This is a genomic window from Flavobacterium sp. 9 (genome assembly GCF_002754195.1).
In the GTDB taxonomy this organism is placed as follows: Bacteria; Bacteroidota; Bacteroidia; order Flavobacteriales; family Flavobacteriaceae; genus Flavobacterium.
In genome coordinates, this window is the sequence record NZ_PEEU01000001.1 from 5,016,101 (window position 1) to 5,073,771 (window position 57,671).

Sequence of the window (57,671 nt, forward strand, 5' to 3'; positions counted from 1 at the left end):
AACAAATAAAAAATATGAGAAGATTATATATACTGCTTTTTGCGGTTTTTGCTTTCGTAAACTTACAAGCTCAGAACAAATTCAATTTATTGATAGGAACTTATACTAATACTTGCCAAAGTAACGGGATTTACGTTTATGAATTTGATGCGTCAACAGGAGATTTTAAATTAAAGAATTCATCTGAAAATGTCATAAGTCCAAGTTATTTATCAGTTTCTGCAGATAATAAATTTATATATGCGGTAAATGAAAACGGAAAGGAAAGTGCTGTAAGTGCTTTTAAATATGATTCAAAATCAGGAAAAGTTAGTTTTTTAAATAAAAATGATGCTTTAGGCGCAGATCCTTGTCATATAATTAATGACGATAAAAATGTAATTGTTTCTAATTATTCTGGTGGAAGCCTTGTTGTTTTTAAGAAAAAAGCAGACGGTAGTATTACCGAAGTACAACAATTAATTCAGCATGAAGGAAAAGGACCAAATGCTGCGCGTCAGGAAAAAGCACACGTGCATATGGCAGTTTTCTCACCGGATAAAAAGTTTGTTTTGTCTAATGATTTAGGTTTGGATAAAGTATTTGTTTATAAGTACAATCCAAATTCAGCAAATGAAATGTTGACTTTAAAAGAAAGTGTTGACGTAAAACCGGGAAGTGGTCCAAGACACTTAACTTTTAGTAAAGACGGTAAATTTGTTTATTTGATTCAGGAATTAGACGCTACTTTGACGACTTTCAGTTACGATAAATCAGGAAGTTTAAAAAAGATTGCTGAAACAAGTATTTTACCAAAAGGATTTACTGGCGGAACTGGCGCTGCGGCAATTAAAATTTCGCCTGACGGAAACTTTTTATACGTTTCAGATCGTGTAGATGCAAATTCAATTGCGGTTTATAAAATCCGTAAAAACGGTGGTATTGACTTGGTTGAACAAGTTAGCACTTTAGGAAAAGGACCAAGAGATTTTGCTATTGATCCAACAGGAAATTATCTTTTAGTTGGACATCAATACACAAACGATATTATAATATTCAAAAGAGACAAAGCAACAGGAAAAATAACCGATACCGGTAAAAAAATAGAATTGTGTTCTCCGGTTGGGTTGGTTTTTACGAAAATATAGCTTGGAAAAGGTTCTGAGGTACTAAGTTGCTAAGGTTCTAAGTTTAAAATAAAAAAGGCTAAAAAAAAAGCGGAATTAAGTTATTTCTTAATTCCGCCTTTTTTTTAGCCTTAGAATCTCAGTACCTTAGTACCTCAGAACCTAAAAAAAACTATTTATCCTTATCTTTTCTTTTCTTATCTCTCGTTTTCAACATGTTTCGATTGACAGATCCGTGGGTTTTCTTTTTTGTTTTTGAAGGTCCGCCTAAGTTGACTTTCTTATTCTTTTTATCTTTTTCATGAAAAGCACCTTCACCTTTTAGGGTTTGTTTTTTCATTAAAAACTTAATCGGTTGTTTGTCTTTTTCAGGTTCAATTAATTTAGCTGAAATTTCTACTTCTTCCGGAAATTCTGCTATTTCAAGTTCCTGATTCATTAGGACTTCTACTTCTACTTTAAACTCTTCTTCACGAGGCGTGATAAAGCTAATTGCAGTTCCTGTAGCATCTGCACGACCTGTACGACCAATTCTGTGCATGTATAACTCAGGAAATTCAGGAAGTTCGAAGTTAATAACATGAGAGATATTCGAAATATCCAAACCTCTCGCCATAATATCAGTAGTAATCAATCCACGAAGATTTCCTTCCTGGAATTCCGCCATTGTACTTAAACGATAATTCTGAGATTTATTCGAGTGAATTACTCCAAACTGACCTTCGAAATCTTCTTCGATTCTGGTATGAAGCATATCTGAGATCTTTTTATTATTCACAAAAACCAAAACACGTTCCATGCTTTCGTTTGTTTCTAATAAATGTTTTAGCAGATTTACTTTTGTATTAAAGTTTGGAACATTATAAGTAATTTGAGTAATGTTTTCTAACGGAGTTCCTGATGCAGCAAGTGTTACTTCCTCAGGAAAATCAAAAAAGTCATTCAAAACAGCATCAACTTCATCAGTCATTGTTGCAGAGAATAAAATGTTCTGACGTTTGGTTTTCATCATCGCCAAAAGCGCCGTTAATTGTGTACGGAAACCAAGATTCAGCATTTCGTCAAACTCATCGATAACTAATTTTTGAGTTTCATCAAAACGAATTACAGCATCAAGAGCTAAATCCATTGTACGACCTGGCGTTCCAACTAAAATGTCAACACCTTCGTAAACAGCTTTTTTTTGTGTATTAATATTTACTCCACCAAAAATACCAAGCGTTTTAACAGACATGTATTTGGTAAGTTTTTCAACTTCTTCAACAACTTGAACAACTAATTCACGAGTTGGAACCAGAATTACAATTTTAGGCGTATTGGTTGGGGTAAATTTGTATAATTTTAAAAGTGGCAGTAAGTAGGCAAATGTTTTTCCGGTACCGGTTTGTGCAATTCCCATCATATCTCGACCAGACATAATAACTGAAAAAGATTTTTCCTGAATAGGAGTAGGCGTAACAAATCCTAATTCGTCGATTGCTTTTTGTACTGATTTTGGAAGATTGAATTTCTCGAAAGTGCTCATTTGCATTAAATTTTGTGCAAAGATAGCTATAAATAGCTGAAAAATCGATGTTTCTTTGAAATTACGAAGGTTTAGGGTATTCGTATTTCTCAAAAAAGGGCTTTCAAATGCTATAAAAAACGTTTTATTCGCAATAAAAGTTCGTTTGGATTAAACGGTTTTGCAATAAAATCGTCAACACCCAATTCAAAAGCTTCTTCTACAGTATTTTCTTCTTCGCCAAGTGACGAAAGTGCTACAACACGAATGTCTTTGAAATTCTTTTTGATATGACTTATGATTTCCAATCCGGATTTTAACGGAATTGTGATCGTTGTTATTACAAGGTCAGGCATAATTGTCGCCATACGTTCTATGGCGTTAATACCATCTTTTGCAATACTTATTTTGTAGCCTTCTTTTTTAAGAATGAATTTTAGAATTTCAATCGTCATCTCGTCATTCTCAATAATCATGATTTTTTTCTCACTGGTGTTCATTTCTGGCGTTTATTTTTTATACAATTCGACTTCGTCAAGCATAACCATTGGCTTTTTGTTTTTACGTTTTCTCCAAGCAGGTATTTCCGTTTGGTTTTCTATGATCACTTTTATTTTGGCAAAACTACTAAAGTCTTGATTTTTAGTTTCCCATGATTTTGTTGTAATTTCATTGTTTTCTGTTAAAATTTCACCATTCAATTCTTGTAAGAAATTCCATTTTTGATCTTTAAAACCATAGATTTTTATTTTTTTTGGTGTAAAAATCCAATGTCTCTGATCATTCAGAAAATTTAATTTTAAAGTATTAAAGTTTAATTTATTTGTTTCAATTTCAAATTCCGGATTGTTTTCATACCAGCCAATCCAGTTGATATTGAAATCTTTAAAACCTCGATTTCCATCCACTAAACTGTAACTTCCTTTTCCTTTAAACTCATTTGAAGGTTGTGTAATAAAATTTACTTTTAAATCTTCACCTAAGTGAGTTGTGGTGTTTTTACAGATTTCCAGCCATTCTTTGTAATAATTATCAGGAGAAAGTCCTCCTTCGCTCAACTCATAAATTCCCAAAGTATTACATGTTTTGGAGAATTTAAAAACTCTTTCGGTTAGTCCTTCGCGAACTATTTTTTCTCCTTTATTATTTACGATAAACATTCCGTGTTGGTTTTTTCCGTAAAACTTAGATTGCTCAAAAAAGGCAAATTCAAGTGCTAATCTTAACTTTTGAATTCGAAGATTTAGAACCGAATCTGTTTCAACAGCATTTGCAGCTTGTTCTAATAATTTATCGTACTGATCCATTGCTTCAGGCGTTAGAAACGTATTTCGGGCTTGAACCGGACCAGAATAAATATCTAGATTAGTATTACTTTTACTTTGATATTCTGCCAAAAGATTTAGATACTTATTGACAAATGGCGCTGCTTTTCCGTAGAAACCTCTCAAAAAGTCAGCAGTTGTAGCTTCAATATTAATATCAGTATTCCACATTAATTTGGCCAAAAGATATTGTCTTAATTCTGAGAAATCTCCTGGAACATCTGCATAACCCTGAGCAAATATTCCTTTAACTTTATTTTTTTTGAAGAGTTTGTAATTGCTCTGAAAAGGCTCAATATTTGGAAATGGTGACATATAATTTGAAAATTGCACCGTATAATCCCAAAGAAATAAATGCGGAGAAGTTGCGCTCCAGTTTTCAAGTGTTTTTACAAATGTTGGCGAATTTTGAACTGTAATTGCTTTTCCTCTGTTTAGCTCAATCGGACAGAAAATAGTATAAATATTAGATTCTATTTTTAGATTTACAGGCGGTTTAAGCGTGTGAAGATAAGCAAGCGTTGTAATTTTTGTATTAGGAAAATGAGTCGCAATTTTATTCAAAAAATAATATAACGAACCTTGTGGTCCGCCATATTTCTGGTTTATTTTTCGACATTCTGTACATTCACAATAGACAACATCATCGTTTTGACTTACAGAATAGAATTGCGCATTTGGGGTTTCGGCAATAATTTTAGCCATTTTTTTCTCAACCAGGTCTACAACAGTATCATTGGTCATACATAACGATTCTGTATTTCGTTCGCCTTCGTATAAAGCAAAAAGTTTCGGATTATTTTTGAAATATTCTTTTGCCGGAACAAGCATATTAAAAGAATGTCCCCAAATACCAAAATCCTCAACTTGCCAATCGAGTTTATGCCAATCTCTAAAATCTTCATCATAACAATCCGGATAAAAAAGCGCTCTGTAATCAAATGAAGGTTTCTCTATTTTTTTTGTGTTTTTTGCAAAAGTGACTTCTGATAGATTCGGAATATAAGTTTCTGTGGAAGTAAACTTTCTAAACTCCCAAATTTCGAGTAAACTATAAACGGCATAACGTAAGTATTTTTGATTTGGAGCAATTAGATAAATTGATTTCGAGTCACTTTTTAGGATAAATTCATTTGGACTTAGTTTTTCTGTATCCGAAATCTCTAAAATTATTTCAGACGAAGTATTGTCTTTTTTACTTTCAGATGAAATTTCAAAAGATTTTTTAAAGGCTTTATCAAGATATGTTTTCAAAATTTTTGATGCTTGCTGAGTATTTTCAGAAGTAGTAATAATTTTATTTTTTTCGGTAATAATGATTTCAGATTGTGCCATCATATTGAAGGTGAACATGAAAAAAAAGAGAAACTGTAGATATACGTGATGCTTTTTCTTCATGATATTTAAAATTTATATTGTAATAAAACCGCAAAATCAAGTTCGGTTTGGTATTTGTTTTTGGTGTATTCCTGTTCATTATCAGTGATTAGAAAACCAAAAACATAATGAGTCTGTATTAATTTATAAAATCCCACACTTAGTCTATAAGAACTTAATGACGTTCTCATGTCGTATTCTGCGGCTCTTGTTCTATCGTCAGGCGAAGTTCCGTAGCCGGCAATTACAGTCACATAATCAAACTTTGTTTTATAATAATAACGGGATGTCAAAGTAAATGATGGATTATCTTTTTGAATAAATGACCTTAAATTTAGCCAATAAGAGCCAAGATATTTTCCTATTCCCAGATTTAATGTTGTTAAGTCGCTATTATCCTGCATTTTAATATACCGAACTCCTAAATCAGCTTCCCAACCTTTCTTGAAATTCTGAAAATAGGAATAACCCAATCTCCATTCCGGAAAAGCGCTGTCTTTGCTGTAAGCGACATCAATATAATGATAATGACTTTTTTTGGCAAAGAGATAAGATTCTGCCTCAAATTGTAGTCCGCTCGCCATAACCAAATTTGACGAAAGTCTTTTTGCATAGCTAACTCTGCCAATTAAACTTCCCCAAGTGCGTTGATGCATGTAATCTGCGCTTGCTAAATGCCACGGACCAACCCCGTCGCGATCAATTGTGGTCAGATTATAATAGGCGCCTACACGATCAATATTGGTTTTAGAATATAAATCAAAAAGTTGCTGCTCTATATCCGGATCATTAGGGAATTTTGCCCGAATAGATTTTAGATATTTTGCTTCGTTTTTGGTATCATCCTGCAGCGAATAAATCGCAATTCTTTTAAGCCTGAAATCTTTGTTGTCAGGATATAAATCAATCGCTTTATAAGTCGTGGTTAAAGCTTCATCATAATTTTCGTCTTCTAAATCCATGTTTATGAGATATAGAAAAGCATCTGCATATCTCGGATTTTTATCAATTACATATTTGTAGTAGTATCTGGCGCTGTCTTTTTGCTTTGCTAAATCATAATTTCGGCCTAAAGCCAAAGAAAAATCAACATAATCCGGGGCAAGTTTTTTTCCTAATAAAGCTCTTTTTATATTCAGTTTATAATCAGGGTGTGCGCTTTTCATGTCTTTCATTACGACAGTTAAAAGACTGTCTGTGTCAATTTTTTGTGCTTTAATAGTTTGATTCGAAAGTAAAAACAAACAAAAAAGCAGTCTGGTTATATTTAAGAGTTTACTATTTTTCATAATCAAATTATTTTTTAGCGGGTGATTCAAAACCTTTACGAACCATGACGCCCCATTTTTGTTCTTTTTTTCTAAAAAAATGCCAATATCCTGTTAGCGATGCATAAATCGTAATAGGATGATAAACAAAAGGCTCAATAATCGCCATTCCAATAAGCGTAATGAGTTCTTTATAACTGGCATAACTCTTATAAAGTACTTCGTCAATTAAGATCGATATTATGGTTATTGACAGATAAAAAAGATAGACTAAGAAACTGATAAGAAACAGAAATTGGAAGTTTATTATACCAAAAACAAAACTTGCAATTAAGGTGATTATACCAGTAAATTCGATAATTGGCACCAGAAATTCAAAGCTAAAAAAGAACGGTAAAATCAAGAATCCTGTTCGTCCATATTTTGGGTTTAAAAACATTTTTCGATGTAAATACAATGTTTGTACCAATCCTCTTGCCCAACGAATGCGTTGCCTTAAAAATATTTCTCTCGTGCTTGGAACTTCTGTCCAGCAAAGCGATTCCGGAATGTATTTTATTAAAAAATCTTCTTTTGCATCATGCATGTATTTTCGCATTCGCGTTATGAGTTCCATGTCTTCGCCTAAAGACTGATGCCAATATCCACCGGCTTTTATAACAATATCTTTGTCAAACATTCCCAATCCGCCTGAGACTAATAATAATCCGTTTATCTGGCTCCACGCCATTCGTCCAAACAAAAAAGATCGTACATATTCAAGCTCCTGAAAACGCGGATACCATTCTTTTGGATAATGTACTTTATACAGAAAACCTTCTTTTATATCGCAAGAATTTGAAATTCTAATTCCTGCTCCGGTTGCAATAACGCGAGTTTCATTTTCCATGAACGGTTTTGCAAGCTTTAAAATTGTATTGCTTTTTAAGATACAATCAACATCGGTGCATAAAAACAAAGGATATTGCGAAGAATTTATTCCAGCATTTGAAGCGTCGGCTTTACTTTTTCCGTTTATTTTATCTACAATTAGCAATCTTGAATAAACTGGATTTGTCGATTTATAATGTCCGCGAACAGGTTGCGTTACGATTTTTTCCTGATAATAAAAATCAATTTTAACAAGATCAAATTCGGTTATTAATTTTTCGAGTGTATTATCAGAACTTCCGTCATTTACGATAATGATTTCAAATTTGGGATACGTCAGCGAGAGAAGCGATTTTACATTATATACGATGTTTACGCCTTCATTAAACGCCGGAGCCACAATAGAGACGCCTAAAATATGATTGGATCTAATTAGGACTTCTTCTTCGAGATATTTTTGATATTTTAAATGTTTTATAATCGCCCAATACGATAAAATGGAAAGAAATATATAAAACGAAATATAACCAATGGAAAAACAGGCTACAAAAATATCATAAACACGAATAAGATAATATAGAAAATCATGTGTCATAGCTGTAATTTTCTAGTGTGATTAATCATTTTTTGAGTGTCTGGATCGTGCGCGCCTAAAGCATCAAGAGTTATTGAATCGAGTTTGTTTAAGCAAAACACCATTTTTAATTTGATATCTTTTATCTCTTGTTTTTCGATTTCATTTTTGAGAAATGTGATCGTTTTTTCGGAACCAACTACAGCAAGAGCGTCTAATATTTCTATTTGAATTTCGATAGATTCAGTTGGGAAAACTTTAATCAGTTCATCTTCGGCTTCTTCCAGAAATAAATCTTGAATTGCCGTAATAACATCGATTTTTAGTGCTTTATCTTCATGATGAAGCAACTTTATTATTTGAGCAGATTTATTGGTATAATTATAGAAAACCATTGTCATAATCGCCAGTTTTAGAATCGTTGGATTTTCAGATTCTATCCAAAGATCTATTTGTGGCGGAATTGGTATTTTTTCTGAATGTAAAACATCCATAACTTTTATTGTAGTAATGATCGATACCTTAACGGGAATGTTGTTAATTGCCTGCCAATCACCTTTTGATAAAGCCAGATAAGCAATATTGGCATTGGACCGAATAATTTTATTGGGATGGTATAAATACTTTTTAATGAGCGAAATTCCAGGTTTGTATTCTAAAGATTGAAAATGATAAATTCCTTCGCATTTTTTATACTTTCTAAAATCCCGAATTAAACTTGCAGAGTAATGGTTTAAATTGAGTTGTTTATAGATAATCAGAATGTTTTTGGCTGTTTTCCCTTTCAGATTGCTTTTCATTCTAATCATATCGTCAATGAGCATTTCTTTGCACCAGGTACGATGTATTGGAATTTCAGATTTGAATTTGGCGATTTTGTATTTTAAAATATTTTTATCCGGTTTTGATAAGGTGATTTCTGTTAGAAATTTTTCGGATTTACGAATAATCAGGTGTTGGGAAGGCAAATTGTATTGATAATAGACTCTATTCAATATTAGAATAATGGCTAAAGATAAGGTTACAATTAAGAAGGACGGAATGATATAATATTTTAAATCGAAAATAAAATGTTCCATACAAAAGGCTTTTATATGGTAATATTACGAAAAAAAAAGGAGAAAAGCTAATGAAATCTACTGGTTTTGAGGCTAAAATCCTTCAAAAACACCTAATCCAAAAAGTGCAAAATCATATTTAACAGGATCTTGTGCGTCCATCTCTCTCAATTTTAAATCTAATTCGGCTAAAGCTTTTCCGTCGTTTTGCTTTCGCGAAAGCAAACCTAATTTTCTGGCAACATTTCCGGAATGCACATCTAACGGACAAGATAATGCGGAAGGAGAAATGGTTTTCCAAATTCCTAAATCGACTCCTTTTGCGTCTTGACGAACCATCCATCGCAAATACATATTGATTCTTTTTGCTGCCGAATTGTTTAAAGGATCTGAAATATGTTTTTGAGTTCGTGGTAAATGATCGATTTCAAAAAAGATCTTTTTGAATTCGCTTATACTTTTTTGCAAACTGTCAGTTTCCTGATTTTTGGCAAAAACAGCTTCCAAACCATTATGTTTTTTGTAAATGTGTTGTAAACCTTTTATAAAACCTCCAAAATCTTTTCCATTAAAAGTACGATGAACAAAACTTTCCAGTCTTTCTAAATCTTCATCAGTATGTGACATAACAAAATCGTAAGGTGTATTACCCATTAATTCCATCATTTGGTGGGAATTTTTGATAATCATTTTACGATTTCCCCATGCGATTGTAGCACTCAGGAAACCGGCGATTTCGATGTCTTCTTTTTGAGAAAATAAATGCGGAATTTGTACAGGATCGCTTTCAATGAAATCCTGATTGTTATATTGAATGACTTTTTCGTCGAGAAATTCTTTAAGTTCTTTTTTGGTCATAATTGAAATGAAAGTTCTTGAAATACATAAATCCTTAGCCCTGATAAAAGGGAAAATCCTTTTTTATTGTTTTTTCTACAATAAAAAAGATTGGAATGATAGCAGGAAATAGCTCCTAATTACTAATTAAACCATCAACCATTACCAATTTTCTATCGGCCATATTTGCAAGTTCTTCGTTGTGAGTTACGATAACAAAAGTTTGTCCAAATTCGTCACGAAGCTGAAAGAATAACTGATGTAAATTTTCGGCAGAATGTGTGTCGAGATTCCCGGAAGGTTCATCGGCAAAAATAACGTCCGGCTTATTAATTAAAGCTCTCGCAACGGCAACACGCTGTTGTTCTCCGCCGGAAAGTTCGTTTGGTTTATGATCAATTCGATGTGATAATCCTAAAAAGGTCAATAGTTTTTTGGCTTCAGCTTCGGTTTCTGAAGGTTTTTTTCCTGCAATATAAGCGGGAATACAAACATTTTCTAAAGCTGTAAACTCAGGTAAAAGTTGGTGAAACTGAAAAATGAAACCTAGATTTAAATTTCGGAATTTTGATAATGCTTTATCATTAAAACCCAGAACATTTTGACCGTTTATAGTCAAAGAACTCTCTGTGTCAGCTTTCGAAGGTTTGTCAAGTGTACCTAAAATATGCAATAAAGTCGTTTTTCCGGCACCAGAAGCGCCAACGATAGAAACAATTTCTCCTTTTTTAATATGCAAATCAACTCCTTTAAGAACTTCGAGTTGGTCGTAGAATTTATGTATATTTTTTGCGTGTATCATTTTGAAACTGTTTCTACAAAGAAACAAAGATTCTCCCGATATAAAAATGTGTTGTAACAGAAATTTAAGAAGAGATTGATATAAATGATTATTAGGTTTTTTATTTTACATTTATAATAAACTATATAAAGAATGAAATTAAAATTTGGAATTCTGGGATTAGCAATAGTTGTACTTGCAATTTTTGTCAATGCAAAACTATATACTCAAGATCAATTTGTGGTCTATAAAGTCGATCTTAAAAAACAAGATTTGAAATTGTTTTGGAAAAATGAAGCTGGACAAAATTTTGGAAGTATTCTAAATTTGAAAAATTGGACAGAAAAGAATAATTTATCATTAAGTTTTGCGATGAATGGCGGAATGTATAAAAAAGATAATTCGCCGCAAGGTCTTTATATTGAAAAGGGGAAAGTTTTATCTCCATTAGACACCACTAAAGCCGAAGGAAATTTCTATTTAAAACCTAACGGAGTATTTTATTTAACAACCGGAAAAACGGCTGAAATTTCTACAACTGAAAAATTTAAAAATAACGAAAAAATAGAATATGCAACGCAATCCGGACCAATGTTGGTGATTGATGGCGAGATTCATCCTGATTTTAAGAAAGGGTCAGCTAATTTAAATATTAGAAATGGAGTAGGTATTTTGCCAGATGGGAAAGTAGTATTTGTGCTTTCTAAAAAAGAGATTAATTTCTACGATTTTGCCAATTATTTTAAAAGTTTAGGATGTAAAAATGCGTTGTATCTCGATGGATTTGTATCAAGAGCTTATGTTCCGTCAGAAAATTGGATTCAGACTGATGGAAATTTTGGCGTATTATTTGCAGTAAGTGAGAAAAAGAAAAAGTAAAATAATTAAAGTTAATGTGTTAATCATGTTGGAATTAAACAAGAAAACATTTTTAGAAATAAATTACTTTAATTAATTCTTTTTAAATTCGAATAATATCTAAATACAAGAATATGCAAGATTTGGGAGTAACAAGTGAAGAGAGAACCAGAAAACTAATTCTAGGTTTACTTTTGGATGGAATAGGAATGTTAACTTATTCTGTTTTGGGATTTGCAGAATTTGGAGATATAATTTGGGCTCCAATTGCGGCTTTTATTATGACCAGAATGTATAAAGGTCGAGTAGGGAAAGTGGCAGGTATTTTGACTTTTGTTGAGGAGATATTGCCTTTTACAGATATAATTCCGTCGTTTACACTAACGTGGATTTATACGTATTACTTTCAAAAATCAGACAGAGATATTTAGTTTTTGAAAAGAAATCCGAGTCCCATATTTTTAAGCATTTTCTTTTCGAAATTCCAAAAGAAACGGAATTGCCCAAAAATAGCTCCTATTACCACCAATAAAACCTGATAAATAGGGAAAATAATCAATAAACGGATTAAAGTAAACCAACCGCCAAAGTCTTCTTTGGTAATACCAAGCCATACACAAAAAGGTTTAGACAAATACGCAGATGCCGATCCAGTAATGGCAAAAACGATAAGAATGATAATGGCTTGTAGATTTGAGGTGATTCCCCAACGTTTCTTTAATCTATTCATGCTTTATTTATAACAATTACAAATATAGCAAGATTATCGCATTGGAACGTAACCCGAGAGCTTTTGTTTGTATGTATTTTGAAAATAAATCATATAATTATAAATCAAGTAATTTACTTCATATCCGTAATGAATATCAGGTCGATAATCGATCTGCATTTCATACAAATTTGGGTTATATCTTTGGGGTTGTGAAGCTCTGATATTCCACTCTGTTACGTACAAACGATTTTTGAGTTCGAGGTAAGATAACGAATAATAGTTTCTTGGGAGTGCTGATGAAGTCAACCAGGTACTAAAACCATTGTCGATTATAATAACTTCGTATTCAAGAGAATCATTGGCAATTCGCACAGTATCATTTACAGCAACTTTTGGCGTAGGTACAGGATTTGTTGCGCTAATATTTTTTGATGCAGTAGAACAAGCAATTATCGTAAACAGAAGAACTAATATGGAAAGGCATTTTTTCATGACTTTTATTTTCAATACTTTAAAATTACAACTAAATTTCAAAAGAAGCTGTTAAGATTCTTATAATGTAGTTTTCTGAACTTTAATATTCAATAATAAAAAAGCCATTTGCATAAGCAAACAGCCTTTAATATTTTTATAGTATTCTAAAAGCTCAGTCCCGAAGCTTCGGGATAGCAACTCAGAATCTTAGAATCTTTATTTATTTACTTCCAAACAATTTTCCAATAAATCCGGCTATTCCGCCTTTTGTTTTTGTTACTACAAGAACATCGGCTACGTCTACTTTTCCGTCAGCATTTTGATCTAATCCAAATTGCATTCCGTATTTATTTATCGTATCCATAATTCCTGAAGCTTGTCCGCCGTTTCCGGAAATAGCGCCAATAATATCCGAGATATTGAAACTACTGTCGTTAGGATCTTTGGCTTTGTTTACTAATGAACCTAAAATCTGCGGAATCATGCTTGCTGCAACACCAGAAGAAGCTTCGCTGCTTAATCCAAATTTCTCTCCAAGATTTCCTGTCACTTGTTGTGTTATTTGCTGCACAACCGGATTAGAACTGTCTATCGACGATGTTCCGCTAAATAAACTTGCAAGTTGTTCGCCACCACCTTCTGAAGCAATCTTTTGCAATCCTGCAAAAATTGAAGAACTAGTTTCACTTATTACAGCTTCATTGTGCTCATTTGGGATAGCAGAATTGTTTACTACGGCATCACCTCCGTATTGTTGTACTAATTGCGTTAATTGTTCAAACATGATTTTAAGAATTTAAATTAGACGTCAAATTTACTAAAAAAAGAAAGGTATTTACTACAAAATAATAATAAATACCTCTAAAGTTAATCTATTTTTTAATTACTCGGTTCGACAAATTCGAGAAATTATACAAAACCTTATTTATATGACCTTAAATTAAAGTCAATGTTAAGATTTAGTATTTTGGCACCTTTACTTTGCACCAGGTAGTAATATCTTCAGGATTAAATCCGGGACAATTATTAATGTTCTTTTTAGGAAAAAATAAAACATCATTCTCAAATGTACTTAGGTTGAAATAATAGTTGCTGTAATCTTCTCCATATCTCCAAACATCGCTTGAGCCTTCATTACCAATGGTTTCACTAAAAGTAAAAATAGAAGATTGCTTAGGAATAAAATATTCTTTTTCGATAATAAGCGAAAAAATATTGCCAAAGACAGAGGTACAGCATAAAGCAATTGCAATTGTGAATAGAATCAGGCGAATGATCCACTTGCTTTTAATACTTTTTTTGTTTGTATTCATATTATACTTTAAATGCTTGCGAAAGTATAAAAAAAGAAAGGGATTTACTACAGGTACGCAGTAAATCCCTTTAATCAAATTTAATCTATTGTTTTTTAGCTCAACAAAGTAATAATTTGTGAAGCTAATTCTGTTCCAATTCTGTCTTGTGCTTCTCCAGTTGCAGCTCCAATGTGTGGAGTCAATGAAATTTTAGTATGCATTAAGATCGCCATTTCAGGTTTTGGTTCGCTTTCGAAAACATCTAAACCAGCAAAAGCAACTTTTCCTGAGTCTAAAGCTTTTACTAAAGCAACTTCGTCAATAACACCACCACGAGCACAGTTTACGATTCCAACACCATCTTTCATGATCGCCAATTCTTTTTCTCCAATGATGTAACCATCCTGAGCCGGAACGTGCAATGTAATGAAATCAGCTTCTTTAAATAAAGATTCTAATGATTGAGAAACGATTGTAGTTGTGATAGATTGTCCGTCAAAAAACTCAACTTTTACATCTACTTGCGGAATAAAACTATCAGCAGCGATAACTTTCATTCCTAAACCAAGAGCCATTTTTGCAGTAGCTTGTCCAATACGACCAATACCAACAATACCTAAAGTTTTACCTCTTAATTCAGTTCCATTTGCGTAAGCTTTTTTCAAACCATCAAAGTTTGAATCCCCTTCAAGAGGCATATTTCTGTTAGAATCATGCAAGAAACGAACACCAGAAAACAAGTGACCAAAAACCAATTCAGCAACAGATTCTGATGATGAAGCCGGTGTATTAATTACGTGAATTCCTTTGCTTTTTGCGTACTCAACATCGATATTATCCATACCAACACCACCACGGCCAATAATTTTAAGCCCTGGGCAAGCATCGATAATATCTTTACGTACTTTAGTTGCAGAACGCACTAAAACTACGTCAACATTATTTTCATTCACAAAATTAGCTACTTGTTCCTGAGCTACTTTTGTAGTTATAACTTCAAATCCACCTTTTTCTAAAGCTAGAATTCCACTTTTAGAAATTCCATCATTTGCTAATACTTTCATTTTTGTGATATTTTGTTTATTTGGTTAATCGTTTAATTGATTAAACCAACTATTATTTTTTCTTTTGTTTTGGAGCTAATCCCGCTATTCGTTACAATCTTTTATTTTTTTAAAGAAAAAAAATAAAAGGATTTCCACTTCTATCGGGGCTAGGACTTTAGGATTCAATTCAAGTTTTCGATTAAACAGTTAAACAAATTAACGATTAACCGAAAAAAACTAAACTTTAGTTTCCAAAGCTTTCATTACATCAACCAATACCTGAACACTTTCGATAGGCATAGCGTTGTAAATAGAAGCTCTGTAACCACCAACAGAACGGTGTCCAGGCAATCCTGAAATTCCTGCTTCTTTCCATAAAGCATCAAACGTAGCTGTGTGATCAGCGTTGTTTAATAAGAAAGTAACATTCATTTTAGAACGATCTTCAACCGCTGCAGCACCTTTGAATAATGGGTTTCTGTCGATTTCAGCATAAAGCAAATCAGCTTTTGCGTCGTTTAATTTCTCCACAGCAGCAACTCCGCCTTTAGCTTTGATCCATTGTAAAGTCAATAACGAAACATAAACTGCAAAAACAGGAGGAGTATTGTACATACTTTCTGCTTTAATATGTTTAGCGTAATCTAACATACTTGGAATAGTTCTTCCTGATTTCTCTAGGATTTCTTCTTTAACAACTACCAAAGTAGTTCCTGCAGGACCCATATTTTTTTGAGCTCCGGCGTAGATTAAGTCAAATTTAGAGAAATCTAAATTGCGTGAAAAAATATCAGAACTCATATCGCAAACAACAGGAATATTTGTTGCTGGAAAATCTTTCATTTGAGTTCCAAAAATAGTATTGTTACTAGTGCAGTGAAAATAATCAGCATCACTAGGAATTGTATAACCTTTTGGAATATGGTTGTAATTTTCTTCTTTTGAAGAAGCTACAACAACAGTTTCTCCAAAGTTTTTTGCTTCTTTTATAGCAGCAGTTGCCCAGGTTCCGGAATCTAAATAAGCAGCTTTTCCGCCTTCTTTCAATAAATTATAAGGAGCCATTAAGAATGCTGTACTTGCACCACCTTGTAAAAATAAGGCTTGATATCCTTTTCCTTCAAGGCCTAATAATTCTAAAGCAAGGGATCGAGCTTCGTCCATAACTGCAACGAAATCTTTGCTTCGGTGCGAAATTTCCAGAATAGAAAGTCCTGAATCATTAAAATCTAAAATTGCTTTTGATGCTTTCTCAAAAACTTCTTGAGGTAAGATACTTGGTCCTGCGCTGTAGTTGTGTTTTTTCATGGTTGTTGTTAATAGTCGAAAATTTTAAAGACGCAAATTTCGGCAATAGGAGCTGAAAAAGCGATAAATTATTCGAAATAATTGAACATTTTTTTACTTTGTTGTTAACAAAAACGTTATAGTATCTACGTTATCTGCATAATCCCACAAATGAGGATTTTGGGTTTGCCCAAATGAGGTGCTATTTTTGACTAAATCATTGCTCACGATGCACTGAATTTGTTCAGCATCAGCCTCAAGACGAGTTTGTAAATCTTCGATATTTTCGTAGAATTCATAAAAAACACTCGAAATAGGCGAGGCATAGCTCGAATCTTCTTTAATGGTCAGAAAACCATTGTCTAGTAATTTGAAATTACTCATTAAGAATACAGCTTTATTATAATCATAATTATTAGCGTATTTTTCATAATGAATAACGTCCTGATATTTGAAAATTGCTTCAAAAAAAGCATCAAATGAATAACCTTTTGGAACAAAAAGTTTGGAGACATTACGACATCCTAAACCAAAATATCTAAAAATATCTTCGCCTAAATTTTCTAAATCTTCTTTAGTTTCTTTTCCGTTTAAAACGGCAGCCGAATTTCTGTTTTTTCGAATAATTGAAGGTTTATCTTTAAAGTAATATTCAAAATAACGGGCTGTATTATTGCTTCCAGTGGCAATTACGGTATTGAAATTTTCCAGTTTGCCTTCCTCGAAAGTGATTTTATCCTTTAAGCTTTCATCAACGGCAATTAAATACTTGGCTAAAAACGGTAATAAATGCTGATCGTTTGAAGATGTTTTTATTAAAGCTTTATTTCCTGTAATCAAAACCGATAAGAAATCGTGAAATCCTACTAACGGAATATTGCCGGCCAATATCAAAGCGACTGTTTTTTCTTTTTTGTCTTCCTGAGAAAATTCAGTTGCATATTTTGAAAGCCATTTGTCAATGTTTTCTTCTGTTAAAGCGTCTGCCCATGATTTTATGGCAAAATACACTTGTTCAGGTGTATACCAACCATTATGAGATTGTGATAAATGTATCAGCTTTTCGAAATCATCAAAAAATAAATCGTTATGTAAAACATCCGATTTTTTAATTGTATCCTTTTCAGAGAATTGTTTTAAGAATTTCCCTAATTCAACAAAAACACTTTTTTTTGTTTCTAATGTCATAATGTTTGTTTATGAAGAGTTTTGATTGTAATTTTGCACAAAAATAAGCTATATTAAGTTATAAGACAAAGCAGAATAAAATCTTCGTATTATTATTTCTCAACTTGTAACTTTTAACTCGTAACCAAGAACAAAATGGCAATAATTATAACTGACGAATGCATAAACTGTGGGGCTTGTGAACCGGAATGCCCAAATACAGCAATTTATGAAGGAGCTGACGATTGGAGATATAAAGACGGAACAAGACTTTCTGGAAAAATAATTTTACCTGACGGAACTGAGGTTGATGCTGAAGATGCTCAAACACCAATTTCTGACGAAGTATATTATATCGTTCCGGGAAAATGTACAGAATGTAAAGGTTTTCATGATGAACCTCAATGTGCAGCTGTATGTCCTGTAGATTGTTGTGTGCCAGATGATAATCACGTAGAAGATGAAGAAACCTTGTTGAATAGACAAGCGTTTTTGCACGGCGAATAATTTTATTTACCTCAAATAGATTTGAAAAAATCCTGAGTTTTGACACTCAGGATTTTTTTTGTCGCTTTTTTAATATAATTTTTTTGTATAATACTGGTATTTAATGTTTTATTTTAGTTAATTTGATGATAATTTTCTAATGCTTCATTGTTTTTGGTCGGGAAATTTAATAATAGCTTATGAAAAAACTAATACTTTTATTTGTTTTATGTTTTAATGTCAGCGTATTTGCTCAGAAAATTGAGTATTCAATTGTTGTAAAAGATATTGAAACACAATTGCCAATTGAAAATGCTGCCGTGCTTATTATGAAAACGAAACAAACGTTAATAAGTAATCATGACGGTAAAGTAACTTTTATGCTAACCGGAGCTTCGAATATTCAGGTTTCCGAAACAAATTACGAAAAAGTAACACTTCGTTGGGGAGCTTTAAAACCAGATATGTTTGTCGTTTATCTTAAAAGTAACAACAATAAACTGGATGAAATTGTGGTTTCAAAAGAAAAACCATTTAAAACACTTAGTAAAATTGTTTCAAATTCAAGGCAAAAATTAGCAGATTCATACCGACTTAAAGTTTATGTAAGAGAGTTTTTTATGCTTGACAATAAATATTCTTATTATAATGATGGTTTGGTTAATTTTCAATTTGTTGCCCGCCAAAAAAAGGTTAATACAACTTTGTTAGTAGAACAAAATAGATCTTACGGTTTATTGGAAACAGATGTAAGTGCTGATTTAAAAGGGTATAATTTGAATAATATAATGGAGAATTATTCTAATTTCAAGTACTTCGATCCTTTGCTGGACCCAAAAACAAAGAAAGAATATGATTTTATAACAAAAGGGCATCCCAAAAACAAAAATTATTATGTCATGACGGCTACACCTTTGAATAAATCAAAAAAAGCTATTGACAGTTTTGAAATTACTTACGATCCCGAGAAAAAATTAATTATTGAATTTACAATTTCTATTGCTCCCGGAAATATTCCTGAGACGGAAGAAAAAGCAAGTATTGGTTCTAAACATATTACGAGATCTTTTGTAAAAGTTAATTACAGAACAGATGGTTTAGATTATTATGTGCTGAGTTCTAATGAAGAAATAGCGTATGATTTGATATTAAAAGATAAAGTCAAAAATATTCAGGTTAGGAATAATTTTGTAACCACAAACTTCAATAGAAACAATTTTACTTATAGCGAAAGTGATGTTTTTAAAGAGAAATCACTATTTAATAAAAAGAATAAAATCTTAACCAATTACTGGGATATTTCAGGATTTGTTGCTACTGATGAAGAAAAAGCAATTTTAAGTTCGCTTGAATTTAAGATGTAATTTGTTCAATTGTGAATTGTTAGTTGTAAATTGTGAAATGCGAAATTTGAAACGTTTTTATATAAAAAATCCTGAGTTTTTAGCTCAGGATTTTTTTTGTCAGGCAGAGCGAAGTCGAAACCTTGCTCGAAATAATATGTTTAATTAGAAATTAAATCCAAGTCTTGCATAGTAGTATGCTCCGCTGAAACCCATTTGTACAGCATCCCAATATCCACCAGCTTCCGTATTTCCTTGTTCATCTTGTTTAGTAGGATAAACGTTGAATAAGTTGTTGCTTCCAATACTTACTTTTAGGCTTTTGCTTAATTTATAACCTAAAGTTATATCAGTTACCAATCTTGGATTGTAAACATCGTCTTCGTCATTATAATCAACCAAAACTACTTTGCTAAAACGTGTAAAAGCTAAACCGGCATCAAATTTATGTAGAGAATAATTTAAGTTCAAACCAAATTTACTGTCCGGAGCTGAAGCTAATAAAAACGCTTTTTCACGTTTTCCAAAGAAAGTGTCAGCATCCAGAGAACCATTTTTTACATTATCAATTTTCATATCGTTAATGTTTCCAACTAAAGTTGCTCCAAATTGTCCAAAATCAAATGATTTTTTCCAAGAGAAAACTAAGTCTAAACCATGTGTGCTTGTATCTACACCATTAGCAAAAAACTGAGCTTCAGAAACTCCTAAATTTAAAGCACTTGCATCAAAATATCCGGTAAGAACGATACGATCTTTTACCTTAATATAATAGCCATCAACAGTTGCTGTGAAATCTCCAAAAGTTGCAGTGAAACCCAAAGAAGCATTTACCGCTTTCTCTTCGTTTAACTTTTGAATTCCGAAAGCTCTCGTAACCGGACTATCGTTTGGAGCCAAAAGTACTTCGGTTGCTCCGCTGGCATTGAAGTTTGTAAAACGTAAATTATAATAAACCTGCGCTAATGATGGCGCACGAAAACCTGTACTGATAGAACCTCTTGCATTGATATGGTCTGTAATTTTTAGTCTTGACGCTAATTTTCCGTTTATAGTACTTCCAAAATCGCTATAATTTTCAAAACGAACAGCTCCGCTTACCATTAAAGCTTCAGTTAAATCTAACTCAGCATCAGTATATAAAGAGAAGTTGGTACGGCTTTCGTTTACTTCATTTGCTGGGCTATATCCAGGGAAACCCTGAGAACTTCCTGGTCTTGGAATTGTTGGAGAAGATGTTGGATCTGTAGGATCATAATCAGGATTCGGGATTGTTGGCGGACTTTGAGTCGTTGGATCCGTAATTGGTTTTCCGTTAGTATCATAAGTAGTATATGAACCTTCTTCACCAGCAAAAATTTCGAATTTCTCCACTCTGAATTCTGTTCCAAAAGCGATATTGAAACCTTTTAAAACGTCAGGATAGTTTTTAGAAATATCAAAATTAGTTGTGTTTTGAAGCAAACTATGTCCGCCGGCATCAAATTCGTGAGGAGATTTGTCTAAAAGAGAAGCATTTATTGTTCCTTTTATATCATAATGAAATTTATTTTTCCCGAAAGTATTACTTAAATCCATTTTCCATCCGCCAGAAGTTTCTGTTCTAATTCCTGCAGCGATAGAATTGTCATTAATTTTTGAAGTAATTCTTGGAGTATATCCGCCAGGATAAACAGATTCTACAACTCTTTCACCATCATTTCTGGTAAAAGCATATGCATCAGTATTTCTAACGCCACTTCCTCCAAAAGCATAAAGTTCTGTTTTTTCGCCAATCGGAACGGCAAGATTTCCAAAGAAATTCAATCCATTTATTTGTGCATCACCAAAACCTTTTCTGAAATCGTAGGCAGGTCTTAATGTTTTTTCCTTATTGATAAATTCCCCAGTAAAATTAGCGTAACCGCCTTTTGTTCCAAGTGCAACTCCATAATTGGCAGCCACTTTTACAGATTGTCCATCAAGAGATTTGTCTTTTCCGTAAGAGTTTCCATTTCCTTTTGTATCTAATCTATAGCCTTTAGTATTTGGAGTTCCCGGTAAAAAATCTCCTTTTGCATCTGTGTTAAAAGCTCCATAAGTAACAGATCCTGTTAATTCGTTAACATTATCTGCAGTTACAATATTAATAACACCTGCGATAGCATCAGAGCCGTATTGTGCAGCTGCTCCATCTCTTAGAATTTCAATTCTTTTGATAGAAGCAACCGGAATAGCATTCAAATCAGTTCCAGTATTTCCACGTCCGCGAGTACCAAATAAGTTGATAAGAGACGATTGATGTCTTCTTTTTCCGTTAATTAAAACCAAAGTCTGGTCAGGTCCCATTCCTCTTAAAGAAGCAGGATCAACGTGGTCAGCACCATCAGATCCGGACTGTTTGTTGGCATTGAACGATGGAGCAACATATTGCAGTAACTGATTGATTTCTATTTTTCCGCTTTGTGTCGTTACATCTTTTACATTAATTACATCAATAGGAACTGCTGAATTTACAACTGTCCTTTTGGTATTTCTCGATCCAACGACAACTACGTCACTTAAAATTTGACCGCCGTTTTGATCTAATACAATGCTAACATCGCCACTTGTAGCTTGTTTTTCAACAGTAGTGTAACCAATATAACTAAAAATTAAAGTAGCGCCATCTTTAACTTTTATTCTGTAACTACCTTCAAAATCAGTCGATACGCCGTTTGTAGTTCCTTTTTCAAGAATGTTAACGCCGGGTAAAGGCGCGCCTGCTTTGTCTTTTACAACTCCCGAAATTTCTTTTTGTGCAAAAAGAAACGCTGTGTTTAGTAGAAATAATAATAATGCAATCTTTCTCATGGTTGTGTGAGTTTGGTTTATTTTTTTGTTTTGATCGTTGTTAAATGTAGTATTTTTTAACAAAATATTAGCAAAAAGTTTAATTATTTTATTAGTCGTGCTTTAAAATATATTAATCGTCATTTTTACTTCACTTACGAGCTATTAAATCTTATATTTGCAAAATTTTAAAGCCAAAAAATATCATTTCGGCAGAAACAAAAAATTAAAACATAAATTATAGATCATTAAAGTAAGCACCTATATATTAAGGTAGAAGCATTACTGATAAGACCTGAGAAACTCAGGATCAAATAAAAAATAAATAGAAACAACAGATGAAAGCAGGAATTGTAGGATTACCAAATGTTGGAAAATCAACATTATTTAATTGTTTATCTAATGCAAAAGCGCAAAGTGCGAACTTTCCGTTTTGTACAATCGAACCTAATATTGGTGTTGTAAACGTTCCGGATCCAAGAATCAACAAATTAGAAGAATTGGTAAAACCAGAGCGCGTACAAATGGCAACAGTTGATATTGTTGATATCGCAGGTTTGGTAAAAGGTGCAAGTAAAGGTGAAGGTCTTGGAAACCAATTTTTAGGAAACATTAGAGAGTGTAATGCTATTATTCACGTTTTACGTTGTTTTGATAACGATAATATCGTTCACGTTGACGGAAATGTAAATCCAATTCGTGATAAAGAAACTATCGATATCGAGTTACAGTTGAAGGATTTAGAAACTGTTGAAAAACGTTTAGAGAAAGTAAATCGTGCTGCTAAAACAGGAAATAAAGAAGCGCAAACTGAAAAAGCACTTTTAGACAGAATCAGAGAAGCATTATTACAAGCTAAATCTGCTCGTACAATTACTCCTCAAGGTAATGACGAAGAAGTTTTAATGGAATCTTTTCAATTAATTACTGCAAAACCAGTATTATACGTTTGTAATGTTGATGAAAATTCAGCAGTAAACGGAAACAAATATGTAGATCAGGTTCGTGAATTAGTAAAAGACGAAGATGCTGAAGTTATTATCCTTTCAGTAGGAGCAGAAGCTGATATTACAGAATTAGAGAGCTACGAAGAGCGTCAGGTTTTCCTTGAAGATATGGGATTAACAGAGCCGGGAGCATCAGTTTTAATTCGTGCAGCTTACAAATTATTAAAACAACAAACTTACTTTACCGCTGGTGTAAAAGAAGTTCGTGCCTGGACAATCAACATTGGAGCAACTGCACCGCAAGCAGCAGGAGTTATCCATACTGATTTTGAAAAAGGATTCATTCGTGCTGAGGTAATTTCATACGAAGATTACGTTCAATACGGTTCAGAAGCAAAAGCAAAAGAAGCTGGAAAATTCAAAGTTGAAGGAAAAGAATACGTAGTGAAAGATGGTGATGTAATGCATTTCCGTTTTAACGTTTAAATTCTAGAAAATAGATTAAAGAATAAAGAGAATAGACTAAAACTGCTGGAGAGATTCAGCAGTTTTTTTATGTTTAAAAGGTACGTATGTCAGGCTGAGCGAAGTCGAAGCCCTATAAAGATTGGTTTTGCATTTTGTAGAGTTTCTTGCGTGTCCTTCGACTTCGCTCAGGATGACACAAAAAAGAAAATAAGCATCCACACAAAAAATAAATAATAAAAAAGATCCGTTTAAATCCGCGCTTTCGCGTTAGCGAATCCGTATAATCCGCGTACCATATTTTTTTTGGCTCAAAAATTGGTTACAACAAAAAAGACCATTTTATTCACCTAAAACCAACAAACCAAAATGCTAAAAAAAACTTTCAAATTTCTAGGCTGGACAATCCTCGGAATCATTACTTTTCTTGTTCTTTATGTAATCTCAGTTTATCTGATTTCTAAAATTACCGTTAATTCTGATATTGCAAAAGTTGACGAAAAAGACGCAATTCCTATTTACATACTTTCCAATGGAGTTCATACCGATATTGTAGTTCCAATTACGACTGAAATTAAAGATTGGCGAAATGAAATCCAATTCAGTCAAACACAATCAAAAGATAGTTTAATGCAATTTGTAGCTTTTGGCTGGGGCGATAAAGGATTTTATTTGCATACGCCAGAATGGTCAGATTTGAAAGCAAGTACAGCTTTAAAAGCTATTTTCGGAGTTAGTTCATCGGCAATGCATACTACGTTTTTTAAACAATTAAAAGAAGGCGAAAATTGTAAACGTATCCTGATTTCAAAAGACAACTATCAAAAGTTAGTCTCCTATATTTCAGAAAGTTTCAATAATCCCACAAATCCGGAATGGATTCAAGGTTACAGCTACGGAAAGAAAGATGCTTTTTATGAAGCCAAAGGAAGTTACAGTTTGTTTTATACTTGTAATACTTGGGCAAATTGCGCACTAAAAGCTGCTAACCAAAAAGCAAGTTTATGGACGATTTATGATAAAGGGATTTTTTGTCATTATCAATAAAAGTAGCCATGAAAAAGATAATTTTAATTCTGGTTTTGCTTGTTGTTTTAACTTCATGTAAAAGAGTTGATGCAGCAGCAACAGAAGCATGTGACGGTTGTTTAGCTTTCTATTTTGAAAACCCACAACCAGATAATGATTCAGAACTAAATGGATTTCCTTCTAAATTTAAGGGATTGTATAAAAATAGCGATTCAAGTTTTATAAGAATTGAAGAAGACAGAATTTTAAAAGAGTATTTTTTTAAATTTAAAGTTCACAGACAAAAAATGGACTCTTTAAAGTCTGAATATGATCTTGTTGATGGAAAATTAATCACTAAAGACACAAAAGATAAATTTGATATAAAAATAGTAGGTGATTCTATAGAATTGTCTAAAAAAAGGATCGATACTATTTTTAGGTTTTCACTTAATCAAAAAGCGAAACGTGTTGAAGGTCAATTGGTATTAAGTAGAAGAGATTCTATATTTTGGACTATTCAAACCATAGCATTAGAAAAAAATATTCTGAAAATTAAAGATATTTATTTACAAGAAGATTTAAAGAAATTAGATTCGGTTACCCAAATTAAAGGTAAAATGTTAGATTCAACTTCATGTTTAATAAAACCAACGCGACGTGAGTTTAAAAATATCCTAAAAATTAAACATTTAGGCACCCAACAACAATTTGATAAGGTTTTAAAGTAATGCGATTTTAAAAGATAACATGGTTAAAATGTAATATTTACTAAAAAATCGACAAGTAGAGATTCTTGATTATTCCTTAAATTTGAGAGAATCTCAAAAATCTAAACTTGTGGAAAAGCAAAATATTTTATCAAAAAGCTGGTATTTACTAAAAACGACTTTTTTAGAATTCAATGATGACAACGCGATTAAACTAAGTGCGGCATTATCTTATTATACCATATTTGCATTGCCGCCATTATTGATTATTATAATCACGATTTGCGGTTTCTTTTTTGGCGAAGAAGCAGTAACAGGAGAACTTTATGGACAAATAAACCGTTTGGTTGGTAATGATGCAGCAATCCAGATTCAGGATGCAATCAAAAATGTGCAATTGTCTGATAGTAATGTTTTTGTAACAGTTTTTGGAGTTATTATGTTGTTAATTGGTGCTTCGGGAGTTTTTGCCGAGATTCAGAGTTCTATTAATTTTATTTGGGGATTACGAGCAAAACCAAATAAAGGACTGAAAAAGTTCATTCAAAACCGAATCATGTCTTTTTCGATGATCGTTTCTGTTGGTTTTTTAATGTTAGTCAGTTTAATGTTAAACGCAACTTTAGACATCTTAAATTCAAGACTGAAAATATATTTGGCAGACAGTACCGTGTATTTATTTTATGTTATAAATTTAGTGATAGTTTTAGGAAGTATCACATTGCTTTTTGCGATTATATTCCGAACTTTACCAGACGGAATCATAAAATGGAAAGATGCTTTTATTGGCGCTGGATGCACAGCGGTTCTTTTTATGATTGGTAAATTTGCAATTGGATTTTATTTAGGAAATTCAACTATTGCAAGTGTTTATGGTGCGGCAGGATCGGTGATTATTATCTTGGTTTGGGTATATTATTCGGCAATCATTTTGTATTTTGGTGCAGAATTTACCAAAGTTTACGCCAAATCATTCGGAGGGCAAATTGCTCCAAATGAATATTCTGTTGAAATAAAAAAGGAGATTTTCGAAATCCCAAAGTAATAATGTTGTAGGTTTGAAATCTGCAGAAAAATGCAATCAATACAAAATAAAATAAATATGAAAATTGTAGCCTTTGGAGGAAGTAATAGTCAGCATTCTATCAACAAACATTTTGCGACTTATGCAGCAAGCTTATTTGAAAATGCAGAAGTCGAAGTTTTGGATTTGAATGATTTTGCAATGCCATTATTTAGTGTTGATTTAGAAAAAGAAATCGGTCAGCATGAACTTGCAAAAGCTTTTCTGAAAAAAATAGAAAGTGCTGATGTTTTAGTTGTTTCCTTAGCAGAAAATAACGGAAATTATTCTGCGGCTTTCAAAAATTTGTTTGATTGGAGTTCCAGAATAACGAAAGAGGTTTTTCAGCAAAAGCCTACTTTATTATTAGCAACTTCTCCGGGACCTAGAGGAGGAGCTTCGGTTTTAGAAATCGCCAATAATGCTTTGCCAAGATATGGCGCACAAATCAAAGCTACTTATTCATTACCAACTTTCAATGCTAATTTTAATCTCGAGGAAAATAAAATCTCAAATACAGAGTTAGATAAAGAATTAAAAGACATTATTAAGTCTAGTTTTTAATCTATGATCCTAAAAAAGATTGCCTTCATATTCCTTTTTCTGAATTTTATTTTTCCGCATTTGTCGTATTCTCAAAAATACGATGCGATTGATAATATTATACTGAAATATCCCAAACATTTTAGTTCTACAGAAAGTCTTGCCGAAAGAATTCAAAAAGATTTTACAACAGAACATGATAAAGCAAGAGCGATTTACAGCTGGATTGCTTTGAATATAAAATACGACTACAAAGCTTATTTAAATCCGCCGAAATCAATACGATTTAGCTACAGAAATGAAGCCGAAAAACAGAGACAAATAGAAGCATTAAAAGATAAAACCTGGCAAAAAGCATTTGATTCTCAAAAAGCGGTTTGCGAAGGTTTTACGCTTTTATATCAGCGTTTAGCAACTTTAGTTGGTTTGAAAGCTGAGGTTATTCGTGGCGATTCAAAAAGATTATTAAGTGATATTGGCCGCGAAAATTTACAGTCAAATCACGCCTGGAATATGGTTCAGATTGATAGAAAATGGATTTTGGTCGATGCAACCTGGGGACAAGGATATTATGACAGTAACAAAAAAGCAATGGTGAATTATTTTAATTCTGTTTATTTTGATACTGATCCCAAGTACTTTTTTGCAAAACATTTTCCTGATTCCGGAGTTTATCTGAATGAAAAATTAAACAAAGACGATTTCTTAAATGGACCTCTTATTTTTGATGCAACAATCGAAGGGAATTATGAAATTTTATCGCCTGATTCCGGAATAATAGAAGCAAATGATGGAGATAAAATTACTTTCAGGATTAAAAATATTTCAAAAGCAGATACACTTTTTTATGTAAAAAAAGGAAAAGCTACTAAAATCGAAAATCCAAGAGAAGTAAAAGGATCACTAGAATTTCAGGTTACTTATGATAAAAGAATGGGTTCTTATATTACTTTCTTTCTATATCAAAATAGTATCGCTTCTTTCAAAATAGTTTCGAAATAACTAAAAATAAATTTACTAAATTTTAACCTACCTAAACCTAATTCCTTGTTATGGCAATAAGAAAAATCGCCTTTGTATTTCTTTTTTTGAATATTGTTTTTTTAAATTCGTCTTATTCGCAAAAATATAGTGCCATAGATAGTATTGTTTTAAAGTATCCAAGTTTTGGCAGTACAGAAAAATTAGCAGAAAGAATTCAAAAAGACTTCACATCAGAACATGATAAAGCAAGAGCAATTTATAGTTGGATTGCATTGAATTTGGATTATGACTTAAAAACTTATTTAAATCCGCCAGAACCAAAAACTTATAATTCTAAGAATGAGGCAGATAATGCTAAACAAATTCAATTAGCGCGTACAAGTACAACTCAGAAAACATTTAGATCTAAAAAAGGAGTAAGCGAAGGTTTTTCTTTATTGTACCAGCATCTGGCGATATTATCGGGATTAAAATGTCAGTCCGTAACTGGAGATTCTAAAAGATTATTGAATGATATTGGAAGAAAAAGATTAGGATCAAATCATGCTTGGAATATGGTTCAAATCGACGGAAAATGGATCTTAATTGATGCTACATGGGGAAATGGATATTTTGATGAAAAACGTCAAGTTGTTGTAAAGAAATTTACACCCACTTATTTTGATATGGCTCCCGATTATTTCTACATGACACATTTTCCGGAGTCGTCAATGTATGCAAGTAACACCGGAAATAAAGAAGCATTTTTAAACGGACCACTTATTTATGATGAATATGTAGATAATTCCTGCGAAATTTCAGCTCCATTTTCAGGAATTGTTCATGCAAATGATGGTGATAAAATAACCTTTCAAATTAAAAATATTTCAAAAATTGAGAATCTTTATTATTTGAATAAGAAAGATGAACATGTCAACATTGAAAATGCAAAAGAAAAAGACGGAGCATTAGAATTTCAGGTTACTTATAATAGAAAATATGGCCGATTTATAACTTTTTTTCTCTCTAATCGAGCTCTTGCAGCTTTCAAAATCGTTCCGAAACAAATCTAACCATAGTGTTTGTCTAAAGGATTTTCTTCTTTTATCGAATTGGCGTATCTTAGCGATTACGGTTTTTGATAATTAACATAGTTCAGATTATGGAAACAACTTTCCTGAAATCAATTTTAGATAATGATTTCTATAAATTTACGATGCAGCATACTGTAATAAAACTTTTCCCAAAGGCAAGAGTTCGTTATGGTTTTATAAATAGGGGAAAACATGTTTTTCCGCCAGGATTTGCAGATTTACTTCGAAAAGCAGTTGATGCAATGGCAGATTTGCGATTGACAAAAGAAGAAAAACTATATTTATCTCATCATTGTCCTTATTTAGATCCAACGTATTTCGACTTTTTGCACGGATATATTTATGATCCGTCAGAAGTTCAAATCAGTCAGGAAGGATCAGAAATAAAAGTTACTGTCGAAGGATATTGGTATCGCACGATTTTATGGGAAGTACCTTTGATGGCTTTGATTTCGGAGCTTTTTTATAAATCAAATCATTTAATTCGCTTAAACGACGAAGCCGTAAAAGAGCTTACCAAAAACAAAATTGATAATTATAACAAGCTTGGAGTTTCGATTTTAGAATTTGGGACACGACGCCGTCATTCTTATGATGTGCATGTTTTGATAAATGATACACTTCGAACATTTGGTTCAGAAAGTTTTATAGGAACCAGCAATGTACATTTTGCAATGGTTAATAATATCAGACCTTTAGGAACTCATGCGCATGAATGGTTTATGTTTCATGCGGCACAATATGGGTTTAAAATGGCTAATTTTATGAGTCTCGAGCACTGGACACAGGTTTATGGCGGAGATTTAGGAATTGCTTTGACTGATACTTATACTACTGAAATTTTCTTTAGCCAATTTGACAAAAAATATTCTAAACTTTTTGATGGAGTTCGTCATGATAGCGGAGATCCAATTGAGTTTGCACAAAAAGTAATTTCGCATTATACTAAAATGGGAATTGATCCGAAATCAAAAGTGATTGTTTTCTCGGATTCTTTAAATTATGATAAAGTAAAAAGTATAACAGATTTTTGCAAAGACAAAATCAAAATGTCGTTTGGTATAGGAACCAATTTTACCAATGATGTAGGTTTGCCGTCGATGAATATGGTTATAAAACTAACCGAAGTTAAACTTGAAAACAGACATTGGGAAGGAGTTGTAAAACTTTCTGACGAGAAGAATAAAAACACGGGAACGCCCGAAATGATTGAATTGGCTAAAGAAGTACTGGGAATCAAATAGTATTATTTTGTTTCAAAGTTGATTTTTTATATTTTTAACGGTCGTATTATTTTAAAATCAATTTAAATAGAATTCAAAGCTGTTATAATTCGTAACAAAAAAGAAATACGCTTTCATTTTTTGACTATAAATGGTACATTAGCCAAAAATCCAATTTACTTTATGCTAGAGCAAAATCAATATACCGAAGATAATATTCGATCACTCGATTGGAAAGAACATATCCGTATGCGTCCCGGGATGTATATCGGAAAATTGGGAGATGGATCTTCGCCGGATGATGGTATTTATATTCTGTTAAAAGAGGTTTTAGACAACTGTATCGATGAGTTCGTAATGGGCTCTGGAAAAACTATTGAAGTGACTATCAAGGATAAAACTGTTTCTGTTCGTGATTACGGACGTGGAATTCCGTTAGGAAAAGTAGTCGATGTTGTTTCGAAAATGAATACGGGAGGAAAGTACGATTCTAAAGCTTTCCAGAAATCAGTAGGTTTAAATGGTGTCGGAACAAAAGCGGTAAATGCACTTTCGAATTATTTTAGAGTAGAATCTGTTCGTGATGATAAACAAAAAGGAGCAGAGTTTTCGGCAGGAAATTTAGTTTTAGAAGAAGATATAATCGACACTACGAAGCGAAAAGGAACAAAAGTTACTTTTACGCCGGATGAATCGATCTTCAAAAATTACAAATTCCGTATGGAATATGTAATTAAAATGGTTAAAAACTATTGTTACTTAAACAATGGTTTGACGATTATTTTTAATGGCGAAAAATATATTTCGGAAAATGGTCTTCGTGATTTATTAGAAGAAACCATAAATGCAGAAGATCTTGAATATCCAATTATTCACTTAAAAGATTACGATATTGAGATCGCTTTAACGCACAGTAAAACGCAATATAGCGAAGAATATCACTCTTTTGTCAACGGTCAGAATACAACACAAGGAGGAACGCACTTAGCGGCTTACAGAGAAGCAATTGTAAAAACCATTCGTGAGTTTTACAACAAAAATTTTGAAGCTTCTGACGTTCGTAAATCGATCGTAAGTGCGATTAGTATCAAAGTGATGGAACCGGTTTTTGAGTCTCAGACCAAAACCAAATTAGGTTCTACAGATATGGGTTCTGATGATGGAACGCCGCCAGTTTCTGTACGTACATTTGTAAACGATTTTGTAAAGAATAAATTAGATAATTATTTACATAAAAATCCTCCAACGGCCGAAGCTTTATTGCGTAAAATTCTACAAGCTGAACGTGAGCGTAAAGAATTATCAGGAATTAGAAAATTAGCGACAGATCGTGCTAAGAAAGCCAATCTTCATAATAAAAAATTAAGAGATTGTCGTGCGCATCTTCCAGATACAAAGAATCCTAGAAACTTAGAAAGTACCCTTTTTATTACCGAGGGAGATTCGGCTTCCGGATCAATTACAAAGTCGCGTGATGTGAATACTCAAGCAGTTTTCAGTTTACGTGGTAAACCTCTGAATTCCTATGGAATGACAAAGAAAATTGTGTATGAAAACGAAGAATTCAATTTATTGCAAGCGGCTTTAGATATCGAAGACGGATTGGAAAAATTACGTTATAATAATATCGTAATCGCAACCGATGCCGATGTCGATGGTATGCATATTCGTTTGTTATTGATTACGTTTTTCCTTCAGTTTTTCCCTGAGTTAATCAAAGAAGGACATTTATATATCTTGCAAACACCGCTTTTCAGGGTTCGAAATAAAAAAGAAACCATCTATTGTTATTCAGATGAAGAAAGAAAAGATGCGATCGAGAAACTAAAACCAAAACCGGAAATCACCCGATTTAAAGGTTTGGGAGAGATTTCGCCAGATGAGTTCAAAAACTTTATTGGAGAAACGATTCGACTTGACCCAATTATGATGGATAAAAACACTTCGATTGAGCAATTATTGTCTTTCTATATGGGGAAAAATACTCCGGACAGACAAGAATTTATTATCAAGAATTTGAAGGTTGAATTGGATGCAGTTGAGGAGGAAGTTTAAAAGATAATAAAAGAATTATAGAAGAATTTTTTAGTATTTATACTGAACAAAATATATGAAAGACGAAGAAGACGATAACATAATTCCAAACGACGACGAGAATAATTCAGAAGAAAGCCAGCTTGATGAAAATCAAGAAGGGAATGATGATGAAATTATCGATGTAGATGCTAAACACTTTGAGGGGCAGCATTTTTATGAAAATACCGAAGAAGAAGGAGAAGACGTTATTACGAAAGTAACGGGCATGTACAAAGACTGGTTCTTGGATTATGCTTCATACGTAATTCTGGAACGTGCAGTTCCGGCGATCGAAGATGGTTTTAAACCAGTTCAGCGTCGTATTATGCACTCTTTGAAAGAGTTGGATGATGGTCGTTATAATAAAGTTGCCAATGTTGTAGGACACACGATGCAGTATCACCCACACGGAGATGCGAGTATTGGTGATGCTATGGTACAAATTGGTCAAAAAGATTTATTGATTGATTGCCAGGGAAACTGGGGAAATATATTAACAGGCGATGGAGCTGCGGCTTCTCGTTATATTGAGGCACGTTTATCTAAATTTGCTTTGGAGGTTTTATATTCTCCAAAAATTACCGATTGGGGAGTTTCTTACGATGGTCGTCGTGCAGAACCAAACAATCTTCCGGTAAAGTTTCCGTTGCTTTTGGCACAAGGAGCAGAGGGAATCGCAGTTGGTCTTTCGACTAAAGTTCTGCCTCATAACTTCAATGAGTTGATTGATGCTTCGATCAAGATTCTAAAAGGAAAAGCCTTTACATTATATCCTGATTTCATGACACAAGGTATTGCCGATGTGTCTAATTATAATGACGGACTTCGTGGCGGACGTGTTCGTGTACGTGCTAAAATTGCGCAATTAGACAAGAATACCTTGGTAATTACTCAAATTCCGTTTTCGACGAATACAACGACTTTGATTGATAGTATTTTGAAAGCCAATGATAAAGGTAAAATCAAAATCAAGAAAATCGAAGACAATACAGCGGCTGATGTTGAAATTTTAATTCACCTTTTCCCGGGTGTCTCTCCAGACAAAACTATCGATGCTTTGTTTGCATTTACAGCTTGCGAAACTTCTGTAGCGCCTTTAGGTTGTGTGATCGAAGATAATAAACCGTTGTTTATTGGAGTTTCTGAAATGTTGAAAATTTCGACACACAGAACCGTTGATTTGCTTCGTCAGGAATTAGAAATTCAATTAGAAGAATTAAAAAATAAATGGCATTTCTCTACTTTAGAGAAGATCTTCATTCGTGAAGAAATGTACATTGATTTCAAATTATATTCAGATAGAGAAGCTCTTTATAAATATTTATATGACCGTTTTGAGCCGTTCAAAAAATCATTCGTCAGAGAAATTACTGATGAAGATTTACAGCGATTGACTCAAATTCCAATGATTCGTATTACGCGTTTTGACTCTGATAAAGCCGATGATTTTATCGCTAAGTTAGAAGACGAAATGAAAGAAGTTGAGTATAATTTGGAGAATCTTACTGATTTTGCGATTGCGTACTTTACAAGATTAAAAGAGAAATACGGAAAAGGTCGTGAACGTCAGACAGAACTTCGTGTTTTTGACAACGTTGAGGCTACAAAAGTAGTTTTGCGTAATACAAAATTATACGTAAACCGTGACGAAGGTTTCGTAGGAACGAGTTTAAAGAAAGACGAATACGTAGGTGATTGTTCTGATATCGACGATGTTATTGTGTTTTTACGAGACGGAACATTAATGATAACAAAAGTTGATGCCAAAACTTTTATCGGAAAGGATATTATACATGTTGCTGTTTTTGATAAGAGCGATAAACGTACGATTTATAACATGATGTACCGTGATGGTAAATCTGGTCCTTCTTATATCAAACGTTTCAATGTTTCCGGGGTTACCAGAGATAAAGCTTACGATTTGACTAACGGAACAAATGGTTCGCAAGTTGTTTATTTTTCTCATAATCCAAATGGAGAAGCTGAGGTTGTAACAATCTTATTGCGTCAGGTAGGAACGATCAAGAAACTGAAATTCGATATTGATTTTGCTAAATTGGCGATCAAAGGACGTGCATCAAAAGGAAATTTGGTAACGAAATATCCAATCAAAAAAATCGAGTTAAAAGAAAAAGGAATTTCGACTTTACTTCCAAGAAAAGTTTGGTTTGATGATACCGTTAAGCGTTTAAATGTTGATGCAAGAGGAGAATTATTAGGTGAATTTAAGCCAAGTGATAAAATCTTAGTCATTAGCCAGACAGGTAAATTAAAAGTCATTATTCCGGAATTGTCGACTCATTTTGAGGAAGATATGATTGTCTTGGAAAAATGGAAACCTAAAAAGCCAATTTCTGCGATTTATTACGATGGAGAAAAAGAACGTTATTTCCTTAAACGTTTCCTTGTAGAAAATGAAGGAAAAGAGGAAAGTTTTATTACAGATCATCCAAATTCGCAGTTAGAAATTGTCTCAACAGATTATCGTCCGTTGGCGCAATTGGTTTTTGCAAAAGTAAAAGGAGTTCAAAAAGAAGACTTACATATTGATGTTGAAGATTTTATTGCCGTAAAAGGATTTAAAGCATTAGGAAATCAATTGACAGCAGATAAATTAAAACAAGTTAATTTATTAGAACCATTGCCTTATGAAGAGCCGGTTGAGGAAGTTCCGGAAAAACCAGAATTATCAGAAGATGATGCGGTTGAAACAGAATTAGACGATGACGGCCAGATTGGTTTAGTTTTAGAATAACATAAAAACAAAAACGCTAAGATTGATTCTTAGCGTTTTTTTATACAAGACATTTTCTCTCAAGAGTTAAAAATCCTATAATTATACTTTTATAATTTTTAGCAGACTTCTTATGGAAGATTCCAATTCTATATTTGTTTTTTAAATGTTTCTAATAAAGTACCTGAATAAAAAATCGCAAATAAAAAATAAGAATGAAAATCAACCTCCTTTTTATAATATTACTGTTTTCTAGTTGTACAAATACTAGTGACTTTAATGGTCATGTATATGATTATGATACAGAGAAACCTATTCAGGATGTCGATGTTGATATTAACGGGAATAAGACCAAAACAGATAGTACAGGATATTTTTGTTTGGGAATAAACTCAAATTCAGCATACAAAATCCTCTTAAAAAAAGAAGATTATGTCACAAAAAAGATATACCGTAAACCTGATTCTCTTGGGAAATTTTCGCAAAAAAGTCTAAAATATAATAGACTTTATTTATTTACGAAAGAAAGTGATTTTACTAAATAATCAAAGTTTCTTATTTGAACAAAGCATTTAAATTAATCTGTTTTTTCTCCTTCAATTTACTTACGATCTTTAAAAAAGCAATTGCAGTAATATAAGCGTCACCCAAAGCGGTGTGTCTGTCTTTTTTAGAAATATCAAATTTATCGGCAAGATCGTCTAAAGTATAATGATCTTTTCGCTCAAACAAATGAGATTTGATTAGTGTCTTTTTGTATAAAATGGCAGTGTCTAAACGCTGATTAGTTAATTCAGGCAAACCATTTCTCTCGAGAGCTTTATTGATCATTGTAATGTCAAAAACGGTATGATGTGCAATGATTACAGAATCTCCCAAAAAAGCTAAAAATTGTTGTAAAGCTTCTAACTCAGAAGGACGCTGAATTACAAATGCCTTTAAAATACCATGAATCTGAGCTGTAGATTTATCGTAATGATCTTGTTCAAGATAAACTTCAAAACTATTCTGAATGGAGATTATCCCGTTTTGAAGTACCAATGCGCCAATACACAAAATCCGGTCACTATCGTAATCAAAACCTGTAGTTTCGGTATCTAAAACTACAAAACGAGTTTCTTCAATTGTAATATTTTCATCGAATAGATTTTCTTCTTTTTTCCAAAAACTAAATAAACTCATATTATACTACGTTTGAAATATTAAATCTTACGCTAATCAATTCTTGAAGTTCTTTTATGGTTTTAAAAGTTCTTTTTAGTTTTATCTTTTCCATTTTGGATAAAGATTCCAAAGCAATAAATTGTCCGGAATCATTATGCAAAAGCCCTTGTTTGGTTCTAAACTTCAATAAAGCTTTAAAAGAATAAGAACAAGAAAAATACAGTTCTCTATTGTTGGGTTCTAATTCGGCTAATTTTTCAAAACGTTCCGCAGTATTACTTATTCCTTTTACAGAATGAGATAAAATCAAAACGCGTGCAGCATCAGTAAGTGGCATTAAAGCTCTTCTTTTAATATCAAAATGATCTTTATTTGCGCCATCTTGTTCTACTAAAAACTGTCTGAAAAAGCCAGTAGGAGAAGGGCTTTGCAAAGCGCCGCTAACTAAATGAACATAGAAAATAGGGTTTGCTTTAACATTCTCAAAAATATAATCAGAAAGTTGGTTTGTAATTTCAGTATCACCATAAGTAACACTATAATCGAAGAAAATAAAAGATAATAAAACTTCATTTTTCCCCGGATTTGTAATCCAATGATGTACTTTACTTTTCCATTCATCAAGGCTCATACACCATTTAGGATTCGAAGCCATCATTTCGGCAGGACAATAATCGTAGCCAATATCAAATAAACCTTTATTCACTAAAGAAGCAAATTTCGAAAAATAGACTTTTGTTTCTTCTCTAAAAACATCAGATACATTCTCGTACACAATAGCATTGTCTTGATCCGTATGTAGCATTTGCTCGCTTCGACCTTGACTTCCAAGAGCCAACCAGGCAAATTTTACTGGTGGCGGACTACTCATTTTTCCAAGGCAAATTTCGATAACACGAGTAGTACAAGCTTCATTAAGCTCTGTTATAATTTTAGAAATCAAAGTCATCGGAATGTTTTGATCTAAATAACCTTGCAATAATTGCATTATTCGGGCGCGAATGGGTTTAATTTCCTTTGGTTTCTTAGCTCTTTTTAAAGCCTTTATTAAAACGGCAGGATTATTTCCCAGAGCAACCATAACATCGTGTTTAGACAAAATCCCAACAGCTTTAGTATTTATAGTTCCATCTTTTGTCAGACACAAATAGCTAATATTACTTTTCATCATTGCCATTTGCGCCTCAGTAACCGTCATTTTTTTAGGATACGTAATAACCGGTTTTGTCATAATGGTTTCTGCCGTTGTCAGGATTGAAAAATCACCGGTTACGATTTTATTTCGTAAATCCTTATCGGTAATAATACCAATTGGCAGCATTTCGTCAACAATTAAGATGGCGCCAACCTTATTCTTATTCATGATTTTGGCAATATCCTTGGCAGTTGCAGACGGACTGCAAGTGACAATTTTCTTTGAATATTTTATTGGCTGTAAATCAAATGAATCTCTGTTAGAATGCAAATGCTCATGAACCAAATCATCGCCATACAATTTATCTTTATGAATATCAGAATATGGATTTCGAGTATTTGAGGCGTAACTTTCGATAAGGAAATTACCAACAGTCCTATTTTCTAAGGCATAAGGTTTAAAAACAGCAATAGGAATGGCATACAAAATGCTTTCTTCATAAGCAACAGCTTCCATGATATAATTTTCTTGTGCCAAAAGCGGACGCAATCCAAAAATATCACCTTCATCACACATGTCAAGAACATTGTTTTTCTGATTTTTTTTCAGTGCTACAGCGCCTTTATGAACAACGTAAAAAGAATCATGCGTTTTATCATTTTCGGCAAATATAACGGCGTCTTTGTCTTTGTAAACAATAGAAATTTGTTCAGATAACTTTTCTAAGTCCTTTTGATGCAAAAAACTAAAAGGCGGAAAGTCTTTTAAAAAGTCAGCAACTCTATGCGAAATTGTATTTTTCATGCGTTAGATTTAGGTTCTAATGTAAGATTTAAAATAGAAATGTAAAAGAAACACCTCTGATTATTTTTTAAAAAGGGACAAAGATGCAAAGGTGCAGAGATGCAAAGGTTTTTTCTCAATTTAGGATAAAAAAAAGCCTCAAATTTGAGACTTTTTCTAGTTTATTCAACTTTATGTACCGTTCCGCGTTGCTTTTGGTCAGAACCAACCATTCCAAATTCAAAAGTATAAGAATCTTTAGTAGTCGTTAAAATCTTCATGCTGATTGCTTTTTCCTCAGCCATATTTTTCGGATGTTTCTTCTGCAAAATATATTCACAATCACTTACCCAACGCACTGTCGAAGTATCAGTTTTTCCGTCAAAAGTTTCGATTTCAATATTGTCTTTACGTTCAAAAACAGTTGTTTTTTTGACACCATTAACTTCAAATTCAAATTTGAATTTTCCGTTTTTAAAATCCTTGCAATTGTGTTCTGCATCGTAGCAAGATATTAAAGCCAAGAATGGTAATAAGAATATTATTTTTTTCATTTTTAAGTTTAAGATATTTATTAGGAGCTATTTCCCGCTGTTCCTTCCAATCTTTTGCTTTTTAAAGAAAAAAGCAAAAGGATTTTCCCTCCCATCGGGGCTAAAATGTTTGCGTTAAGCAAGCACTAATTGTGTTATTTTGATTTATTAAGTTTTAAATTTTCTGAATATAAAACTCTTTTAATTTTTTAGATTCTTTTACTTCTTCTCTAACTTCCTCTTTAGATTCGCTCTTTACCGCTTTTGGCCAGATATGAAAACCTCCTTTTGCCATCGCTTGCGCCTGTCGAAGAACGTTTGGCGAAATATCAGCAAAAAAACTCAAATCTTCAGGATTATCCCAAAGACCCCAAATGCCATTTTCGTCAATATCTCCGGCATAATTAATAATATGCGTTGAATAGGTTTTAACCATTTTAAGTTTAAACTGCTCCAAATTATAAGAACCATTCCATCGAAACGGTGCAACATCATCAATTCCCGATCCGGAAATAATAGAATTTGCAAAACTCAATTCAATCGACATTTTGTGTTGGTGAGGCGAATTAGAATAACAATAAAATCCTTCCCATTCTCCGCTAGGCAAGAAATGATGTGTTTCGTTTTTGTCTTCTTTCATAATTATAGTTCTCGAATAAATATAACAATTGTTATTTTAATCTCTTCAATTCGTCATCGGTAAAGTTCTTGATTTCTTTTTCCTTGGCAAATTTTTCAGCATTATAATTTCCTGATTTATTCTTCGGAATCGATAAACTATCCCAACTGCTGTTTTTTAATTGTTTGGCATAAAAAACAATTTGTCCAACATGATAAGGATAATGTGCCAATTGACGATTTATGGCTTCAATAACCGTATGACCTTCGTTACGAATATATATAATGTCTGAAAGTTGTTCTGGTTTCAGACTATTTAAAGTATCAAGAAAAACATTCCAGCCTTTATTCCAAACTTCTAAAACTTCCTCTTTTGATTGTAAATCATTTTCAAATTCGGCATCACGATTGCGCCATTCTTTTTCACCATCCGAAGTTAGAAAATCTGTCCAGCGCGATAACATATTACCCGAAATGTGTTTTATAATTGTGGCAATACTATTTGTATCTTCATTAATTGCTACAAAAAGCTGTTCTGGTTCTAATTGATCCATTGCTTTTTCGCCTAACATTTTATAATACAAAAATTGCTTTTTAACGCTTTCTAAATAAGAAGTACTTGCATCCATAATTATATAATTTCGTTGAATTTACAGCTAAACAGAATTCATAACACTTAAAAAAAATATTAGTGCCGAAGTTTTTTAGACAATTTTAATGTCGTATTTATCTAAAAGGCCAACAATTCCATCATTAGAGAATTGAGCTTTTTTCATTGGATTAAATTCCGGATCAATTTTGTAATTGTATGCGGTTTTAAAATTAACAGCCGCCAATTGAGTATCATTAAAAATAGCTCCTTCTAAATTACAATTATCAAAAACCGAACTCGTTAAGTTAGTCCCTATAAAAGTTACTTCCCTTACGGAACAATTGATAAACTTGGTTTTCGGCATTTTTTTATTCGAAAAAATAGCATAATCCAAAGTGCTTTCTTCAAAATAAACCTGAAATAAGAAATCGTCACATTCGTTAAAAGCAATTCCAAGAAGTTTACAGTTTTTGAAAGTAACATTTTTCAAACTTGTACTAAACAAGCTTGTCATCGAAAGATTGCAATCGATAAATTCACAGTCTAAAAAAGTATTGTAAGCAAAGTTACTATTGGAGAAATCACAGTTTTTAAAAACACAATCTTCAAACTCACGATTGTTTATTTTTTTGTCAATATAAGCGACTTTCTCGAAGGTTTTTTGAATGTGAATTAGACTTTCCATATTGGGTTGGATAAAAAAAGAGTTTTATTTGAAGATTGGATTAAACATGTCGGGTTTACTTAACAGCTAATTTAGTCATTAAATATACCTTTCATAATAATTTTCAATCCGTAGAAAATTAAAAACATAGCACTTAAACAAGCCACAATTCCGATTCCTAAAACCAAATAATGCCAGTTTGTATGTTGATTCATAAAAGCATTATAAATTAACGAAGGCCCAATAAATAATAATGGCAATGAACCTGATAAATATTTAATTCCTTTTCCTAACAATTCTTTATTTGTTGCCATTTTGTTTTTTGTTTCAGGTTTTGAAAGTTTCAAGTTTCAGTTTTTCTTTGTTTCAAGTGAAAACTTTGCGATCTTATCTTTGTCAAAGTTTTAAACTTTGACAAAGATTGAACAATAAACTTAGCGAACTTTGCGTAAAATCTTTGCCTCTTTGCGGTTAACTCACATTTTAAATCTCACCAAAACCCCTTTTACTTGTTATAATTATCAACAGCATTTCTCACGCTGCCGTATTTTTTTAATAATTCAGAAGCTTCTTCATATGAAACCGGAATTTCTCCCATAATCATTTTTACACCTCTATCAACCAACTTGATATTGCTTAATTGCATATCAACCATCTTATTACCTTTTACTTTCCCAAGCTGAATCATTGCTGCAGTTGAGATCATATTCAGTACTAATTTCTGAGCCGTTCCTGCTTTCATTCTGGAACTTCCGGTAATGAATTCAGGACCAACAACGACTTCAACAGGAAATTTTGCTGTAAGTGCCAAAGGACTTCCCGCATTGTTAGTAATGCATCCCGTAACAATATTATTTTTATTACAGGTTTCTAAGCCACCAATAACATAAGGCGTAGTTCCGGAAGCTGCAATACCAATTACGACATCATTTGGACCAATATTATTGGCTTGCAAATCAATCCAGGCTTGCGTTGCATTGTCTTCGGCATTTTCTACAGCACGGCGAATTGCAGTGTCACCACCGGCAATAATTCCGTTTACCAGGTCAAAAGGAACTCCAAAAGTAGGAGGACATTCAGATGCATCAACAACGCCTAAACGTCCTGATGTTCCTGCGCCGATATAAAATAATCGTCCGCCTATTTTTAATTTATCAACAACCTGAGCTACTAAAATTTCAATTTGTGGTATCGCTTTTTGGACAGCGTTAGGAACAGTTTTGTCTTCCTCGTTGATATTAATAAGCAATTCTTGAACTGACATTTTTTCTAAATGTTCGTATTTTGAAGCTTGTTCTGTGGTCTTTGTAAAGGTCATTTTTTCGTATAATTACTCTTGCCCAAAATTAATCTTTTTATCACAATTTTTAGAACCTTTTTAAAAGAACTAAAATATTATATTTGAGAAATATTAAACGATAAATGGATAGATTAGTTTTTATGGATAGCATTGCTCGCATTGCTGTTTTTGTTTCGCTGCTTTTGGCACTTTTTTTACTGACAGTAAAAACGGAGAATAAATTGGCAAACCGATTATTTGCTAGCTTTATTATTCTATCGGCGATTGATTTCAGCGGGCTTTTAGACTACACATTTCCTCAGCAATTTGTGGATTTAGAGATTTTGAGATCTACAACTTGTTTGCTCGAAATGCCTTTGATTTATCTTTATGTTTTGGCAGCTTGTTATTCAGATTTTCGATTAAAAGGGAAACATTTAATCTATACACTTCCTTTTATTGTAATGAATTTAGTTTTCATGCCCAGATTCTATTTAGAATCCGGAATTGCAAAAGAGTTGTTTATAGCAAATTATAATAAAATGTCTGAAGTGCTTTTTTTTCAGATTTTAATTGAGTTTCAATATTGGTTTTATATTGTGACTATATTTATAATTTTAAAAAAATACAGAAGAATTTATCTCGATAATTATACCAATCCAAGTACTTCTACCTATAATTGGCTTTTTCAGATGAATTGTGTTTTTGCTGTAATGCATTCTATTACGGCAATTAAAAATCTAATGCGTTATACAACTTCAAGAGATGCTTTTCTTTGGGGAAATGTTCTTATGGTAATAATGGCTTTGTGTGTAATATGCTGGTTTGTAATGAAAGCGCTAAATCATCCGGAACTTTTTAGAGGAATCAATTCGAATTTGCAATTGACAAAAGACTTTTTGCCTAAAGAAAATAAGGAGATTATTGAAGTAGAAAATAATCAGGATGAAGCTGTTTCTAATCAAATTTCAGCATTGAAAAATTATATACAGAGAAAGAACCTTATCTCGATCCGTCTCTTACTATTCAGGAATTGGCGAATCAATTTAATGTTCCTGTTCGTGATTTATCCGTTTTGATTAATCAACATATGAATCAGCATTTTTTTGATTTTGTAAATGAATATCGCATTCAAAAAGCAATGAGTATTTTAAAGAATCCTGTAAAAAATAATCTGACCGTTTTAGAAATCTTATACGAAGTAGGTTTTAATTCTAAATCATCGTTCAATACTTCCTTCAAAAAACATACAAATCTCACGCCTACAGCTTATAGAAACGCTTCATAATACTAAAATTTCAAGAGCGTTTTTTGTTGTGATACTTAATTTTATGAATTCAGGTTAAAGGAACTAAAATATTATATTTGTTTAATAATCAGAAAAATTAATGGATATAGATAGCTTTTTGAGTGTTATGGGCTGGATGTCAGTTTTTGTATCACTATTACTGGCATTCTTTTTAATCACTGTGAAAACACAAAATAAACTGGCAAACAGACTATTTGCTTTATACTTATTGTTTTTTGCAATTGACAATACCGGAATTTTTATAAGCGAGAGTTTCGTTAAAGCACATTTTAATTTGGAATTTTTCAGATGGACGACTTGTGCTTTCACACTTCCTGTTTTCTACCTTTATATAGTATCGGTTTGTTTTACTGATTTTCGATTAAAACCGAAGCATTTAGTTCATGCAATTCCATTTATAATCATAAATGCCGTTTTTGTATTCAGACTTTATTTTTTAAGTGATGTAGATAAAATGCAATTTTATGAGCATCGCAGTCAAATGCCTGAATTTTACAGTTTCCAGTTGGTTTTGGCTTTGCAAATTGTATTCTATAGTATTGCAACATTTTCAGTTTTAAAAAGATACAGAGAAATATATCAGGAAAATTATGCGAATCCTAAAACTTCGATTTTTAAATGGTTGTTTCAAATATCGGTGGTTTTCTTTACTTTATATTATTTGTCAATTGCTAAGAATGTTTTAAGATTTACTCCTTTTGAATCGCTGTGGATTTGGGCAAATGTTTTCATGCAATTTTGGGCGTTAATCGTAACGTGTTGGTTTGTATTGAAAGCGTTGAATCATCCCGAACTTTTTAGAGGAATTGATTCTAAATTGGAATTAGCAAGAGATATTCTTCCGAAAGTAAATGTTATCGAAATAAACGATTCTAAAAACGAGATAATTTCGGCGCAAATTTCGGCACTAAAACAATATATGATCGAAAAAGAACCTTTTCTGGATCCATCGCTTACAATTCAGGAACTGTCAAATCAAATTGAAATTCCGGTTCGTGATTTGTCGGTTTTGATTAATCATCATATAAATCAGCATTTTTTTGATTTTGTAAATGAATATCGCATTCAAAAAGCAATGAGTATTTTGAAAAATCCGCTAAAAAGTGACTTGACAGTTTTAGAAATTCTGTATGAAGTTGGTTTTAATTCAAAATCATCATTTAATACTTCGTTTAAAAAATATACAAATTTAACGCCAACGGCTTACCGAAACGCTTCATAATAAGTGTTTTGTAAAAAGTCGTACTTCATGTCTAATAAAGTCGAACCAATTTCCTGAGTAGAAATTGGTTCGACTTTTTTTTGTCGGTCGCGTACGCAACATTTCTAAGGCAACTTTGCTTCAAATTAATCGAACAAGTTTAAAATTAGAAATTATGAAAAAAGTTAACCTCTTTATTTTTTTACTATTGCCTCTTTTTTGTTTAGCGCAAACAACCTTTAAGTTAAATGGAAAAGTTGCCGATGAAAAAGCTCCAGTTGCCTGGGCAGATGTTGTAATCTTAAATCAAGAAGGAAAAATTATAACTGGAACTACAACAAAAGAAGACGGAAGTTTTGAATTGATGCTAAGCAAAGGATTCTGTAAAGTAAAAATAAGCCCGATTGGATATTCTGAATTTGAGAAAGATATTATGATAGAAAAAGACATCAATTTAGGTTTGATTACTTTAAAAGAAAATGTGACGAATTTGGGCGAAGTTGTTATTCAAGCTAAAAGAAATATGATTGAGCAAAAAACAGATCGTTTGGTTTATAATCTTGAAAATAATGTAACAAATGTTGGAGGCGATGCTTTGAGTGCCATAAATACGGCGCCGGGCGTTGCGGTACAAAATGATGTTATTAATATTTTAGGAAAAGGTGCTTCACGTGTAATGATCGACGGAAGAATGATCGAATTAACGGGTGAAGAACTGAATAATTATCTGAAATCTATTTCGGCAAGTGATATTAAAAATATCGAGATTATAAGTAATCCTTCGTCGAAATATGAAGCGGAAGGAACGGGCGGATTAATCAATATTATTATGAAAAAAGGAGTTAGAGATTCCTGGAAAAATACGACTACAGCTTCATACGATCAAAATAAATACGGGATTTATAATTTGAGAAATAATTTCTTTTACAATAAAAACAAGTTCCGATTTTCGGCAAGTATTAACGGAAAATCGGGTTATAGTAATCTAAAGGAAACGTTGGATATGTATTTTGCCGAAGGACCTACGAAAATGGATGTAACGACAAAATATAATCAAGAAAACCTATCTGGAAAAGTGGCTTTGGATTACGATCTTTCGGAAAAAACAAGTATTGGTTTTCAAATTTTAAGAGACAGAAGCAATCCGAATTTTGATTCAGATATTAGAATCAATAATTATAATGCTCAAAATCAATTAGAAAGTTATATCATCAATAAAAGCTTTTTGGATCGAAAAGTGGGGAATGAGACTTATAATTTGCATTTGATTACTAAACTTGATTCTCTTAATCGTAAATTATCTTTTGATGTTGATTACTTTAATTATGATTCAAAATTTGACAGAAACTTTCTTGCGAACAATTATGATGCTGATGGAACTTTTGTTGATGTAAATCAATCGGCGCGAAATTTTTCTAATCAGAATATTGATAATTTGAGTTTCAAGGCAGATATGGATCATCCGCTTGAAGCGTTGAACTTATCTTATGGCGCAAAAGCGAGTTTTACAACCAGTAAAAGTGATGTTCTTTTCTTTAATACAATTACAGGAACTCCGGTTTTAGATCCTAACCAAACGAATAAATTTAAATACACCGAAAATAATCAGGCGGTTTATATTAGCGGAAATAAAAAAATCAATGAAAAATGGGATTTTCAATTGGGATTGCGATTAGAAAATACACAAACGAATGGTTTTTCGGAAACTTTAAATCAGGAAACGGTAAACAATTATTTTAAATTATTTCCAACGTTTTATGCTTCTTATAAGAGAAATGAAGATAATAATTTTAGCTTAAACTATGGAAAAAGAATCCGCAGACCTGGTTTTTCTTTATTGAATCCGTTTAGAGTTTATATAAGCAGTAATAGTTATTCTGAAGGAAATCCGTTTTTGAAACCTTCTTTTAGTGACAATTTTGAGTTTGTACATTCTTATAAAAAAATATTGAGAACGAGTCTTTTCTTAAATTCGATTACGGATGGTTATGGCGTAATATTTACTGCAAATCCGGAAACGCTTACACAAGTTGTGTCAAGAGATAATTATTTTAAAGGTATTAATTATGGAATTGGAGAAACGTATTCAGTAAGTTTTGCAGATTGGTGGGAAAGCGAGAATTCTATTTATTTTTTAGGATCTAATATTAAGTTTATAAAAGATATTAATGCAACTCCGGCAAATGGTCTTGAAGTAGATTTTTCAACAAACAATACATTTTCATTAGGAAAAACGTCAAAATTGCAAGTAGATTTTACTTATACTTCTCCTTATAAAAGTGGTTTGTATGAAACGGGATATGTGTCGAGTTTGAATATTGGTTATAAACAAGATTTGCTAAATAAATCATTACAAATTGCTTTTCTATTAAATGATATTTTTAATACATCTTATTTAAAAAATGATGTTTCGATTGTAAATGGTGTGAAGCAGGTTTATAGCCAAAATGAAAGTAACCGATTTGCGCGCGTATCTGTAGTTTATAATTTTGGAAACAAAAAAATCAATGTTAGCCAACGTACTTCTGGAAATGAAGAAGAGAAAAATAGAGCTAGATAATTAGATAATTTGTCAATTAGAAAATTAGATAATTGTAAATAAAACAAGTAGAAAGCTCTCGCAACTACTTGTTTTATTTCGCATTTTTGTCATTTCGAGGAACGAGAAATCTTCACAAGAAACTAACACAAAGTATTTTCCTGAATTGTCGAGCTACTTGCGAAGATTTCTCGTTCCTCGAAATGACAAGTTTGTGGGGATGATTACGAAGAATGGATTAATTCGTTTAAACTTACAGAAAGTCACGCCCAACTTATAATAAGAATGCCAATAAAATTCCAAGAACTATCATTGAAACTTTGGCAATATTGAATTTATGTCCTTCGCTGCTTTCGAAAATAATTGTTGATGAAATATGGAATAAAATTCCAATTACGATCGCCGTTATTTGGGTATAATATTCGTTTAGAAAAGGTAAATATTCGGAAGCAATTGTACCTAAAGGCGTCATGATTGCAAATGTAAGCATGAAAATAAAAATGGCTTTTTTATCCAGATTTGCATTTATGAAAAAAGTGGTTAGAATCACGGCGATTGGCAAGTGATGAATCGCAATTCCTACTGCTAAATCGTGGTGATGACTAACGGGAAAACCTTCTAAAAAGGCGTGAATACACAAGCTGATAAAAAGCAACCATGGAATTTGAGACATTTGCGCATGTCCGTGAACGTGTCCATGTTCGGCTCCTTTTGAGAAAAATTCTAATATGATCTGGAACAAAATTCCGACCATAATAAATAAGCCAATATTGTGATTGTGTGATTCGTAAACTTCCGGCAATAAATGCATTACGGTTAACGATAGTAAAAATGAACCGCTAAATGCTAATAATAATTTTAGATTGGTTTTGTTTTTAGGTTTTAAAAACAAAGCCACAATATATCCTAAAAGTACAGAAATTAAGGGTAATAAATAACTCATTTTTTATTGTTTAATCGTTTTTTAATTGTTTAATCGTTGATTTGTTTAATCGGTTAAACGGTTAAACAATTTAACGATTTACCAGTTACTTAAAAATCATGATTAATCGTTCGCTTTCTAATTTGTGAAACTTTTTTAGTTTGTAGTCTCCAAAAATATCGAGCAGAAAAATACCGGCTTCGGCCATTAATTCTTCAAAGTCTTTTAATGTCAGGGCTTTTACTTTTTCGGTAAAATGATAAGTTTGGCCTTGATCTTCAAAGTCTATTTCTTTAAAAATATGCCCATCTTCAACATATCTTTTAATTTTAAAATCGATTCCTTCTACGGTTTTTACTTCTTCAGGCACTAAAGTTTCGATTACCTGATTTACATTCATGAAATCAATTACGGCAAAACCATATTCAGACAAGCTTTCTTTGATTGCTTTTAAGGTTGTTAAGTTGTCATCGTCACTTTCGAAATATCCGAAACTGGTAAACAAATTAAAAATAGCATCAAATTTTTCTTCGAATGGCTCGCGCATATCGTGCACTTTAAAATGCAGGGTTTCGTTACTGTTTTTACTGGCTTCGGCGATACTGTTTTCAGACAAATCAGCGCCTAAAACGTTAAAACCTAATTGGTTTAAGTAAATCGAATGACGCCCTTTTCCGCAAGCTAAGTCAAGTACTTTTGCTTTTTCGGGAAGGTTTAGATAATGCGTAAGATTATCCATAAAAATCTGCGCTTCTCTGTAATTTCGGTCTTTATAAAGAATGTGATAATACGGAGTATCAAACCATGATGTGAACCAGTTTTGAGTGTTACGCTCCTGATTTGGTGTTGATGAGTTTGGTGCTTCAGACATTTATTCTATTTCAATTAATTCAAAGTACCGCAAATTTAGTGTATTTTTGCCGAAAAATAACTATTTCGTGACGATACCTGAATAATCAGATGTGTGTTTGCGATCGGAGTTTTTTTTAATACAAAAATAAAGATGGAAGAAAATTTTAGAATGATTGCCAAATGTTTTTTTGGTTTTGAAGAAATATTAGAGAAGGAATTAAGAGATCTTGGCGCTCAGGATGTCGAAAAAGGAGTGAGAATGGTGAGCTTTAAAGGTGATAAAGGCTTTATGTACAAAGCCAATTTGTCTTTGCGTACCGCTCTTAAAGTTTTAAAACCTATTTACTCGTTCAGAGCTAATAATGAACAAGCATTATACAAAGGAATTTCCGGCGTTAACTGGTCTAAATTATTAAACGCAAACCAGACTTTTGTAATTCATGCGACGGTACATTCGACTTATTTTAATCACTCAGAATTTGTTTCTCAAAAATGTAAAGATGCGATTGTAGATCAATTTAGAGAAAGAACTGGACAACGTCCAAGTATTGATAAAGCGTTTCCGGATTTGCGAATCAACATTCATATTGACAAAGATCAGGTTTCGGTTGCATTAGATACTTCAGGAAATTCATTGCACCAACGTGGTTACAGAACTGCAACGAATATTGCGCCAATTAACGAAGTTTTGGCTGCAGGAATCTTATTATTATCGGGTTGGGAAGGACAAAGTCACTTTTTGGATCCAATGTGTGGTTCGGGAACTTTCCTTGCAGAAGCTGCGATGATTGCTTGTAATATTCCGGCAAATATCAACAGAAAAGAATTTGCATTCGAAAAATGGAAAGATTGGGATAATGATTTATTCGATCAGATTGTAAACAGTTTGATGAAAAAAACAAAGGAATTCCACTATACTATAAAAGGTTTTGATAAAGCGCCAAGTGCTGTAAATAAAGCCAAAGACAATATCAGAAATGCCAATTTGGAGGATTATGTTACGATTTCTGAAAACAACTTTTTCGACACTGAAAAAGAAGTAGAAGGAAAGTTACATATGGTTTTTAATCCGCCTTATGATGAGCGTTTGGATATTCATATGGAAGAATTCTACAAAAATATTGGCGATACTTTAAAGAAAAGTTACCCGGGAACAAACGCTTGGTTTATTACCGCAAATCTTGAAGCCTTGAAATTTGTGGGACTAAAACCATCAAGAAAAATCAAACTTTTTAACGCAAGCCTTGAAGCACGTTTGGTAAAATACGAAATGTACGAAGGTAGTAAGAGAACGAAATTTCAGATCTCAGAATAGGTACAAAGGTTCAGAGTTTCTAAGATGCTAAGGTGCTAAGTTTTAAAATTAGTACGTGAAGTTTATAATAAACAATTTAAGGTTCAGTAAAAATAAGTTTCTAAATAAAATCTCAGGAACTTAGATTCTCAGAACCTTAGTAACTCAAAAAGAAAATGTCAAAACTACAAGTAAGAGCTTTTTTATACCAATTAGGATGTTTCGCAATTTTGTTTATTGCAGGAAGATTCGTGGTTGCATCATATACTCAATTAACAGGTCTTTGGATTCCGGTGACGGCATTTATAGTGGCGACATTGATTTCGCCTAAATTCCAGGCGGTAAGAACCAAAGATGGCGAGAAATTGTTTATGAAATGGATTTTTATAAAAGGAATTAGAGAAATTGGATAACTAAAAATGATTTTTGTATGAAGATAATTGGACTTATAGGCGGAATTAGCTGGGTTTCTACAGCAGATTATTACAAACTTATAAATTAAGGTGTCAACGAGAAAATGGGAGGACTTAACTTCTCAGAATGTTTGATTTATTCATTCAATTATGCCGATATCAAGAAGAATAATGATGCCAATGATTGGGATCGTACTTTTGAAATGCTTTTTAAAGGTTGCCAATTCTTAAAATCGGGTGGAGCGGAAGCAATTGTTTTATGCGCCAATACAATGCATCTTATTGCTGATAAATTGGAAGCTGCAATTGATTTACCCGTTATTCATATTGCAACAGAAACTGCTATTGAAATCGAGAAGCAAAAACTTAAAAAAGTAGCGTTATTGGGAACTAAGTTTACAATGGAACTTGATTTTTTTAAAAACAAACTAATCAATAAAGGCATTGAAGCAATTATTCCGGAAAATAGTGACGATAGAGATTTTGTACACACTGCAATCTTCGAAGAATTAGGAAAAGGTATTGTTACTGATGAAACTAAAAAACGTATTCTTAAGATTTCAAATGAATTGATAGAAAATGGAGCAGAAGGAATTATTCTGGGTTGTACAGAACTTCCTTTGGTTATAAAACCTGAAGACGTTTCAGTTCCAATTTTTGATACTACTTTAATACATTCAAATGCTGCAATAGCTTTTCAATTGTCTTAAGAAAATCAATATATAGATATAAAAAAAGAGTCCCAAATTCAAAATTTGGGACTCTTTTTATTTTAGAAGAAAACCTAATTATTTCTTTTTAGGAATTTCTTTTACAGTTTCTGGTACAATTACTTTTTTCTTGTATAAAGGAATAAAATAAGAAACAGTATAGTTGAATCCTACTCCAAAACTTCCGTCATAAGTTCTGTTGAAACCAGGAATATAAAGATTGTCAAAACCACTTGGTTTATTGTTCATAACTAAAAGTTTTAGTTGAACTCCAAAACCAACAAATACATTGTTAAACACTTTTGCTTTTATTCCTAATGCCACTTCCAGCCATCCAGCTGTTAAACCATTAAATTTTTCACCAGAAACAATTGAGGGTTGTTGTCCCCAATACGGATTTGGATTGTAGATTTTGTAACTATTTAATTGTTGACTAAAACTACTAAATCCTCCACGTAAACCTATTGTAATCAGGTTTTCCATGTCAAGCCAGTTTTGATACGTATTGTAGTCAAAACCTCCTTTTATATAAGTTCCCGTTGCTGTTGAGTTTAATCTGTCGTCATCAGTGGTTTTATCTTCAAAACCAAGTTCAGCCGCTAAATAGTATTTTTTCGTCAAGCGAAAATCTCCCACAAATTCAACACCTTTATAATCTTTGTCATAAAAACCGCGGGTCAATTTATATAAATCAACACCTACGCGCAAACCATAACGATCTGTTTTTGGAATACTATCGGTTTTAGTTTCCTGAATTGCCGGTTTTACTGGTTTTGCAGGTTCTGTTTTTGGTTTTAGTTTTGGCTTTTCCTGAACAATTTCTTTGGTTGCTGTAGCAGGCGTTTCTTGGGCCTGAACCAAAAACATTGAAAGCAAAAGGCAAAAACTAAAAGTATATTTTAATGTGTGTCTCATTTTCAGATTCAATGTTATATTGTTCTACATTAATTACTCTCATCCAGGCTCCGTCTGTTCCGGGATTTAGTAGAAAAGGTTGTGATGGAGGTGCCGTAACAAAAGGATTTAATGTAAAAGTTGTTTTAAAACCACATGCTCTTGATACATATACATCTTTGTGCGTATAGTCAAATCTTATTACATCTGTATTTGTCAAAGTAGGATCTGTACTTGCAGCATTATAAATAAAACTATAAGTAGTAGTATTTTCATTTGTCTGTAACGGAATCGAAATTGAAGTACCATTTGCATAATACTTCGTGTCAGTCGTGCTAGTTGGATTAAACACAATTCCGGTAGGCAAATCTTTTCCTTCCTTATCTTTTCCAACTACTTTTAAATTAACTACTTTTCTAGCTAAATTTGCATCAGAATTATCATAAAATGATATTACCAATCGTGGAGTAGTGGGTGTATCAGGATCACAAATATCATCTTTCTCACAGCTTGATAAGCCAAAAGTAAAGAGTAATAAAAAAGCGACTATTTTTTTCATTTATAGTTTTTTGTTATCTAAGTTCTAAAAGTACAACATTTTCAACATGATGCGTTTGCGGAAACATATCAACCGGTCTCACTCGTGTTACCTTGTATTTCTCATCCATTAAAGCTAAATCACGTGCTTGTGTTGCAGAGTTACAACTTACATAAACTACTTTTTTAGGAGCAATTTTCAAGATTTGATCAATAACGTCTTTATGCATACCGTCTCTTGGCGGATCTGTAATAATAACGTCTGGTTTGCCGTGTTGAGCGATAAAACTTTCGTTAAATACTACTTTCATATCCCCTACAAAAAACTCACAATTTGTTATATTATTGCGTTCGGCATTTGCTTTAGCATCCAGAATTGCTTCAGGAACACTTTCTACACCAATTACTTTTTTTGCTTTTTTAGAAACGAATTGCGCAATAGTTCCGGTTCCGGTATATAAATCATAAACAGTTTCGTTGCCTGAAAGTCCTGCAAAATCACGTGTTATTTTGTATAATTCATACGCTTGATCAGAGTTGGTTTGGTAAAAAGACTTAGCATTGATGCTGAATTTTAAACCTTCCATTTCTTCCAGAATATAATCTCTACCTTTATATAGTTTGATATCCTGATCGTAGATTGTATCGTTTTGTTTTGCATTTACAACATATTGTAATGAAGTAATTTGGGGAAATTTCTCGTAAATATGATCTAAAACCAACTCGCGGTTCTTTTTGTCATTTTCGAAAAACTGAATCAAAACCATAATTTCGCCAGTTGAAGCTGTACGAATCATCAAAGTTCTCAATAATCCTGAATGTTCTCTAGGATTAAAGAAAGCCAAATTATGCTCGTTTGCAAAAGCTCTGATTTCGTTTCTGATTGCGTTTGAAGGATCTTCCTGTAAATGACATTTGTTGATGTCCAGAATTTTATCCCACATTTTAGGAATGTGAAATCCTAATGCATTTCTGTTTCCTAAATCTTCTGTGCTTTCAATTTCTTTTTCGGTTAACCAACGGCTGTTAGAAAACGAAAATTCCATTTTGTTTCTATAGAAAAATTGTTTTTCCGAACCTAAAATAGTTTCAAATTCAGGAAGTTCAACCTTTCCTATACGCTGCAAATGGTTTTTTACTTCATTTTGTTTGTAATACAACTGTTGGCTGTATTTCATATTTTGCCATTTACATCCTCCACAAACTCCAAAATGATCGCATATTGGTTCAATACGGTGTTCTGAAAATTCGTGAAATTTTACGGCTTTGCCTTCATAATAGGCTTTTCTTTTTTTGAAAGTTTGTACGTCAACTACATCACCCGGAACAACATTCGGAATAAAGATTACTTTACCGTCAGGAGCCTTAGCTACTGATACTCCTTTTGCTCCAGCATCAAGAACTTGAATTTGATGAAAGACAACTTTGTCTGTATTTTTTCTTCCCATAGCGCAAAAATAAGGGTTTGTAAACTTTTATAAATTTAAATTTCAAAATATTTTATCAAATTCTTCAAATTACTAGTTTTATCAAGTTTAAAAACTAACTTTGTTTACAGCAATAACCCCAAATGCTACATTGTTAACTTATAGTATTGTTATTATTTTTATGAAGTTGTATCATAATCTTTCACAAATTGGCTTTCTAAGAAAAAGTTATGTGTTTAAATTCCTATTTGTTGCTTTTATAGGTATACATATTCCCTTGATTGGCATTTTGTTCTTTGTGATTTTTTCAAACCATACTATTTCTCCACTTTCCATTTTAATTTTTGCTTTAATAATGACTTTATTGGCGACTTTAGTGACGCTTTTAGTTTTAAATCAGTTAATTAAGCCAATTGTTTTAGCTTCAAAATCTTTAGACGATTATAGAAATAACAGACAATTATCTGTCTTGCCAACAGAATATTCAGATGAAGCCGGATTGTTGATGTGTAATATTCAGGAATCAATCTATGAATCTGAAAGTTTTATAAACGAAAAACAAGATTTGATTTATATGCTTTCTCATGATTTAAAGAACTTTGCCGGAAATCCTCAAGGTTTGGCGCAATTAATTTTGAGCGAAGAACCATCAGATTCTATTAAACATCTGGCAGAATTAATTTGTGAGTCTACAAATTTACAATTCCGATACATCGAAAACTTTATAAAACTTCTAAAAGAACAAGATCAGATCGTGAAAGTAAATCATGATCCAAAGAATATTGTATTCCCTAATATTTTGCCTTTTATAAACGAACAGCTTGAGCAGCGTTTACTTGATAAAAATATTAAATTAAGTTTAAGCTTAGAATTAACCGAAGCAAGACTTAAAATTGACGAAGGTTTATTGGTTCAGGTTTTAGTGAATTTAATAAGCAATGCAATTAAGTTCTCTTATTTTGACAGTGAGATAAAAGTGAGAATGTATATCCAAAATTCAAATTTGATTATAACAGTTGCCGATAAAGGAATTGGTTTTGATAAAACTCAGATTGATGAATTGTTTAAGAAATTCACAAAAATGAGCCGATTAGGAACTGCAAATGAATTATCTACAGGAATTGGATTGTATTTATGCAAAAAAATAATCGAAAGAAATAAAGGTAAATTAAGCGCCACAAGCGAAGGAAAAAACAAGGGCGCTGAATTTAAAATTGAATTTGAGTTGTAGTTTAGGTATAAATTTTATTGATGTTTTTAATTGAAAACTATGTTATCAAATGATAATACCGGTTTTTCATTGACACATTTTACACCTGTAGGCGGTGTTGTTCCGGCACAATAATCAACAAAAATTCCCCATTTTGTATAGATTTTGCCTTTTGTTTCATTGTATTCTTCAATTTTATTTTGAAGAGTTGCTGCACTTACTTTCTTAGAATACAAAATATATCCTCCATTTCCAGAACAGCCAGCAGCATCAATTTTTATAAATCCCCATTCCTCAGGATTATTACAGACTTGTGAATTGACTTGTGTAAATTGAATGATTTCGTTACGCATGTTATCAAGCATGTCCAGATCTTCTTTTTGTGTGTTTTCTTTATCATCGCTGCTGCAAGATCCAAGTGTGAGACAAATTGCAAATAATATAAAACTTAATTTTTTCATGGTTAGTGAATTTTATGGTTAGTTTTATTTATCAGATGATGTAAATTGCAAAAGGTTGCGTTATGAATTACAAAAGGTGCTGAGATTTTTTTAAACTACTAAGGCGCTAAGATATGTTTCTTGTCAGATAGAAACTTTGTGTCTTATTCAGTATCTCAGAACCTTAGTATCTTAGAGCTTACCATAGGTGATGCACAGAAGGTTTTATATATTCTTCGTAAATGGCATTCATGGCTGCGATTTTCTCAGGAGTTAATTTTGGTAAATCATAAAGAGATAAATTCGATAAAACGTGACTTTCTTTTGAAGCGCCGGGAATAATACAACTGATATCTTGAAAACTCAAAATCCACTGAAGCGCGATTGGAGCAAGATTTGTTGTTTCCGGAAATAATGCTTTTAGTTTTTCTACAGCTTTTAAGCCTAATTCATAATCAATACCAGAAAAAGTCTCGCCTTTATCAAAAGCGTCACCATTTCTATTGAAATTTCGGTGATCTTGAGCGTCAAAAGTGGTTTTTATATCAAATTTACCCGTTAAAAGTCCGCTTGCTAAAGGAACTCTCGCAATGATTCCAATATCTTTTTTTCTGGCTTCAGAGAAAAATAATTGAGAAGGGCGCTGACGGAATAAATTGAAAATAATCTGAACCGTTGTTACATTCGAATATTCAATTGCTTTTAAAGCTTCTTCAACTTTCTCAACACTTACGCCAAGATTCTGGATTTTGCCTTGTTCTTTTAATCGGTCAAATAGTTCGAAAATCTCAGGACGATAAAAAACTTCAGTAGGAGGACAGTGCAACTGAATCAAATCCAGGGTTTCTAATTTCATTCGTTTCAAACTGTCTTCAACGAATTTCTGAAGTACTTTTGGCTGATAACCTTCACTAACATGTGGGTTAATGTGTCGGCCACATTTTGTAGCAACATAAATACGTTCAGATCGCGAACGAACAACTCTTCCAACGGCAGTTTCGCTTAATCCATTTTCGTAAACATCGGCAGTATCGATAAAATTCACACCATTGTCAATTGCGGTATTCAAAAGTTCGTCTGCGGTTTTATTGTCAAACGCAGATCCCCATTTTCCGCCAACTTGCCAGGTTCCAAGTGAGATTTCAGATATATTGAAGTTTGTTTTTCCTAGTTTTCTGTAGAGCATTTTTTTCTTTTAAAGGTTCAAAGGTTTAAAAAAGGTTCAGAGGTGCAAAGGTTTTTCTCGTGGAGGCGCACAGCAGTGCATCTTTTTTAGGTTCAGAGTTGTAAAGTTGCAAAGGTTTCTCATAGAGGCGCACAGCAGTACGTCTTTTTTATAGTAACAGCCTTTGAACCTTTGGATCTCTGAACCTTTGTCCCTTCCTCTAGTCAAATAAATCCGAAGATAAATAACGATCACCGCGATCGCAGATAACGGCAACGATAACACCGGATTCTAATTGTTCGGCAATTTTAAGAGCTACTGCTACTGAACCACCGCTGCTCATTCCTGCAAAAACACCTTCTTCGAGCGCTAATCTTTTAGTCATCTCTCTGGCGTCATCTTCGCTTACATCGATAACGGTATCAACTTTTGAAGCATCAAAAATTTTAGGTAAATATTCTTGTGGCCATTTGCGGATTCCAGGAATTTGAGATCCGTCACTTGGTTGCGCACCAATGATTTGAATAGCAGGATTTTTTTCTTTTAAATAAGTCGAAGTTCCAATGATTGTTCCTGTAGTTCCCATTGCCGAAACAAAGTGGGTAACCGTTCCGTCAGTGTCATTCCAGATTTCAGGGCCAGTGGTTTTATAATGTGCTTTCCAGTTGTCATCATTTGCAAACTGATTTAGCATCAAATAACCGCCTTCTGCAACTTTTTTGTCGGCATAATCCCTTGAACCAATAATTCCTTCGCTAGCAGGCGTTAAAATTACTGTAGCGCCATAAGCACGCATTGTTTGGGTACGCTCTTTTGTCGAATCTTCCGGAAGAACCAATTCTATTTCTATTTGAAACAATTGTGCAATCATTGCCAGAGCAATTCCGGTGTTACCACTTGTAGCTTCAATTAGTTTATCTCCTTTTTTAATATCGCCTCTTTCAAGTGCCGAAGCGATCATGTTGTATGCAGCTCTGTCTTTTAC

General features: G+C 32.7%; 56 protein-coding genes (1 of these 56 cut by a window edge). 24 read left to right on the top strand and 32 right to left on the bottom strand.

Translation table 11 applies throughout. The annotated features are described in order from the left end of the window. Positions 1-14: 14 nt before the first annotated feature. The gene (locus CLU81_RS20860; RefSeq protein ID WP_099711568.1) at positions 15-1,127 is read left to right on the top strand and encodes a lactonase family protein; all 1,113 of its coding nucleotides are present in this window, start codon (positions 15-17) and stop codon (positions 1,125-1,127) included. A 151-nt stretch (positions 1,128-1,278) separates the two neighbouring features. Here the strand turns inward: CLU81_RS20860 and CLU81_RS20865 are convergent, their stop codons facing one another. The 8 genes from CLU81_RS20865 to CLU81_RS20900 all read right to left on the bottom strand — a co-directional run bounded on the left by CLU81_RS20865 (position 1,279) and on the right by CLU81_RS20900 (position 10,721). Beyond that, positions 1,279-2,631 carry a DEAD/DEAH box helicase gene (locus CLU81_RS20865; RefSeq protein WP_099711569.1) on the bottom strand — a complete coding sequence of 451 codons (1,353 nt, stop codon included), beginning with the start codon at positions 2,629-2,631 and terminating at the stop codon, positions 1,279-1,281. A 110-nt stretch (positions 2,632-2,741) separates the two neighbouring features. Beyond that, positions 2,742-3,110 carry a response regulator transcription factor gene (locus tag CLU81_RS20870; protein ID WP_099711570.1) on the bottom strand — a complete coding sequence of 123 codons (369 nt, stop codon included), beginning with the start codon at positions 3,108-3,110 and terminating at the stop codon, positions 2,742-2,744. Between the two features lie 9 nt (positions 3,111-3,119). Then, positions 3,120-5,333, bottom strand: coding sequence for a DUF4838 domain-containing protein (locus CLU81_RS20875; protein WP_233209741.1), 2,214 nt, complete (start codon positions 5,331-5,333; stop codon positions 3,120-3,122). Positions 5,334-5,338: 5 nt separating this feature from the next. Further along, positions 5,339-6,601, bottom strand: a complete 1,263-nt coding sequence (locus CLU81_RS20880) for a YaiO family outer membrane beta-barrel protein (protein ID WP_099711572.1) — start codon at positions 6,599-6,601, stop codon at positions 5,339-5,341. 7 nt (positions 6,602-6,608) lie between these two features. After that, entirely contained in the window at positions 6,609-8,045 is a 1,437-nt protein-coding gene (locus tag CLU81_RS20885; protein WP_099711573.1) for a glycosyltransferase, read from the bottom strand. Next, complete coding sequence (locus tag CLU81_RS20890; RefSeq protein WP_099711574.1) at positions 8,042-9,103, bottom strand: HEAT repeat domain-containing protein; 1,062 nt, start codon at positions 9,101-9,103, stop codon at positions 8,042-8,044. The genes CLU81_RS20885 and CLU81_RS20890 overlap by 4 nt, the downstream gene beginning before the upstream one ends. 72 nt (positions 9,104-9,175) lie before the next feature. Next, the gene (locus tag CLU81_RS20895) at positions 9,176-9,940 is read right to left on the bottom strand and encodes a TIGR02757 family protein (RefSeq protein ID WP_099711575.1); all 765 of its coding nucleotides are present in this window, start codon (positions 9,938-9,940) and stop codon (positions 9,176-9,178) included. Positions 9,941-10,055: 115 nt separating this feature from the next. After that, complete coding sequence (locus CLU81_RS20900; RefSeq protein WP_099711576.1) at positions 10,056-10,721, bottom strand: ABC transporter ATP-binding protein; 666 nt, start codon at positions 10,719-10,721, stop codon at positions 10,056-10,058. A gap of 132 nt (positions 10,722-10,853) precedes the next feature. On the opposite strand from CLU81_RS20900, the gene CLU81_RS20905 reads away from it, so the two are divergent. Next, positions 10,854-11,579, top strand: a complete 726-nt coding sequence (locus tag CLU81_RS20905) for a phosphodiester glycosidase family protein (RefSeq protein WP_099711577.1) — start codon at positions 10,854-10,856, stop codon at positions 11,577-11,579. A 113-nt stretch (positions 11,580-11,692) separates the two neighbouring features. Continuing rightward, positions 11,693-11,989: a hypothetical protein gene (locus CLU81_RS20910; protein ID WP_099711578.1), complete on the top strand. Its 297-nt coding sequence runs from the start codon at positions 11,693-11,695 to the stop codon at positions 11,987-11,989. On the opposite strand, the gene CLU81_RS20915 is transcribed toward CLU81_RS20910, so the two are convergent. The 7 genes from CLU81_RS20915 to CLU81_RS20945 all read right to left on the bottom strand — a co-directional run bounded on the left by CLU81_RS20915 (position 11,986) and on the right by CLU81_RS20945 (position 17,560). Beyond that, entirely contained in the window at positions 11,986-12,288 is a 303-nt protein-coding gene (locus tag CLU81_RS20915; protein WP_099711579.1) for a DUF6787 family protein, read from the bottom strand. The genes CLU81_RS20910 and CLU81_RS20915 overlap by 4 nt on opposite strands. Positions 12,289-12,321: 33 nt before the next feature. Then, positions 12,322-12,762, bottom strand: coding sequence for a DUF6146 family protein (locus tag CLU81_RS20920; protein ID WP_099711580.1), 441 nt, complete (start codon positions 12,760-12,762; stop codon positions 12,322-12,324). Positions 12,763-12,964: 202 nt separating this feature from the next. After that, the gene (locus CLU81_RS20925) at positions 12,965-13,528 is read right to left on the bottom strand and encodes a DUF937 domain-containing protein (protein WP_099711581.1); all 564 of its coding nucleotides are present in this window, start codon (positions 13,526-13,528) and stop codon (positions 12,965-12,967) included. 175 nt (positions 13,529-13,703) lie between these two features. Next, positions 13,704-14,057: a hypothetical protein gene (locus CLU81_RS20930; protein WP_099711582.1), complete on the bottom strand. Its 354-nt coding sequence runs from the start codon at positions 14,055-14,057 to the stop codon at positions 13,704-13,706. A gap of 95 nt (positions 14,058-14,152) precedes the next feature. Beyond that, on the bottom strand, positions 14,153-15,103 hold the full coding sequence (locus tag CLU81_RS20935) for a D-2-hydroxyacid dehydrogenase (protein ID WP_099711583.1): 951 nt from the start codon (positions 15,101-15,103) through the stop codon (positions 14,153-14,155). A gap of 219 nt (positions 15,104-15,322) precedes the next feature. After that, positions 15,323-16,393, bottom strand: coding sequence for a 3-phosphoserine/phosphohydroxythreonine transaminase (gene serC, locus CLU81_RS20940; RefSeq protein ID WP_099711584.1), 1,071 nt, complete (start codon positions 16,391-16,393; stop codon positions 15,323-15,325). 93 nt (positions 16,394-16,486) lie between these two features. Then, positions 16,487-17,560: an acyl-CoA reductase gene (locus CLU81_RS20945; protein ID WP_099711585.1), complete on the bottom strand. Its 1,074-nt coding sequence runs from the start codon at positions 17,558-17,560 to the stop codon at positions 16,487-16,489. Positions 17,561-17,695: 135 nt separating this feature from the next. Here CLU81_RS20945 and CLU81_RS20950 point away from each other — a divergent pair, with 135 nt between their 5' ends. Next, positions 17,696-18,046, top strand: coding sequence for a 4Fe-4S dicluster domain-containing protein (locus tag CLU81_RS20950; protein WP_099711586.1), 351 nt, complete (start codon positions 17,696-17,698; stop codon positions 18,044-18,046). 179 nt (positions 18,047-18,225) lie between these two features. Next, positions 18,226-19,389, top strand: a complete 1,164-nt coding sequence (locus CLU81_RS20955) for a hypothetical protein (RefSeq protein WP_099711587.1) — start codon at positions 18,226-18,228, stop codon at positions 19,387-19,389. Positions 19,390-19,533: 144 nt separating this feature from the next. Here the strand turns inward: CLU81_RS20955 and CLU81_RS20960 are convergent, their stop codons facing one another. Then, positions 19,534-22,200 carry a TonB-dependent receptor gene (locus CLU81_RS20960; protein WP_099712822.1) on the bottom strand — a complete coding sequence of 889 codons (2,667 nt, stop codon included), beginning with the start codon at positions 22,198-22,200 and terminating at the stop codon, positions 19,534-19,536. A gap of 317 nt (positions 22,201-22,517) precedes the next feature. On the opposite strand from CLU81_RS20960, the gene ychF reads away from it, so the two are divergent. The 11 genes from ychF to CLU81_RS21015 all read left to right on the top strand — a co-directional run bounded on the left by ychF (position 22,518) and on the right by CLU81_RS21015 (position 35,550). Next, positions 22,518-23,612: a redox-regulated ATPase YchF gene (ychF, locus tag CLU81_RS20965; protein WP_053473683.1), complete on the top strand. Its 1,095-nt coding sequence runs from the start codon at positions 22,518-22,520 to the stop codon at positions 23,610-23,612. A 348-nt stretch (positions 23,613-23,960) separates the two neighbouring features. Continuing rightward, positions 23,961-24,638, top strand: coding sequence for a TIGR02117 family protein (locus CLU81_RS20970; protein ID WP_099711588.1), 678 nt, complete (start codon positions 23,961-23,963; stop codon positions 24,636-24,638). Between the two features lie 8 nt (positions 24,639-24,646). Next, the gene (locus CLU81_RS20975; RefSeq protein WP_099711589.1) at positions 24,647-25,330 is read left to right on the top strand and encodes a lipoprotein; all 684 of its coding nucleotides are present in this window, start codon (positions 24,647-24,649) and stop codon (positions 25,328-25,330) included. A 109-nt stretch (positions 25,331-25,439) separates the two neighbouring features. Then, complete coding sequence (locus tag CLU81_RS20980) at positions 25,440-26,354, top strand: YihY/virulence factor BrkB family protein (RefSeq protein WP_099711590.1); 915 nt, start codon at positions 25,440-25,442, stop codon at positions 26,352-26,354. Positions 26,355-26,411: 57 nt separating this feature from the next. Next, positions 26,412-26,936, top strand: coding sequence for an NADPH-dependent FMN reductase (locus tag CLU81_RS20985; protein ID WP_099712823.1), 525 nt, complete (start codon positions 26,412-26,414; stop codon positions 26,934-26,936). Positions 26,937-26,939: 3 nt separating this feature from the next. Further along, positions 26,940-27,917 carry a transglutaminase domain-containing protein gene (locus CLU81_RS20990; protein WP_099711591.1) on the top strand — a complete coding sequence of 326 codons (978 nt, stop codon included), beginning with the start codon at positions 26,940-26,942 and terminating at the stop codon, positions 27,915-27,917. 50 nt (positions 27,918-27,967) lie between these two features. After that, the gene (locus tag CLU81_RS20995; protein WP_099711592.1) at positions 27,968-28,951 is read left to right on the top strand and encodes a transglutaminase domain-containing protein; all 984 of its coding nucleotides are present in this window, start codon (positions 27,968-27,970) and stop codon (positions 28,949-28,951) included. An 89-nt stretch (positions 28,952-29,040) separates the two neighbouring features. Beyond that, complete coding sequence (pncB, locus tag CLU81_RS21000) at positions 29,041-30,216, top strand: nicotinate phosphoribosyltransferase (protein ID WP_099711593.1); 1,176 nt, start codon at positions 29,041-29,043, stop codon at positions 30,214-30,216. 162 nt (positions 30,217-30,378) lie between these two features. Further along, a complete protein-coding gene (locus CLU81_RS21005) occupies positions 30,379-32,250 on the top strand; it encodes a DNA topoisomerase IV subunit B (protein ID WP_099711594.1) in 1,872 nt (623 codons plus the stop codon). Positions 32,251-32,305: 55 nt separating this feature from the next. After that, complete coding sequence (locus tag CLU81_RS21010; RefSeq protein ID WP_099711595.1) at positions 32,306-35,026, top strand: DNA gyrase/topoisomerase IV subunit A; 2,721 nt, start codon at positions 32,306-32,308, stop codon at positions 35,024-35,026. Between the two features lie 194 nt (positions 35,027-35,220). Beyond that, on the top strand, positions 35,221-35,550 hold the full coding sequence (locus CLU81_RS21015; protein ID WP_099711596.1) for a hypothetical protein: 330 nt from the start codon (positions 35,221-35,223) through the stop codon (positions 35,548-35,550). 10 nt (positions 35,551-35,560) lie between these two features. On the opposite strand, the gene CLU81_RS21020 is transcribed toward CLU81_RS21015, so the two are convergent. The 8 genes from CLU81_RS21020 to murQ form a co-directional block, all read right to left on the bottom strand. Further along, on the bottom strand, positions 35,561-36,187 hold the full coding sequence (locus CLU81_RS21020; RefSeq protein WP_099711597.1) for a PolC-type DNA polymerase III: 627 nt from the start codon (positions 36,185-36,187) through the stop codon (positions 35,561-35,563). A gap of 1 nt (position 36,188) precedes the next feature. After that, positions 36,189-38,108 (bottom strand): DUF294 nucleotidyltransferase-like domain-containing protein, encoded by a 1,920-nt coding sequence (locus CLU81_RS21025; RefSeq protein ID WP_099711598.1) that lies wholly within the window; start codon positions 38,106-38,108, stop codon positions 36,189-36,191. Positions 38,109-38,269: 161 nt separating this feature from the next. Beyond that, on the bottom strand, positions 38,270-38,641 hold the full coding sequence (locus CLU81_RS21030; RefSeq protein WP_099711599.1) for a DNA topoisomerase IV: 372 nt from the start codon (positions 38,639-38,641) through the stop codon (positions 38,270-38,272). Positions 38,642-38,795: 154 nt separating this feature from the next. Continuing rightward, positions 38,796-39,260: a hypothetical protein gene (locus tag CLU81_RS21035; RefSeq protein WP_099711600.1), complete on the bottom strand. Its 465-nt coding sequence runs from the start codon at positions 39,258-39,260 to the stop codon at positions 38,796-38,798. Between the two features lie 31 nt (positions 39,261-39,291). Next, entirely contained in the window at positions 39,292-39,867 is a 576-nt protein-coding gene (locus tag CLU81_RS21040) for a DUF1572 family protein (RefSeq protein WP_099711601.1), read from the bottom strand. Positions 39,868-39,942: 75 nt separating this feature from the next. Further along, a complete protein-coding gene (locus tag CLU81_RS21045) occupies positions 39,943-40,515 on the bottom strand; it encodes a pentapeptide repeat-containing protein (protein WP_099711602.1) in 573 nt (190 codons plus the stop codon). A gap of 71 nt (positions 40,516-40,586) precedes the next feature. Then, positions 40,587-40,808, bottom strand: coding sequence for a DUF6095 family protein (locus CLU81_RS21050; protein WP_099712824.1), 222 nt, complete (start codon positions 40,806-40,808; stop codon positions 40,587-40,589). Between the two features lie 191 nt (positions 40,809-40,999). Further along, positions 41,000-41,812: an N-acetylmuramic acid 6-phosphate etherase gene (gene murQ, locus CLU81_RS21055; protein ID WP_099711603.1), complete on the bottom strand. Its 813-nt coding sequence runs from the start codon at positions 41,810-41,812 to the stop codon at positions 41,000-41,002. Positions 41,813-41,916: 104 nt separating this feature from the next. Here murQ and CLU81_RS21060 point away from each other — a divergent pair, with 104 nt between their 5' ends. From CLU81_RS21060 to CLU81_RS21070, 4 genes are all read left to right on the top strand, one after another. Next, on the top strand, positions 41,917-42,852 hold the full coding sequence (locus CLU81_RS21060; protein ID WP_233209742.1) for an AraC family transcriptional regulator: 936 nt from the start codon (positions 41,917-41,919) through the stop codon (positions 42,850-42,852). An 11-nt stretch (positions 42,853-42,863) separates the two neighbouring features. Beyond that, positions 42,864-43,061: an AraC family transcriptional regulator gene (locus tag CLU81_RS27165; protein ID WP_233209743.1), complete on the top strand. Its 198-nt coding sequence runs from the start codon at positions 42,864-42,866 to the stop codon at positions 43,059-43,061. Positions 43,062-43,161: 100 nt separating this feature from the next. Further along, positions 43,162-44,304: an AraC family transcriptional regulator gene (locus CLU81_RS21065; protein WP_099711604.1), complete on the top strand. Its 1,143-nt coding sequence runs from the start codon at positions 43,162-43,164 to the stop codon at positions 44,302-44,304. Positions 44,305-44,458: 154 nt separating this feature from the next. After that, positions 44,459-46,843, top strand: coding sequence for an outer membrane beta-barrel family protein (locus tag CLU81_RS21070; protein WP_099711605.1), 2,385 nt, complete (start codon positions 44,459-44,461; stop codon positions 46,841-46,843). A gap of 253 nt (positions 46,844-47,096) precedes the next feature. On the opposite strand, the gene CLU81_RS27170 is transcribed toward CLU81_RS21070, so the two are convergent. Beyond that, positions 47,097-47,765 carry a ZIP family metal transporter gene (locus CLU81_RS27170; RefSeq protein ID WP_099711606.1) on the bottom strand — a complete coding sequence of 223 codons (669 nt, stop codon included), beginning with the start codon at positions 47,763-47,765 and terminating at the stop codon, positions 47,097-47,099. 85 nt (positions 47,766-47,850) lie between these two features. Beyond that, the gene (locus CLU81_RS21080) at positions 47,851-48,615 is read right to left on the bottom strand and encodes a bifunctional 2-polyprenyl-6-hydroxyphenol methylase/3-demethylubiquinol 3-O-methyltransferase UbiG (RefSeq protein WP_099711607.1); all 765 of its coding nucleotides are present in this window, start codon (positions 48,613-48,615) and stop codon (positions 47,851-47,853) included. Between the two features lie 132 nt (positions 48,616-48,747). Here CLU81_RS21080 and CLU81_RS21085 point away from each other — a divergent pair, with 132 nt between their 5' ends. From CLU81_RS21085 to CLU81_RS21095, 3 genes are all read left to right on the top strand, one after another. Then, positions 48,748-49,911, top strand: a complete 1,164-nt coding sequence (locus tag CLU81_RS21085) for a class I SAM-dependent RNA methyltransferase (protein WP_099711608.1) — start codon at positions 48,748-48,750, stop codon at positions 49,909-49,911. 155 nt (positions 49,912-50,066) lie between these two features. Then, positions 50,067-50,303: a hypothetical protein gene (locus CLU81_RS21090; protein WP_099711609.1), complete on the top strand. Its 237-nt coding sequence runs from the start codon at positions 50,067-50,069 to the stop codon at positions 50,301-50,303. 104 nt (positions 50,304-50,407) lie between these two features. Further along, a complete protein-coding gene (locus CLU81_RS21095) occupies positions 50,408-51,013 on the top strand; it encodes an aspartate/glutamate racemase family protein (protein WP_233209744.1) in 606 nt (201 codons plus the stop codon). Between the two features lie 78 nt (positions 51,014-51,091). On the opposite strand, the gene CLU81_RS21100 is transcribed toward CLU81_RS21095, so the two are convergent. Genes CLU81_RS21100 through rlmD form a run of 3 tightly spaced genes read right to left on the bottom strand, consistent with a single transcriptional unit; the run spans position 51,092 to position 53,892 of the window. Continuing rightward, positions 51,092-51,928: a DUF6048 family protein gene (locus CLU81_RS21100; protein WP_099711610.1), complete on the bottom strand. Its 837-nt coding sequence runs from the start codon at positions 51,926-51,928 to the stop codon at positions 51,092-51,094. After that, on the bottom strand, positions 51,900-52,466 hold the full coding sequence (locus CLU81_RS21105; protein WP_099711611.1) for a DUF6452 family protein: 567 nt from the start codon (positions 52,464-52,466) through the stop codon (positions 51,900-51,902). The genes CLU81_RS21100 and CLU81_RS21105 overlap by 29 nt, the downstream gene beginning before the upstream one ends. A 13-nt stretch (positions 52,467-52,479) precedes the next feature. Next, positions 52,480-53,892, bottom strand: a complete 1,413-nt coding sequence (rlmD, locus tag CLU81_RS21110; protein ID WP_099711612.1) for a 23S rRNA (uracil(1939)-C(5))-methyltransferase RlmD — start codon at positions 53,890-53,892, stop codon at positions 52,480-52,482. A 100-nt stretch (positions 53,893-53,992) separates the two neighbouring features. Here rlmD and CLU81_RS21115 point away from each other — a divergent pair, with 100 nt between their 5' ends. After that, complete coding sequence (locus CLU81_RS21115) at positions 53,993-55,102, top strand: sensor histidine kinase KdpD (RefSeq protein WP_233209745.1); 1,110 nt, start codon at positions 53,993-53,995, stop codon at positions 55,100-55,102. Between the two features lie 26 nt (positions 55,103-55,128). On the opposite strand, the gene CLU81_RS21120 is transcribed toward CLU81_RS21115, so the two are convergent. The 3 genes from CLU81_RS21120 to cysM form a co-directional block, all read right to left on the bottom strand. Further along, positions 55,129-55,542 carry a hypothetical protein gene (locus tag CLU81_RS21120; protein ID WP_099711613.1) on the bottom strand — a complete coding sequence of 138 codons (414 nt, stop codon included), beginning with the start codon at positions 55,540-55,542 and terminating at the stop codon, positions 55,129-55,131. A gap of 178 nt (positions 55,543-55,720) precedes the next feature. Then, positions 55,721-56,707 carry an aldo/keto reductase gene (locus tag CLU81_RS21125; protein WP_099711614.1) on the bottom strand — a complete coding sequence of 329 codons (987 nt, stop codon included), beginning with the start codon at positions 56,705-56,707 and terminating at the stop codon, positions 55,721-55,723. Positions 56,708-56,906: 199 nt separating this feature from the next. Further along, on the bottom strand, positions 56,907-57,671 hold the 3' portion of the coding sequence (gene cysM, locus CLU81_RS21130) for a cysteine synthase CysM (RefSeq protein ID WP_099711615.1). 123 nt of this gene lie beyond the right edge of the window; the window shows 765 of its 888 coding nt (coding positions 124-888); the start codon falls outside the window, past its right edge — the gene reads right to left on this strand; the stop codon is at positions 56,907-56,909.

Coding starts and splice junctions, on each gene's coding strand:
- CLU81_RS20860 (WP_099711568.1), top strand. CDS start 15: ATGAGAAGATTATATATACTGCTTTTTGCGGTTTTTGCTTTCGTAAAC.
- CLU81_RS20865 (WP_099711569.1), bottom strand. CDS start 2,631: ATGAGCACTTTCGAGAAATTCAATCTTCCAAAATCAGTACAAAAAGCA.
- CLU81_RS20870 (WP_099711570.1), bottom strand. CDS start 3,110: ATGAACACCAGTGAGAAAAAAATCATGATTATTGAGAATGACGAGATG.
- CLU81_RS20875 (WP_233209741.1), bottom strand. CDS start 5,333: ATGAAGAAAAAGCATCACGTATATCTACAGTTTCTCTTTTTTTTCATG.
- CLU81_RS20880 (WP_099711572.1), bottom strand. CDS start 6,601: ATGAAAAATAGTAAACTCTTAAATATAACCAGACTGCTTTTTTGTTTG.
- CLU81_RS20885 (WP_099711573.1), bottom strand. CDS start 8,045: ATGACACATGATTTTCTATATTATCTTATTCGTGTTTATGATATTTTT.
- CLU81_RS20890 (WP_099711574.1), bottom strand. CDS start 9,103: ATGGAACATTTTATTTTCGATTTAAAATATTATATCATTCCGTCCTTC.
- CLU81_RS20895 (WP_099711575.1), bottom strand. CDS start 9,940: ATGACCAAAAAAGAACTTAAAGAATTTCTCGACGAAAAAGTCATTCAA.
- CLU81_RS20900 (WP_099711576.1), bottom strand. CDS start 10,721: ATGATACACGCAAAAAATATACATAAATTCTACGACCAACTCGAAGTT.
- CLU81_RS20905 (WP_099711577.1), top strand. CDS start 10,854: ATGAAATTAAAATTTGGAATTCTGGGATTAGCAATAGTTGTACTTGCA.
- CLU81_RS20910 (WP_099711578.1), top strand. CDS start 11,693: ATGCAAGATTTGGGAGTAACAAGTGAAGAGAGAACCAGAAAACTAATT.
- CLU81_RS20915 (WP_099711579.1), bottom strand. CDS start 12,288: ATGAATAGATTAAAGAAACGTTGGGGAATCACCTCAAATCTACAAGCC.
- CLU81_RS20920 (WP_099711580.1), bottom strand. CDS start 12,762: ATGAAAAAATGCCTTTCCATATTAGTTCTTCTGTTTACGATAATTGCT.
- CLU81_RS20925 (WP_099711581.1), bottom strand. CDS start 13,528: ATGTTTGAACAATTAACGCAATTAGTACAACAATACGGAGGTGATGCC.
- CLU81_RS20930 (WP_099711582.1), bottom strand. CDS start 14,057: ATGAATACAAACAAAAAAAGTATTAAAAGCAAGTGGATCATTCGCCTG.
- CLU81_RS20935 (WP_099711583.1), bottom strand. CDS start 15,103: ATGAAAGTATTAGCAAATGATGGAATTTCTAAAAGTGGAATTCTAGCT.
- serC (WP_099711584.1), bottom strand. CDS start 16,393: ATGAAAAAACACAACTACAGCGCAGGACCAAGTATCTTACCTCAAGAA.
- CLU81_RS20945 (WP_099711585.1), bottom strand. CDS start 17,560: ATGACATTAGAAACAAAAAAAAGTGTTTTTGTTGAATTAGGGAAATTC.
- CLU81_RS20950 (WP_099711586.1), top strand. CDS start 17,696: ATGGCAATAATTATAACTGACGAATGCATAAACTGTGGGGCTTGTGAA.
- CLU81_RS20955 (WP_099711587.1), top strand. CDS start 18,226: ATGAAAAAACTAATACTTTTATTTGTTTTATGTTTTAATGTCAGCGTA.
- CLU81_RS20960 (WP_099712822.1), bottom strand. CDS start 22,200: ATGAGAAAGATTGCATTATTATTATTTCTACTAAACACAGCGTTTCTT.
- ychF (WP_053473683.1), top strand. CDS start 22,518: ATGAAAGCAGGAATTGTAGGATTACCAAATGTTGGAAAATCAACATTA.
- CLU81_RS20970 (WP_099711588.1), top strand. CDS start 23,961: ATGCTAAAAAAAACTTTCAAATTTCTAGGCTGGACAATCCTCGGAATC.
- CLU81_RS20975 (WP_099711589.1), top strand. CDS start 24,647: ATGAAAAAGATAATTTTAATTCTGGTTTTGCTTGTTGTTTTAACTTCA.
- CLU81_RS20985 (WP_099712823.1), top strand. CDS start 26,412: ATGAAAATTGTAGCCTTTGGAGGAAGTAATAGTCAGCATTCTATCAAC.
- CLU81_RS20990 (WP_099711591.1), top strand. CDS start 26,940: ATGATCCTAAAAAAGATTGCCTTCATATTCCTTTTTCTGAATTTTATT.
- CLU81_RS20995 (WP_099711592.1), top strand. CDS start 27,968: ATGGCAATAAGAAAAATCGCCTTTGTATTTCTTTTTTTGAATATTGTT.
- pncB (WP_099711593.1), top strand. CDS start 29,041: ATGGAAACAACTTTCCTGAAATCAATTTTAGATAATGATTTCTATAAA.
- CLU81_RS21005 (WP_099711594.1), top strand. CDS start 30,379: ATGCTAGAGCAAAATCAATATACCGAAGATAATATTCGATCACTCGAT.
- CLU81_RS21010 (WP_099711595.1), top strand. CDS start 32,306: ATGAAAGACGAAGAAGACGATAACATAATTCCAAACGACGACGAGAAT.
- CLU81_RS21015 (WP_099711596.1), top strand. CDS start 35,221: ATGAAAATCAACCTCCTTTTTATAATATTACTGTTTTCTAGTTGTACA.
- CLU81_RS21020 (WP_099711597.1), bottom strand. CDS start 36,187: ATGAGTTTATTTAGTTTTTGGAAAAAAGAAGAAAATCTATTCGATGAA.
- CLU81_RS21025 (WP_099711598.1), bottom strand. CDS start 38,108: ATGAAAAATACAATTTCGCATAGAGTTGCTGACTTTTTAAAAGACTTT.
- CLU81_RS21030 (WP_099711599.1), bottom strand. CDS start 38,641: ATGAAAAAAATAATATTCTTATTACCATTCTTGGCTTTAATATCTTGC.
- CLU81_RS21035 (WP_099711600.1), bottom strand. CDS start 39,260: ATGAAAGAAGACAAAAACGAAACACATCATTTCTTGCCTAGCGGAGAA.
- CLU81_RS21040 (WP_099711601.1), bottom strand. CDS start 39,867: ATGGATGCAAGTACTTCTTATTTAGAAAGCGTTAAAAAGCAATTTTTG.
- CLU81_RS21045 (WP_099711602.1), bottom strand. CDS start 40,515: ATGGAAAGTCTAATTCACATTCAAAAAACCTTCGAGAAAGTCGCTTAT.
- CLU81_RS21050 (WP_099712824.1), bottom strand. CDS start 40,808: ATGGCAACAAATAAAGAATTGTTAGGAAAAGGAATTAAATATTTATCA.
- murQ (WP_099711603.1), bottom strand. CDS start 41,812: ATGACCTTTACAAAGACCACAGAACAAGCTTCAAAATACGAACATTTA.
- CLU81_RS21060 (WP_233209742.1), top strand. CDS start 41,917: ATGGATAGATTAGTTTTTATGGATAGCATTGCTCGCATTGCTGTTTTT.
- CLU81_RS27165 (WP_233209743.1), top strand. CDS start 42,864: ATGAATCAGCATTTTTTTGATTTTGTAAATGAATATCGCATTCAAAAA.
- CLU81_RS21065 (WP_099711604.1), top strand. CDS start 43,162: ATGGATATAGATAGCTTTTTGAGTGTTATGGGCTGGATGTCAGTTTTT.
- CLU81_RS21070 (WP_099711605.1), top strand. CDS start 44,459: ATGAAAAAAGTTAACCTCTTTATTTTTTTACTATTGCCTCTTTTTTGT.
- CLU81_RS27170 (WP_099711606.1), bottom strand. CDS start 47,765: ATGAGTTATTTATTACCCTTAATTTCTGTACTTTTAGGATATATTGTG.
- CLU81_RS21080 (WP_099711607.1), bottom strand. CDS start 48,615: ATGTCTGAAGCACCAAACTCATCAACACCAAATCAGGAGCGTAACACT.
- CLU81_RS21085 (WP_099711608.1), top strand. CDS start 48,748: ATGGAAGAAAATTTTAGAATGATTGCCAAATGTTTTTTTGGTTTTGAA.
- CLU81_RS21090 (WP_099711609.1), top strand. CDS start 50,067: ATGTCAAAACTACAAGTAAGAGCTTTTTTATACCAATTAGGATGTTTC.
- CLU81_RS21095 (WP_233209744.1), top strand. CDS start 50,408: ATGGGAGGACTTAACTTCTCAGAATGTTTGATTTATTCATTCAATTAT.
- CLU81_RS21100 (WP_099711610.1), bottom strand. CDS start 51,928: ATGAGACACACATTAAAATATACTTTTAGTTTTTGCCTTTTGCTTTCA.
- CLU81_RS21105 (WP_099711611.1), bottom strand. CDS start 52,466: ATGAAAAAAATAGTCGCTTTTTTATTACTCTTTACTTTTGGCTTATCA.
- rlmD (WP_099711612.1), bottom strand. CDS start 53,892: ATGGGAAGAAAAAATACAGACAAAGTTGTCTTTCATCAAATTCAAGTT.
- CLU81_RS21120 (WP_099711613.1), bottom strand. CDS start 55,542: ATGAAAAAATTAAGTTTTATATTATTTGCAATTTGTCTCACACTTGGA.
- CLU81_RS21125 (WP_099711614.1), bottom strand. CDS start 56,707: ATGCTCTACAGAAAACTAGGAAAAACAAACTTCAATATATCTGAAATC.